Source organism: Pseudomonas sp. R4-34-07 (assembly GCF_003852375.1).
Lineage (GTDB): Bacteria > Pseudomonadota > Gammaproteobacteria > Pseudomonadales > Pseudomonadaceae > Aquipseudomonas.
Genome location: NZ_CP027760.1, coordinates 4,745,789 through 4,803,459, shown reverse-complemented (window position 1 = coordinate 4,803,459; position 57,671 = coordinate 4,745,789). Strand labels below are relative to the sequence as shown.

At 60.8% G+C, this 57,671-nt stretch carries 41 protein-coding genes and 1 pseudogene (2 of these 42 running past the window's edge); 25 read left to right on the top strand and 17 right to left on the bottom strand.

Features of this window, described 5'->3' with window-relative positions; all coding sequences use genetic code 11:
- The 14 genes from hscA to C4J85_RS22020 all read left to right on the top strand — a co-directional run.
- Positions 1-1,427, top strand: the 3' portion of a protein-coding gene (gene hscA, locus C4J85_RS22085; RefSeq protein ID WP_124368260.1) for a Fe-S protein assembly chaperone HscA. Its footprint begins 436 nt before the window's first position; 1,427 of the gene's 1,863 nt are visible here — the last part of the coding sequence; the start codon falls outside the window, past its left edge; it ends in the stop codon at positions 1,425-1,427.
- A gap of 3 nt (positions 1,428-1,430) precedes the next feature.
- Positions 1,431-1,772, top strand: a complete 342-nt coding sequence (gene fdx, locus C4J85_RS22080; RefSeq protein WP_057723961.1) for an ISC system 2Fe-2S type ferredoxin — start codon at positions 1,431-1,433, stop codon at positions 1,770-1,772.
- Positions 1,773-1,786: 14 nt separating this feature from the next.
- Positions 1,787-1,987, top strand: a complete 201-nt coding sequence (iscX, locus tag C4J85_RS22075; protein WP_017846180.1) for a Fe-S cluster assembly protein IscX — start codon at positions 1,787-1,789, stop codon at positions 1,985-1,987.
- A gap of 91 nt (positions 1,988-2,078) precedes the next feature.
- A complete protein-coding gene (ndk, locus tag C4J85_RS22070; RefSeq protein ID WP_003175956.1) occupies positions 2,079-2,504 on the top strand; it encodes a nucleoside-diphosphate kinase in 426 nt (141 codons plus the stop codon).
- A gap of 29 nt (positions 2,505-2,533) precedes the next feature.
- A complete protein-coding gene (gene rlmN / locus C4J85_RS22065) occupies positions 2,534-3,682 on the top strand; it encodes a 23S rRNA (adenine(2503)-C(2))-methyltransferase RlmN (RefSeq protein WP_124410706.1) in 1,149 nt (382 codons plus the stop codon).
- Positions 3,683-3,694: 12 nt separating this feature from the next.
- Positions 3,695-4,453 (top strand): type IV pilus biogenesis/stability protein PilW, encoded by a 759-nt coding sequence (gene pilW / locus C4J85_RS22060; RefSeq protein WP_124368258.1) that lies wholly within the window; start codon positions 3,695-3,697, stop codon positions 4,451-4,453.
- A complete protein-coding gene (locus tag C4J85_RS22055; protein ID WP_124410705.1) occupies positions 4,453-5,424 on the top strand; it encodes a RodZ family helix-turn-helix domain-containing protein in 972 nt (323 codons plus the stop codon). Before pilW ends, C4J85_RS22055 begins: the two co-directional genes overlap by 1 nt.
- A gap of 2 nt (positions 5,425-5,426) precedes the next feature.
- Positions 5,427-6,536 carry a flavodoxin-dependent (E)-4-hydroxy-3-methylbut-2-enyl-diphosphate synthase gene (gene ispG / locus C4J85_RS22050; RefSeq protein ID WP_124410704.1) on the top strand — a complete coding sequence of 370 codons (1,110 nt, stop codon included), beginning with the start codon at positions 5,427-5,429 and terminating at the stop codon, positions 6,534-6,536.
- A gap of 23 nt (positions 6,537-6,559) precedes the next feature.
- Positions 6,560-7,849 (top strand): histidine--tRNA ligase, encoded by a 1,290-nt coding sequence (gene hisS / locus C4J85_RS22045; protein ID WP_124368255.1) that lies wholly within the window; start codon positions 6,560-6,562, stop codon positions 7,847-7,849.
- A gap of 41 nt (positions 7,850-7,890) precedes the next feature.
- Positions 7,891-8,532 carry a YfgM family protein gene (locus C4J85_RS22040; RefSeq protein ID WP_124364292.1) on the top strand — a complete coding sequence of 214 codons (642 nt, stop codon included), beginning with the start codon at positions 7,891-7,893 and terminating at the stop codon, positions 8,530-8,532.
- Positions 8,525-9,676, top strand: coding sequence for an outer membrane protein assembly factor BamB (bamB, locus tag C4J85_RS22035; protein ID WP_124368254.1), 1,152 nt, complete (start codon positions 8,525-8,527; stop codon positions 9,674-9,676). The genes C4J85_RS22040 and bamB overlap by 8 nt, the downstream gene beginning before the upstream one ends.
- Positions 9,677-9,948: 272 nt before the next feature.
- Positions 9,949-11,418 carry a ribosome biogenesis GTPase Der gene (der, locus tag C4J85_RS22030; protein ID WP_076949869.1) on the top strand — a complete coding sequence of 490 codons (1,470 nt, stop codon included), beginning with the start codon at positions 9,949-9,951 and terminating at the stop codon, positions 11,416-11,418.
- A gap of 115 nt (positions 11,419-11,533) precedes the next feature.
- On the top strand, positions 11,534-12,682 hold the full coding sequence (locus C4J85_RS22025) for a pyridoxal phosphate-dependent aminotransferase (protein WP_124410703.1): 1,149 nt from the start codon (positions 11,534-11,536) through the stop codon (positions 12,680-12,682).
- Positions 12,670-13,461, top strand: coding sequence for an amidohydrolase (locus C4J85_RS22020; protein ID WP_124410702.1), 792 nt, complete (start codon positions 12,670-12,672; stop codon positions 13,459-13,461). Before C4J85_RS22025 ends, C4J85_RS22020 begins: the two co-directional genes overlap by 13 nt.
- Before the next feature lie 144 nt (positions 13,462-13,605).
- Here C4J85_RS22020 and leuA read toward each other — a convergent pair whose 3' ends face one another.
- The 3 genes from leuA to xseA form a co-directional block, all read right to left on the bottom strand.
- Entirely contained in the window at positions 13,606-15,285 is a 1,680-nt protein-coding gene (gene leuA, locus C4J85_RS22015; RefSeq protein WP_124368251.1) for a 2-isopropylmalate synthase, read from the bottom strand.
- A gap of 324 nt (positions 15,286-15,609) precedes the next feature.
- On the bottom strand, positions 15,610-16,431 hold the full coding sequence (locus C4J85_RS22005; protein ID WP_124410701.1) for a peptidoglycan DD-metalloendopeptidase family protein: 822 nt from the start codon (positions 16,429-16,431) through the stop codon (positions 15,610-15,612).
- A 3-nt stretch (positions 16,432-16,434) separates the two neighbouring features.
- A complete protein-coding gene (gene xseA, locus C4J85_RS22000) occupies positions 16,435-17,814 on the bottom strand; it encodes an exodeoxyribonuclease VII large subunit (protein WP_124410700.1) in 1,380 nt (459 codons plus the stop codon).
- Positions 17,815-17,937: 123 nt separating this feature from the next.
- Here xseA and C4J85_RS21995 point away from each other — a divergent pair, with 123 nt between their 5' ends.
- From C4J85_RS21995 to guaA, 4 genes are all read left to right on the top strand, one after another.
- Positions 17,938-18,705, top strand: a complete 768-nt coding sequence (locus C4J85_RS21995) for a sulfite exporter TauE/SafE family protein (RefSeq protein WP_124410699.1) — start codon at positions 17,938-17,940, stop codon at positions 18,703-18,705.
- Positions 18,706-18,843: 138 nt separating this feature from the next.
- On the top strand, positions 18,844-19,392 hold the full coding sequence (locus C4J85_RS21990; protein WP_124364282.1) for a sugar ABC transporter ATPase: 549 nt from the start codon (positions 18,844-18,846) through the stop codon (positions 19,390-19,392).
- 234 nt (positions 19,393-19,626) lie between these two features.
- Positions 19,627-21,096, top strand: a complete 1,470-nt coding sequence (gene guaB / locus C4J85_RS21985) for an IMP dehydrogenase (protein ID WP_015885726.1) — start codon at positions 19,627-19,629, stop codon at positions 21,094-21,096.
- A gap of 81 nt (positions 21,097-21,177) precedes the next feature.
- Positions 21,178-22,755, top strand: coding sequence for a glutamine-hydrolyzing GMP synthase (gene guaA, locus C4J85_RS21980; protein ID WP_124368247.1), 1,578 nt, complete (start codon positions 21,178-21,180; stop codon positions 22,753-22,755).
- 68 nt (positions 22,756-22,823) lie between these two features.
- Here the strand turns inward: guaA and C4J85_RS21975 are convergent, their stop codons facing one another.
- The 3 genes and pseudogenes from C4J85_RS21975 to mltF all read right to left on the bottom strand — a co-directional run bounded on the left by C4J85_RS21975 (position 22,824) and on the right by mltF (position 27,740).
- On the bottom strand, positions 22,824-25,871 hold the full coding sequence (locus tag C4J85_RS21975; RefSeq protein ID WP_124410698.1) for a membrane-targeted effector domain-containing toxin: 3,048 nt from the start codon (positions 25,869-25,871) through the stop codon (positions 22,824-22,826).
- A 65-nt stretch (positions 25,872-25,936) separates the two neighbouring features.
- Positions 25,937-26,110, bottom strand: a pseudogene (locus tag C4J85_RS21970) (UTRA domain-containing protein); the annotation flags it as partial.
- 169 nt (positions 26,111-26,279) lie between these two features.
- On the bottom strand, positions 26,280-27,740 hold the full coding sequence (gene mltF / locus C4J85_RS21965) for a membrane-bound lytic murein transglycosylase MltF (RefSeq protein WP_124364278.1): 1,461 nt from the start codon (positions 27,738-27,740) through the stop codon (positions 26,280-26,282).
- Between the two features lie 286 nt (positions 27,741-28,026).
- On the opposite strand from mltF, the gene purL reads away from it, so the two are divergent.
- On the top strand, positions 28,027-31,923 hold the full coding sequence (gene purL, locus C4J85_RS21960) for a phosphoribosylformylglycinamidine synthase (RefSeq protein ID WP_124410697.1): 3,897 nt from the start codon (positions 28,027-28,029) through the stop codon (positions 31,921-31,923).
- 4 nt (positions 31,924-31,927) lie between these two features.
- A complete protein-coding gene (locus tag C4J85_RS21955) occupies positions 31,928-32,239 on the top strand; it encodes a YqfO family protein (RefSeq protein WP_124410696.1) in 312 nt (103 codons plus the stop codon).
- A gap of 65 nt (positions 32,240-32,304) precedes the next feature.
- Here the strand turns inward: C4J85_RS21955 and C4J85_RS21950 are convergent, their stop codons facing one another.
- From C4J85_RS21950 to C4J85_RS21910, 9 genes are all read right to left on the bottom strand, one after another.
- Positions 32,305-36,978, bottom strand: a complete 4,674-nt coding sequence (locus C4J85_RS21950) for a dermonecrotic toxin domain-containing protein (protein WP_124410695.1) — start codon at positions 36,976-36,978, stop codon at positions 32,305-32,307.
- Between the two features lie 159 nt (positions 36,979-37,137).
- On the bottom strand, positions 37,138-43,137 hold the full coding sequence (locus C4J85_RS21945) for a membrane-targeted effector domain-containing toxin (RefSeq protein ID WP_177413574.1): 6,000 nt from the start codon (positions 43,135-43,137) through the stop codon (positions 37,138-37,140).
- 80 nt (positions 43,138-43,217) lie between these two features.
- A complete protein-coding gene (gene nagE, locus C4J85_RS21940; protein ID WP_124410694.1) occupies positions 43,218-44,924 on the bottom strand; it encodes an N-acetylglucosamine-specific PTS transporter subunit IIBC in 1,707 nt (568 codons plus the stop codon).
- A gap of 26 nt (positions 44,925-44,950) precedes the next feature.
- Positions 44,951-47,464 (bottom strand): phosphoenolpyruvate--protein phosphotransferase, encoded by a 2,514-nt coding sequence (ptsP, locus tag C4J85_RS21935; protein WP_124410693.1) that lies wholly within the window; start codon positions 47,462-47,464, stop codon positions 44,951-44,953.
- 36 nt (positions 47,465-47,500) lie between these two features.
- Complete coding sequence (locus C4J85_RS21930) at positions 47,501-48,511, bottom strand: SIS domain-containing protein (protein WP_124369019.1); 1,011 nt, start codon at positions 48,509-48,511, stop codon at positions 47,501-47,503.
- On the bottom strand, positions 48,504-49,610 hold the full coding sequence (gene nagA, locus C4J85_RS21925; protein ID WP_124410692.1) for an N-acetylglucosamine-6-phosphate deacetylase: 1,107 nt from the start codon (positions 49,608-49,610) through the stop codon (positions 48,504-48,506). Before nagA ends, C4J85_RS21930 begins: the two co-directional genes overlap by 8 nt.
- Positions 49,611-49,646: 36 nt before the next feature.
- A complete protein-coding gene (locus C4J85_RS21920) occupies positions 49,647-50,378 on the bottom strand; it encodes a GntR family transcriptional regulator (RefSeq protein WP_124364270.1) in 732 nt (243 codons plus the stop codon).
- Positions 50,379-50,639: 261 nt separating this feature from the next.
- On the bottom strand, positions 50,640-51,143 hold the full coding sequence (locus tag C4J85_RS21915; RefSeq protein ID WP_124371751.1) for a murein L,D-transpeptidase family protein: 504 nt from the start codon (positions 51,141-51,143) through the stop codon (positions 50,640-50,642).
- 37 nt (positions 51,144-51,180) lie between these two features.
- On the bottom strand, positions 51,181-51,729 hold the full coding sequence (locus tag C4J85_RS21910; protein ID WP_124368238.1) for an NUDIX hydrolase: 549 nt from the start codon (positions 51,727-51,729) through the stop codon (positions 51,181-51,183).
- A gap of 146 nt (positions 51,730-51,875) precedes the next feature.
- Here C4J85_RS21910 and C4J85_RS21905 point away from each other — a divergent pair, with 146 nt between their 5' ends.
- The 5 genes from C4J85_RS21905 to purT all read left to right on the top strand — a co-directional run bounded on the left by C4J85_RS21905 (position 51,876) and on the right by purT (position 55,067).
- Positions 51,876-52,478 carry a CoA pyrophosphatase gene (locus C4J85_RS21905; protein WP_016971944.1) on the top strand — a complete coding sequence of 201 codons (603 nt, stop codon included), beginning with the start codon at positions 51,876-51,878 and terminating at the stop codon, positions 52,476-52,478.
- Between the two features lie 36 nt (positions 52,479-52,514).
- The gene (locus C4J85_RS21900; RefSeq protein WP_124405187.1) at positions 52,515-53,039 is read left to right on the top strand and encodes a gamma carbonic anhydrase family protein; all 525 of its coding nucleotides are present in this window, start codon (positions 52,515-52,517) and stop codon (positions 53,037-53,039) included.
- A complete protein-coding gene (locus tag C4J85_RS21895) occupies positions 53,036-53,239 on the top strand; it encodes a DUF1289 domain-containing protein (protein ID WP_124410691.1) in 204 nt (67 codons plus the stop codon). The genes C4J85_RS21900 and C4J85_RS21895 overlap by 4 nt, the downstream gene beginning before the upstream one ends.
- A gap of 109 nt (positions 53,240-53,348) precedes the next feature.
- Positions 53,349-53,816, top strand: coding sequence for a VUT family protein (locus C4J85_RS21885; RefSeq protein ID WP_124371747.1), 468 nt, complete (start codon positions 53,349-53,351; stop codon positions 53,814-53,816).
- Positions 53,817-53,885: 69 nt separating this feature from the next.
- A complete protein-coding gene (purT, locus tag C4J85_RS21880; protein ID WP_017139720.1) occupies positions 53,886-55,067 on the top strand; it encodes a formate-dependent phosphoribosylglycinamide formyltransferase in 1,182 nt (393 codons plus the stop codon).
- A gap of 117 nt (positions 55,068-55,184) precedes the next feature.
- Here purT and C4J85_RS21870 read toward each other — a convergent pair whose 3' ends face one another.
- Both C4J85_RS21870 and C4J85_RS21865 read right to left on the bottom strand, forming a co-directional pair.
- Positions 55,185-56,495 (bottom strand): MFS transporter, encoded by a 1,311-nt coding sequence (locus tag C4J85_RS21870; protein ID WP_124364262.1) that lies wholly within the window; start codon positions 56,493-56,495, stop codon positions 55,185-55,187.
- Between the two features lie 356 nt (positions 56,496-56,851).
- Positions 56,852-57,671 carry the 3' portion of a transporter associated domain-containing protein gene (locus C4J85_RS21865; RefSeq protein ID WP_124410689.1) on the bottom strand. It continues 419 nt past the right edge of the window, so 820 of the gene's 1,239 nt are visible here — the last part of the coding sequence; the start codon falls outside the window, past its right edge — the gene reads right to left on this strand; its stop codon occupies positions 56,852-56,854.

Genomic DNA, 57,671 nt, shown 5'->3' with positions numbered 1-57,671 from the left:
GCGGCGAGCTGGTTGGTGCGGTGATCACCGTTCCGGCGTATTTCGATGACGCGCAGCGCCAAGCCACCAAGGACGCGGCGAAACTAGCCGGTCTGAACGTGCTGCGCCTGCTCAATGAGCCGACTGCGGCTGCTGTGGCTTACGGTCTGGATCAGCATGCTGAAGGCCTGGTCGCGATTTACGACCTGGGCGGCGGTACTTTTGATATTTCGATCCTGCGCCTGACCGGCGGCGTCTTCGAAGTGCTGGCCACCGGCGGCGACAGCGCCCTCGGCGGTGACGATTTTGATCACGCCATCGCGAGCTGGATTATCAGCAGTGCGGGCTTGTCTGCCGACCTGGACCCAGGTGCACAGCGCAGCCTGCTGCAAACCGCCTGCGCCGCCAAGGAAGCGCTGACGGATGCTGCAACTGTTGAAGTTTCCTATGGCTCCTGGTCGGCCCAACTGACGCGCGAAGCCTTCGATGCGTTGATCGAACCCATGGTCGCCCGCAGCCTGAAAGCCTGCCGCCGGGCGGTGCGAGATTCCGGTATCGAACTGGAAGACGTCGGTGCCGTGGTCATGGTGGGCGGTTCCACCCGTGTTCCGCGCGTGCGTGAAGCCGTCGCCGAAGCCTTTGGCCGCCAGCCGCTGACCGAAATCGATCCGGACCAAGTCGTCGCCATTGGCGCCGCGATCCAGGCCGATACCCTGGCCGGCAACAAGCGCGATGGTGGCGAATTGCTGTTGCTTGATGTGATTCCGTTGTCCCTGGGCCTGGAAACCATGGGCGGCCTGATGGAAAAGGTGATTCCACGCAACACCACCATTCCCGTCGCCCGCGCCCAGGACTTCACCACGTACAAAGATGGCCAGACGGCCATGATGATCCATGTGCTGCAAGGCGAGCGCGAGTTGATCAGCGACTGCCGCTCCCTGGCGCGCTTTGAATTGCGCGGTATCCCGGCCATGGTGGCGGGCGCGGCGAAGATTCGCGTGACCTTCCAGGTGGACGCCGACGGCCTGCTCAGCGTGGCTGCGCGCGAGTTGGCCTCAGGCGTTGAAGCCAGCATCCAGGTCAAGCCGTCCTACGGGCTGACTGACGGCGAAATCGCCAAGATGCTCAAGGACTCGTTCCAATATGCCAGCGACGACAAGGTCGCCCGTGTGTTGCGTGAGCAGCAAGTCGACGCCCAGCGCCTGCTCGAAGCGGTGCAGGGCGCCCTTGAGGCTGACGGCGAGCGCCTGTTGGATAGCGAGGAGCGCATGGTCATCGACCTGCAGATGCAGGAGCTGGCCGAACTCATGAAAGGCACCGATGGTTACGCCATCGAGCAGCAGACCAAGCGTCTGTCGCAAGTGACCGATGCCTTTGCCGCCCGTCGTATGGACCAGTCGGTAAAAGCCGCCCTGGCGGGCCGCAACCTGAATGAACTTGAGGATTAACTGATGCCGCAGATCATTTTTCTGCCACACGCCGAGCATTGCCCGGATGGTATGGTCGTGGAGGCTGAGACCGGCAAGTCCATCCTTGAAGTCGCCCACGACAATCATATCGAGATCGAAAGCGCCTGCGGCGGTGTGTGTGCCTGCACCACCTGCCACTGCATCATCCGCGAAGGCTTCAACAGCCTGGAAGAGGCCGATGAGTTGGAAGAGGACTTCCTTGACCGCGCCTGGGGCCTGGAAGCGACTTCTCGCCTGAGCTGTCAGGCCAAGGTCGGCACTGAAGACATCACTGTCGAAATTCCGAAGTATTCGCTCAACCATGCGGCCGAAGCGCCGCATTGATTCAAGGAAGTGTCATGAGTCTTAAATGGGTTGATGTGCAAGAGATCGCTATCCTGTTGGCCGACGGCAACCCGGATATGGATCCCTACTCCCTGAACTTTGTAGCTTTGCGTGACATGGTCATGGCCTTGCCAGGCTTTGATGATGAGCGCGATCGCGGTGGTGAAAAGGTTTTGGAAGCTATCCAGACTGCCTGGAAAGAAGAACAGGACTGAAGCCTCCCTTACGCAGTTAGGCAATACCCAATAACCCGCGTATAATTCGCGGGTTTAATTTTTCGTAAATTACCGTTTCTGGAGTTACACCATGGCTGTTCAACGTACTTTCTCCATCATCAAGCCTGACGCTGTTGCAAAAAACGTCATCGGCGAGATCACCACTCGTTTCGAAAAAGCCGGCCTGAAGGTTGTAGCTTCGAAACTCAAGCAACTGTCCAAGGCTGAAGCTGAAGGCTTCTACGCTGAGCACAGCGCTCGTGGCTTCTTCGGCGACCTGGTTGCCTTCATGATCTCCGGTCCTGTTGTTGTTCAGGTTCTGGAAGGCGAAAACGCTATCGCTCTGAACCGTGAGCTGATGGGCGCTACCAACCCTAAAGAAGCTGCTGCCGGCACCATCCGTGCTGACTTCGCTGAATCCATCGACGCCAACGCTGTACACGGTTCGGACTCCGAAGCCGCTGCTGCTCGCGAAATCTCGTACTTCTTCGCAGCTACCGAAGTAACCGCTCGCTAAGCATCGGCTTAAAGAGTGAGGGTGAATCCATGACAACATCGACTGTTAAAACCAACCTGCTGGGTCTGACTCAGCCGGAAATGGAGAAATTCTTCGACTCAATCGGGGAGAAGCGTTTCCGTGCCGGTCAGGTAATGAAGTGGATTCACCACTTTGGCGTCGACGATTTCGACGCCATGACGAACGTCAGCAAGGCCTTGCGCGACAAGCTCAAGGCAATTGCTGAGGTGCGTGGTCCTGAAGTAGTCAGCGAAGACATCTCCACCGATGGTACCCGTAAGTGGGTGGTGCGCGTGGCGTCCGGCAGCTGCGTCGAGACCGTGTACATTCCCCAGGGCAAGCGCGGCACCTTATGCGTTTCGTCCCAGGCTGGTTGTGCCCTGGACTGCAGTTTCTGCTCCACCGGCAAGCAAGGCTTCAATAGCAACCTCACCGCCGCCGAAGTCATCGGCCAGGTGTGGATTGCCAACAAATCCTTTGGCAGCGTCCCGGCGACCGTCGACCGTGCCATCACCAACGTGGTGATGATGGGCATGGGTGAGCCGCTGCTGAACTTCGACAACGTGATTGCGGCCATGCACCTGATGATGGACGACCTGGGCTACGGCATTTCCAAGCGCCGTGTGACCCTGTCGACCTCCGGCGTGGTACCGATGATCGATGAGCTGGCCAAGCACATCGACGTTTCCCTGGCGTTGTCGCTGCACGCACCGAATGACGCATTGCGTAACCAATTGGTGCCGATCAACAAGAAGTATCCGCTTAAGATGCTGCTCGAATCTTGCCAGCGCTACATGGCGACTTTGGGCGAGAAGCGTGTGCTGACCATTGAGTACACCATGCTCAAGGACATCAACGACAAGGTCGAGCACGCGGTCGAGATGATCGAGCTGCTCAAGAACACCCCGTGCAAGATCAACCTGATTCCGTTCAACCCGTTTCCCCATTCTGGCTACGAGCGGCCGAGCAACAACGCCATCCGCCGTTTCCAGGATCAACTGCACCAGGCCGGCTACAACGTCACCGTCCGCACGACCCGCGGTGAAGACATCGACGCCGCCTGTGGCCAATTGGTAGGGCAGGTGCTGGATCGCACCCGTCGCAGTGAGCGTTACATCGCCGTGCGTGACTTGAGCGCCGCCGACGATGCACCGCAAAGCGCTGCAAATCGAAACTGAGAGAGGACCTCTATGCCCTTGCGCCTTGCGCTGCTGTTGCTTGTTACCGGTCTCGCGACCGGTTGTGTTTCATCGGGCCATGACAGCCCTTTGCAAACCGGCAAGGGCCGTGACGCGGCGCGAGCGGCCTATGTGCAACTGGGCTTGGGCTATCTGCAACAAGGCATGAACGAGCAGGCCAAGGTGCCCTTGAAAAAGGCCCTCGAGCTGGATGCCGACGATGCTGATGCCAATGCCGCGCTGGCGCTGGTGTTCAAGGCGCAGGCCGAGCCCGAGTTGGCCGATCAGTATTTCACCAAGGCGCTGGCTTCCCGTCCTGGCGACGCCCGGTTGCTGAACAACTACGGCAGCTTCCTGTTCGAGCAGAAGCGTTATGAGCAGGCTGCCGTTTATTTCCGGCAGGCCAGTACCGATACCCTTTATCCTGAGCGTTCGCGCGTCTTCGAGAACCTTGGGGTGACGTCGGTACACCTCGGCCAGCGCGAGCTGGCGCGCCAGCAACTGGAAAAAGCCCTGCTCCTGAACGCTCGCCAGCCACGCGCTTTGCTTGAAATGGCTGAGTTGTCTTACGAAGACAGGCATTATGTGCCGGCACGCGACTATTACGAGCGTTTCAGCCGGCTCAGCGGGCACAATGCACGTAGTCTGTTGCTCGGTGTGCGCCTGGCGACGGTTCATGAAGAACGCGACACGGCCGCACGTTTTGGCCAGCAACTCGAACGACTCTATCCCGGTACGCCGGAATATCAGCAATACCTGTCGGAGCAATGATGAAAGCCGCGCACCCGGAAGTTGTAGCAGCTAATCGCGTCAACCCAGGCGAGACCTTGCGTCAGGCCCGCGAAAGCAATGGTTGGTCGCTGGCGGAAGTGGCCCTCAAGCTCAATTTGACCAGCACCTCCCTGGCCAACCTGGAGGCTGGCGCGTTCGACAAGCTGCCTGGGCACACATTTGCCCGCGGCTATATCCGCGCCTATGCCAAATTGCTGGGCATCGACCAGACCGCGTTGGTCCAGGCGTTCGACCAGTACACCGGCACCGACTCCCAGGGCAGTAACGTCCATGGCCTCGGGCGTATCGAAGAGCCCACTCGGGTTTCCCACACGATTTTGCGCATTGTCAGCCTGTTGCTGTTGATTGCGGTGATCGGCGGTGGCTTCGTCTGGTGGCAAGACCAGGCCTCCCAGCGCAATAAAGACCTGACCAGCAACGCGCTGGAACACGTCGAAGTCGAAAGCGCCGATGGCACCACCCAGATTCATCCGCTGGATGAGCCGGAAGACCAGGCGGTTGCCGAATCACAAGCCGCGCCAGAAGCGCCTGCCCCCGTCGAACAGCCGGCTCCAGACGTCGCCAGCGCACCTGCTGCGACTGCGACCGTACCCACTCCGGCTCCAGCAGCGCCTGTCGCCCAAGCCCCTGCACCAGCCGCTCCGGCACAGGCGCCTGCACCGGCTGCGCCCGCCATTTCGCCGCCCACCACGCCTGCGTTGATCGCCGGTGACGGGCGCGTACAGATCACCTTCGTTGCCGACTGCTGGACGCAAGTCACCGATGGCAACGGCAAAGTGCTGTTCAGCGGCCTCAAGCGTAAGGGAGATACGCTTGACCAGGGCGGCAAGCCTCCTCTGACGCTGCGTCTGGGCTTCGCCCGTGGCGCGCAAGTGGCCTACAACGGCCAGCCTGTGGACGTGGCGCCGTTCACCAGTGGCGAGACAGCTCGCCTCAAGTTGGGACAATAGTCATGCACGGCGAATCTCCAATCAAACGTCGCGTATCGCGCAAGATCTGGGTCGGCTCGGTGCCGGTGGGCGGCGATGCCCCCATCGCGGTGCAGAGCATGACCAACAGCGACACCAATGACGTGGCCGCCACCGTCGCCCAGATCAATCGTCTGGAAGCGGCCGGCGTGGACATCGTGCGGGTTTCCGTACCGGACATGGGCGCTGCTGAAGCGTTCGGCCGTATCAAGCAATTGGTCAAGGTGCCACTGGTTGCCGACATTCACTTCGACTACAGGATCGCATTGCGCGTAGCCGAATTGGGCGTGGACTGCCTGCGCATCAACCCGGGCAATATCGGTCGTGAAGATCGTGTGCGCGCCGTGGTCGATGCGGCCCGTGATCGCGGCATCCCCATCCGCATCGGCGTTAACGCCGGGTCGCTGGAAAAGGACCTGCAAAAGAAATACGGCGAGCCTACCCCGGCGGCGCTGGTCGAGTCGGCCCTGCGCCATGTTGAACACCTCGAACGCCTGAATTTCCAGGACTTCAAGGTCAGCGTAAAGGCTTCCGACGTGTTCATGGCCGTAGAAGCCTACCGCCTGCTGGCCAAGGAAATCGTGCAGCCATTGCACCTGGGCATCACTGAAGCGGGCGGTTTACGTTCAGGCACAGTGAAATCTGCGGTGGGTCTCGGTATGCTGCTTGCCGAAGGGATTGGCGATACTATCCGCATCTCCCTGGCGGCAGACCCCGTAGAGGAAGTGAAGGTCGGTTACGACATTCTCAAATCCCTGCGTTTGCGTTCCCGTGGCATCAACTTCATTGCCTGTCCGAGCTGCTCGCGACAGAACTTCGACGTGGTGAAAACCATGAACGACCTGGAGTTGCGTCTCGAAGACCTGCTGGTGCCGCTGGATGTGGCGGTGATCGGTTGCGTGGTCAACGGACCGGGCGAGGCCAAAGAGGCGCATGTGGGCTTGACCGGCGGTACACCGAACCTGATTTATATCGACGGCAAGCCGTCGCAGAAATTGACGAATGACAATCTGGTGGATGAGCTGGAAAAGCTGATCCGCCAGAAAGCGGCCGAAAAGGTCGCCGCTGATGCAGCGCTGATCGCTCGCGGCTGATTGAACGAATTTAAGGATTTGATGTGAGCAAGTCTCTGCAAGCCATTCGTGGCATGAACGACATCCTGCCGGAGCAGACGCCACTGTGGCGCTATTTCGAGAGCACGGTCGCACGCCTGCTGGATAACTACGGTTACAAGCAGATTCGTATGCCGATCGTTGAATTCACCGAGCTGTTCAAGCGCTCCATCGGTGAAGTGACCGACATCGTCGAAAAAGAGATGTACACCTTTGAAGACCGTAACGGCGACTCCCTGACCCTGCGTCCGGAAGGCACCGCCGCGTGCGTTCGCGCTGTGCTGGAGCATGGCATCACCGGTGGCGGCCAGACCCAGAAACTGTGGTACATCGGCCCGATGTTCCGCCACGAGCGCCCACAGAAAGGCCGTTATCGCCAATTCCACCAGATCGGTTGCGAAGTCTTCAACCTGGACGGCCCGGACATTGACGCCGAACTGATCGTTCTGACCTGGCGCCTGTGGGGCCAGTTGGGCATCCGCGACGCGGTCAAGCTCGAGCTCAACAGCCTGGGCACCAGTGAATCCCGGGGCCGCTACCGGGTCGCCCTGGTGGAGTACCTGTCTGCCCACCTGGATAAATTGGACGAAGACAGCCAGCGCCGCCTGAAGACCAACCCGTTGCGCGTGCTGGATACCAAGAACGCCGACACCCAGGCCGTGCTGCTCGATGCGCCGAAAATGGCCGATTACCTCGACGAAGAATCCCGCACGCACTTCGAGGGCCTCAAGGCTCGACTGGATGCGGCGGGTATTCCGTATGTGATCAACCCGAAGCTGGTGCGCGGCCTCGATTACTACAGCAAGACCGTGTTCGAATGGGTCACCGACAAACTCGGCGCCCAAGGCACCGTGTGTGCCGGTGGTCGTTACGACGGCCTGGTCGAGCAGATGGGCGGCAAGCCGACCGCGGGCGTGGGTTTCGCCATGGGCATCGAGCGGCTGATCCTGCTGCTGGAGACCCTGGAGCAAGTGCCCGAAGAGATTTCCCGTCAGGTGGACGTGTATCTTTGTGCTTTTGGCGAGGCCGCCGAACTGGCTGCGTTGGCCCTGAGCGAAAAAGTGCGTGACCAGCTGCCGAACCTGCGTCTGCAGATCAATGCCGGTGCGGGCAGCTTCAAGAGCCAGTTCAAGAAGGCCGACAAGAGCGGCGCGTTGTATGCGCTGATCCTCGGCGATGACGAATTGGCCCAGCAAGTGATAGGTTTCAAACCCCTGCGTGGTCAGGGCGAACAACAGAACATTGCCTTTGATGCGCTCGCTGCGCACCTGGCCACCTGCGTCGTGCAGGGTTGAAGCTGTCGAACAGCCGAATTTAGCGATTAAGGAGTATTGGGGTGTCGAGTACTGATGATGAGCAACTGGCCGAGTTCAAGGACTGGTGGCAGCGTAACGGCAAGCCCCTGGTTACTGGCGGTCTGCTGGCTTTAGTGGTGGTGTTTGGCTGGCAGGCCTGGACCAAGTATCAGGCCAACCAGTCCCAGGGCGCCTCGATCGTTTATCAGCAGTTGCTGGAAACTACCCTGACGCCGGACGGCAAGCCCGACCCTGCCCAAGTGGCAGACCTGGCCGGCAAGCTGAAGAACGAATTTGGCGGTACTGCCTACGCGCAGTACGGCAGCCTGTTCGTCGCGAAAGTCGCGGTCGACACCGGCAAGCTGGATGATGCAGCCACTGAGCTCAAGGCCATCGCCGACAAACCGACCAACCCGACCCTGGGTGAAATCGCACGTCAGCGCCTGGCACAGGTGTTGGCGGCACAGAACAAGGCTGACGAAGCACTCAAACTGCTCGACGGCGATGCTGACAAGGCATTTGTAGCCACTCGCGAAGAGCTCAAGGGTGACCTGTTGGTCCAATTGGGTCGTACCGACGAAGCCAATGCTGCGTACCAAAAAGCCAAGGCGGCGCTGTCTGATGAAGCGGCGGTCGGTGGCTTACAAATCAAGCTGGACGACTTGGCCAAAGGGGATGCGTGACGTGATCCGTTGGAAACATGCAGCATTGCTGGCTCTGGCCGTTCTGGCCGCGGGTTGCAGCAGCAACAGTAAAAAAGAACTGCCGCCTGCGGAGCTGACCAGCTTCAAGGAAGAAGTGGTCCTGCAAAAGCAGTGGAGCCGCTCTATCGGTGACGGTCAGGGTGAAACCTACAATATGCTGGTACCGGCAATCGACGGTGACAACATTGTGGCCGCTGACGTCACTGGCATCGTGACCTCCATGGACCGCATGACCGGTGACGTGAAGTGGAAGAAAGACCTTGAGTTGCCCGTTTCCGGCGCCGTAGGCGTGGGTTACGGCATGGTCATGCTCGGCACGCTCAAGGGTGAGGTCGTAGCCCTGGATTCCAGCACCGGTGAAGAGAAATGGCGCGCTCGCGTGACCAGTGAAGTCCTCGCACCGCCTGCCACCAACGGCGATGTCGTCGTGGTGCAAACCCAGGATGACCGCGTGATCGGTCTGGACGCGGCCACCGGCAACCAGCGCTGGTTGTACGACAGCACCCCGGCGGTGTTGACCTTGCGCGGTACCAGCGGTCCGATTGTGACCAACAATCTGGCCGTTGCGGGCCTGTCGACCGGTAAAGTGGTCGCCCTGAATACCCAGAACGGCGTGCCGGCCTGGGAAACCCGCGTAGCTATCCCGCAAGGTCGTTCCGAGCTGGATCGCGTGGTGGACATCGACGGCGGCTTGTTGCTGTCCGGCGAGACCCTCTACGTCGCCACGTATCAGGGCCGTGTCGCGGCACTGGACCTGCAGAGCGGCCGTGTCAACTGGCAGCGTGATGCTTCCAGCTACGCCGGTGTCGCCCAAGGGTTTGGCAGCGTCTATGTGAGCCTGGCGTCCGGCACCGTTGAAAGTGTCGACGAGCGTTCCACCACGGCACTGTGGAGCAACGACTCCCTGGCTCGCCGTCAACTGTCGGCCCCGGAAGTCTTTTCCAGCTACGTAGCGGTCGGTGACTTCGAAGGCTACCTGCACCTGCTGAGCCAGGTGGACGGTCGCTTCGTAGGTCGCGAGCGTATCGACAGCGACGGCTTGCGTGCGCGTCCGCTGGTGGTGGGTAACATGCTTTATGTGTATGGCAACAGCGGCAAGCTGGAAGCCCTGACCATCAAGTAAGAACTATGCTTGGGGGCTTAGCCCTCTGGCAGCTTCACCTGTAGGAGCGAGCGTCATGTGGCAAGGGAGCTTGCTCCCGCTGGAGTGCGAAGCGCTCCCAAACTGGTCAAACAGGTGCATCTGATGCATCTCGGTCGAATGGTTTTGGGGCTGCTACGCAGCCCAGCGGGAGCAAGCTCCCTCGCCACGACAAGCTCGCTCCTACAGTCGAGCACCAGCCGCTGCCCTGCAGCGGCTTTTGTATTTTCTGAAATAACGAAGTGGAGAGCCGCATGGTTCCCGTAATTGCCCTGGTGGGCCGACCTAACGTCGGCAAGTCCACCTTGTTCAACCGCCTGACCAGGACTCGCGACGCCATCGTCGGCGACTTGTCCGGTCTTACCCGTGATCGCCAATACGGTGAGGCAAAGTGGCAAGGGCGCTCCTACATTATTGTCGACACCGGTGGTATCTCCGGTGACGAACATGGCATGGACGAAAAAATGGCCGAGCAGTCGCTGCTGGCCATTGAAGAAGCCGATGTCGTGTTGTTCCTGGTGGACGCCCGTGCGGGCTACACCGCTGCCGACCAGATGATTGGCGAGCACCTGCGCAAGCGCAACAAGCGTTCCTACCTGGTCGCGAACAAGATCGATAACATCGATCCTGAGGCGGCCCGTGCCGAATTCAGCCCGATGGGCCTGGGCGATGCGATCCCCGTTGCCGGTGCCCACGGTCGCGGCATCACGCAGATGCTGGAAATTGCCCTCAGCACCTTTCCCAAGGATGACGATGAGGAAGAAGAGGGTGAGGAGGAGATCGTCGCCGAAGGCGAGGAAGCCAAGCGCATTCCTGGCCCGAGCGAAAAAGACGGTATCAAGATCGCCATCATCGGCCGCCCTAACGTCGGCAAGTCGACCCTGGTCAACCGTATGCTCGGTGAAGACCGGGTCATCGTCTATGACGAACCCGGCACCACCCGCGACAGCATCTACATCCCGTTCGAGCGTAACGACGAGAAGTACACGCTGATCGACACCGCCGGTGTGCGCAAACGCGGCAAGATCCACGAGGAAGTTGAAAAATTCTCCGTGGTCAAAACCCTGCAAGCGATCAAAGACGCCAACGTGGTGATCTTCGTGATGGACGCCCGCGAAGGCGTGGTGGACCACGACCTGAACCTGCTGGGCTTCGCCCTGGAAGCCGGTCGTGCCCTGGTGATCGCGATCAACAAGTGGGACGGCATGACGCCGAGCGAGCGCGATTTCGTCAAGATCGAGCTGCAGCGTCGCCTGTTCTTCGTTGAGTTCGCCGATATCCACTTCATCTCGGCACTGCACGGCACTGGCGTGGGCAACCTCTACGCCTCCGTACAGAACTCGTTCAAGTCAGCGGTCACCCGCTGGCCGACCAACCGCCTCACCCAGATCCTGGAAGACGCGGTGGGCGAGCACGCGCCGCCGATGGTCAACAACCGCCGCATCAAACTGCGTTACGCCCACTTGGGTGGTGCCAACCCGCCGATTATCGTGATCCACGGTAACCAGATCGAGAAGGTGCCCAAGTCCTATGTGCGTTACCTGGAAAACACCTACCGCCGTGTCTTGAAACTGGTTGGTACGCCGATCCGTATCGAGTTCAAGGGCGGCGAGAACCCATACGAAGGCAACAAGAACAGCCTTACCGACCGCCAGGTCAACAAGAAGCGTCGGATGATGACGCATCACAAGAAAGCCGATAAAAAGCGCCGCGACAAGCGCTGATATCGACGTGTCAAAAAAGGGCTCATTGCGAGCCCTTTTTTGTGCGCGACGGTTTGCGCCTTGACCCGATGCGGCAGGCAGCTTAAAACTTGGGGCTCACCTGCAGGGGCCTTTCATGATCACCAGCAAGCTGCCGAATGTCGGCACGACCATTTTCACTAGCATGTCGCAGTTGGCGGCCGAAACCGGCGCAATCAACCTGTCCCAGGGTTTTCCCGACTTCAATGGCCCTCAAGACTTGCTCGACGCTGTGGGGCGGCACGTCGCCAACGGGCATAACCAATACGCACCGATGAGCGGTTTGCCCGCGCTGCGCCAGCAGGTGGTGGCGAAGATTGCCCGCAGCTACGGTGTCAGCGTCGATGCCGACCGTGAAGTAACCATTACGCCGGGCGCGACCCAGGGCATTTTCTGCGCTATTCAGGCGGTTATTCGCAACGGTGACGAAGTGATCATCTTCGACCCTTGCTACGACAGCTACGCGCCCTCGGTAGAGCTGGCCGGCGGGCGCTGCGTGCATGTGCAGCTGGGCCTGCAGGATTTCAGCCTGGACTTCGAGCGCATCAAGGCCGCGCTGTCGCCGCGTACGCGCATGATTGTGCTCAATACCCCGCACAATCCCAGCGGCGCCCTGGTCAGCCGTGAGGAACTGGACCAACTGGCCGAGCTGATTCGCGGCCGTGATATCTATCTGCTCAGCGATGAAGTGTATGAACACCTGGTGTTCGACGACGTGCCCCACGTCAGCGTGCTCGCCCACGAGGAGCTGTACCCGCGTGCATTCGTGGTCAGCTCGTTCGGCAAGACCTATCACGTCACGGGCTGGAAAACCGGCTATGTGGTTGCGCCGCCGGCCCTGACTGCCGAGCTGCGCAAGGTGCATCAATACGTCAGTTTCTGTGGCGTGACGCCGTTGCAGTACGCCCTGGCCGATTTTATGGCCGAGCACCCGGAGCACGTGGCTGCGCTGCCGGCGTTCTACCAAGCCAAGCGCGACCTGTTTTGCCGGTTGCTGGCGCCGTCGCGGTTCAGTTTCAGCCCATCGGCGGGGACTTACTTTCAACTGGTGGATTATTCCCGGATTCGCCCGGACCTGGATGATGTCGCCATGTCCGAATGGATGACGCGCGAACACGGCGTGGCGTCGATTCCTATCTCTGTGTTCTACCGTAACCCACCCCAAGGCCAGCGCCTGGTGCGCCTGTGCTTTGCCAAACGCGAGGAGACGCTGCAACACGCGGCGGAAAAACTATGCGTGATTTGAGCGCCTTGCCAGACCTGAACATTGCCCTGATCCAGACCATCCTGGCGTGGCACGACCGCCAGGCCAATCTTGAGCATTTCGAGCTGTTGCTGGAGCAGGCCAGCGGCGTCGACCTGATTGTATTGCCGGAAATGTTCACCACCGGTTTCTCCATGGAATCGGCTTCCCTGGCCGAACCGGAAAACGGCCCGACGCACCGTTGGCTCCAGGCCCAGGCCGCGAAATACAGCGCCGTGATCACGGGCAGTGTGATCATTCAGGCGGCGGACGGCAGCCACCGTAACCGTCTGCTCTGGGCGCGGCCTGACGGTGAGGTGCTGCATTACGACAAGCGCCACCTGTTCCGCATGGCCGGCGAGCACAATCACTACACCCCCGGCGAACGTCAGGTGCAGTTCGAGTTGAAGGGCTGGCGTATTCGGCCGTTGATTTGCTACGACCTGCGCTTCCCGGTGTGGAGTCGCGATGCCCAGGACACCGACTTGTTGCTTTACACCGCCAATTGGCCGGGGGCGCGGCGTCAGCATTGGAACCGACTGTTGCCGGCGCGGGCTATTGAAAACCTGTGCTATGTGGCTGCTGTAAATCGGGTGGGTACCGACGGCAAGGGTTTTGCCTACACCGGCGATAGCCAGGTGCTGGATTTCCAGGGTGAGACATTGCTGAGCGCGGGGGAAGCGGATGGGGTGTTTCAGGTGAAGCTGGATGCGGCTGAGTTGGCGGCGTATCGCACGCGATTTCCGGCGAACCTGGATGCCGATAGCTTTCAGTTTGTCTGACGGACCGCCATCGGGGGCTAGATCGTCCCTACGCTCTGCGTGGGAACGCCTCCTGTGACGCTCCGCGTCACGACTTTAAGGGCAGACGCAGAGCGTCCAGGGCTGCATTCCCACGCGGAGCGTGGGAATGATCAGGGCTGGTGCTTACGCCGCTTTCGCTTCCTGCTGGCTCAACGAGCGGTTCAGCGCGCTGAACAGCGCCTTGAAGCTCGCGGTGGTGATGTTTTCATCAATCCCCACGCCATGCACCGGCCGCTCGCCATTTACGCGCAGTTCGATGTACGCCGCCGCTTTGGCGTTGGTACCCGCACCAATCGCGTGCTCGTTGTAGTCCATGATCTCCACACCAATCGGCAAGCCCGCCACCAGCGCTTCCAGCGCCCCGTTGCCTTTGCCTTTCCAGTGCAGGTTGGTTTCGCCTTGGCCCTTGCCGGAGACTTCCACTTCGACGTAGCTGTTGCCGTTTTCTTCCTGCAGACGATGGCTGACCAGCGCGTACGGGGTGTTGGCCTGCAAGTATTCGCGTTGCAGCAAGGCGTAGATCTGCGGTGCGGTCATTTCAAGGCCGACGCGGTCGGTTTCAGCCTGTACCACCTGGCTGAATTCAATCTGCATGCGGCGTGGCAGGCTGATGTCGTATTCCTGCTCCAGCAGGTAGGCGATACCGCCCTTGCCCGACTGGCTGTTCACACGGATCACCGCCTCGTAGCTGCGGCCGATGTCTGCCGGGTCGATCGGCAAGTACGGCACCTCCCACAACGCGTCGTCTTTCTGCTGAGCGAAGCCCTTGCGGATTGCATCCTGGTGGGAGCCGGAGAACGCGGTGTGCACCAGGTCGCCAACGTACGGGTGACGTGGGTGCACCTGGATCTGGTTGCACTCCTCGACGACTTTGCGCACGCCGTCGATATCGGAGAAATCCAGCTGCGGGTCGAGGCCCTGGGTGTACATGTTCAGCGCCACGGTGACCAGGTCGACGTTACCGGTACGCTCGCCGTTGCCGAACAGGCAGCCTTCGACACGATCGGCCCCGGCCATCAGGCCCAGCTCGGTGGCGGCGACGCCGGTGCCACGGTCGTTGTGGGTGTGCAGGCTGATGATCACGCTGTCACGGCGGTTGATATGGCGACCGAACCACTCGATCTGGTCGGCATAGATGTTCGGCGTAGCGCACTCAACAGTGGCCGGCAGGTTGAGGATCATCTTGTGCTCGGGCGTCGGGTTCCACACCTCGATCACCGCGTCACAGACTTCCTTGGCGAACTCCAGCTCAGTGGCGCTGAAGGTCTCCGGCGAGTACTCGAAGGTCCACTGGGTTTGCGGCTGTTGCGCGGCGTATTTGACGAACAGCTTGGCGGCGTTGACTGCAATGGCCTTGACGCCGTCCTTGTCCTGGTTGAACACGATGCGGCGGAACGACGGCGAAGTGGCGTTGTACAAGTGCACGATGGCTTTCTTGGCCCCGCGCAGGGATTCGAAGGTCCGTGCGATCAAGTCTTCACGGCCCTGGGTCAGCACCTGGATGGTGGTGTCCTCGGGGATGTGGTTGTCTTCGATCAGGGTGCGTACGAAATCGAAATCGGTTTGCGACGCGGCCGGGAAGGACGCTTCGATTTCCTTCACGCCGACGGCGACCAGGGTCTTCCAGAAGCGCAGCTTTTTCGCGGCATCCATCGGTTCGATCAGCGACTGGTTGCCATCACGCAAGTCCGAGCTGCACCAGATCGGCGCAGTGGTGATGGTTTTGGACGGCCAGGTGCGGTCCGGGATATCGATGATCGGAAACGCACGGTATTTCGAAGACGGGTCTTTGAGCATGCTCATCGGGAAATCCTTTGTTGTAGGGGCCGAGAAAAGGCGGCCTGCCGTAGAACTGTTATTGGGGATAAAGCTTAAAGACGAGGCAGATCGATTCAGCCTGGCAGTCGTGCGCTGACCAGGCACAGGCTGCGGTGCTGACGAAGCTGAATGAGGGTGTGAGAGGTTTTCATAAGCCCAACCCTAACCGTCGGGGTGAAAGATGGCAAGCAGTCGCGAAAAATTGAGATAAGTTCTCCTATTCGCGTAGGAATAGAGATTTTATGGCTAAAAATCAGGCGGCGGCTGACTTTAATTGCGCAGCCTTTATTGGGCGCGCAATTGGCCCATTCAGGGCTGGAAAGCGCCGATGAAGATCGCCGGGTCGACTCGTGCGTCGTTAAGGCTGACGTTCCAATGCATATGCGGCCCGGTTGCTCGACCGGTCGAGCCGACCTTGCCCACCACCGCGCCGCGCGTCAGTTGGTCGCCGACCTTCACATCGATCTTCGACATGTGGCAGAACATGCTGATAAAGCCCTGCCCATGGTCGACGAACACGGTGTTGCCGTTGAAGAAGTAGTTGCCGGTCAGGATCACCTTGCCAGCCGCCGGGGTCTTGATCGGCGTACCTGCGCCAACGGCAAAATCCAGACCCGAATGCGGATTGCGCTCCTCGCCATTAAAGAAACGTCTTACCCCGAACTTACTCGACAGCGGCCCGTTGACCGGCTTGTCCAGCAGCAGGTTGCTCGGCGTAGTCGGGCTGAAGCTGCGGTAGGCCTTGAGCTGCACGGCCAGCTCGGCCTCGATGCGTTTGAGTTGCGCCGGTTCCGGATTGACCTGGCTTTTGTTCTTCAAGGTGATGCGTTGCTCGGGGTATTTCTTGAATCCCACCACGAACGGCAGTTGCTGCCCGCCGTGGACGATGCGTTCGGTGCCGGGCTTGACCGTCAGTGGGATCCCTACAATCGCGAGCCAGTTGTTTTGCTCCTTTACCACCAGCACCGGTCTGTTCAGGTAGGTGGCCTTGGGCGCCGCTGCCGAAGGCCCCAGGTCCACCACCGCTACGCCACCGGGCACCGGCTTGTTCAGCAGGCGCGTGATGTAGCTGTCGGCGTGGGCATTGAAGGTCAGGCAAACAAGCATCAACAAGCTGAGGAAACGTGGCATCGGTCAATCCAGTAACGAAAGGGTGACGGGTGTCAGGTGGTTGTCTTCCACCCGCACTTGCAGTTGGCCCTCACCGAGACGCGCGGTCAGGCGCTGGCCGGTGTGGGTTTGCGCGGCATTGCGGATCGCCTGGCCGCGCTCGTCGAGCAGGATGCTGTAGCCACGGCCGAGGGTCGCCAGCGGGCTGACCACCTGCAGTGTCTGCACCTGGCTCTGCAGCTGCAGGCGTCGCGCCTTGAGGCCCTCGCGCATGGCCCGGGGCAGGCGTTCGGCGAGGCTGTTCAGGCGCTGGCGCAGCAGGGCCAACTGGCGGCCAGGGTGCTGGCCGGCGAGGCGGGTTTCCAGGCGGATCAAGCGTTCGCGACGGGTATTGAGGCTGCGCTCGAAGGCGCGGCGCAGGCGCATGTCCAGGTCGTCCAGGCGCTGGGCCTGCTGGCGTAGACGTTCGCCTGGGTGACGCAAGCGGCGGGCCATGCCTTCCAGGCGCAGGCGGCTGTGGCTCAGGCGGTTGCGCATCAACATCACCAGGCGGCGATGCAGGTTCTCCACCTGGCGCACCAGATGGCTGGCATCCGGGGCCAGCAATTCAGCGGCGGCGGACGGCGTAGGCGCGCGCACGTCTGCCACGAAATCGCTGATCGACACATCGGTTTCATGCCCGACAGCACTCACGATGGGCGTGACACAGGCGTCTATCGCACGGGCCACGGCTTCTTCGTTGAAGCACCAGAGGTCTTCCAGCGAGCCGCCGCCACGGGCCAGGATCAGCGCGTCGAAGCCGCGGGCGTCGGCGAGTTTCAGCGCACGCACAATCTGCGCGATCGCCTCGCGGCCCTGTACGGCGGTCGGAATCAACGTCAGTTCAATGTTCGGCGCGCGTCGGCGGAATACGCTGATGATGTCGCGAATCACCGCGCCGGTCGGCGAACTGATAATGCCGATGCGCCGAGGGTGCGCCGGCAATGGCACCTTGCGCTCGGCACTGAACAGGCCTTCTGCGCTGAGCTTTTCCTTCAGGGCATCGAAGGCCAGGCGCAGCGCGCCATCGCCCGCCGGCTCCACGGTGTCGAGGATCAACTGGTAGTCGCCACGGCCCTCGAACAACGAGACCTTGCCACGCACCTTCACCGCCAGGCCATCCTTCAGCGCCTGGCGCACCCGCGCCGCGTTGTTTCGAAACAGCGCGCAACGTACCTGTGCGCCGCTGTCCTTGAGGGTGAAATACACATGGCCGGAGGCCGGGCGGGCGAGGTTGGAGATCTCGCCTTCAACCCAGATATTGGTGAACACGTCTTCCAGCAACACCCGCGCGCGGCCGTTGAGCTGGCTGACAGTCAGGACTTCGCGGTCCAGGCCCAGTCGGGCAAAAGGATCTTTAATCATGGGCCGCAGTTTATAGGCATTCGCGCAAGGTTTGGCAGAATTGCTCCACCAGCGCGCCCCTTCGTGCTGGCGCAATGCTCACGGATGACTAAAGTGTCGGCATTCTCTTTCAAGGAATTGCCCATGAATGTGGTTGAGCTGATGAGCCAGTGGTCGTTCGGCGCGGTTGAGTGGCTGGTGATCGGCCTCGGTATCGTCGTGGCCTATATCGTTTTCGGTATCGCCGGATTTGGTACGGCGCTGGTGGCAGGGCCTGTGCTGATTCTGTTCATGCCGTTGTCGAAGATCATCCCACTGTTGGTCTTGTTGGATTTTGTCGCAGCCTTTGGTGGCCTGCTGCAAACACGTCGGGACGTGAGCAAACCGGAATTGCTGCGACTGCTGCCGTGCATGGCGATTGGTTGCACACTGGGCGTGGTGTTTCTGCTCAACCTGCATTCGGACTTGCTGCTGTTGTTGATGGGCCTGTTTATCAGCGCATACGCGATCTACAGCCTGGCGGTGAAGGCGCGGCCCACGCAGTTGGCGGCGGGCTGGTCGATTCCCATGGGGACGGTCGGCGGCTTGTTTGGGGCGTTGTTCGGCAGCGGCGGCTTTTTATATGCGATCTACCTGAACAGCCGTTTGCCCAAGGACGCGGCGCGGGCCACGCAAAGCGCGTTGATCAGTTGCAGCGCGGTGGTGCGCCTGAGCCTGTTCCTGATCGCCGGCGTGTATGCCGATTTGCCGCTACTGATGTTGGCGGTGTGCCTGTTGCCGGCGATGGCCCTGGGGCTGTGGTGCGGGCGCCGGTTGACGATGCGCATGTCCCGTGAGGCGTTTGTGCGGTTGGTGACGTGGTTGGTGCTGGCCAGCGGGATTGCGTTGATTGGGCGGTATTTGAGTACTTGACCTGGGTGGAGCAGGGATTAAGCTGCCAGCCTTCAGGGCGCCATCGGGGGCCCCCTCCCACAGTTAGCTGTGTTCACAATTCAAATGTGGGAGGGGGCTTGCCCCCGATAGCGTCAGCAGCCACACCGCAGGACTCCCATGAACTCCCAAAGCATCCTTGTCCCGAAAATCTCCACCTTGCCCGTCCACGAGCCCCGCGCGCGGGCAATCGTGCGCTGGCTGGTGCGCAAGAACATCATCAAGGAAGAACTGACCACCTGCGGCCGTACCGGCAATCGCATGGCCTACGCCTTGGCCGATGGCGCCCGCGCAGTGGTGCTGCACCCGCAGGCGCTGCCGTTCAACGAACCGGTCAATGGCCTGGAAATCATCTACAAACGCTGCATCTATACGCCAGCCAAGGGTTTTCTTGAAGAAGCCGGTTGCCCGGAGTGCCGCAAGGAAGTCGGTGAAGCCCTGTTCGACAGCCTGGAAGACTGGATGCCCGGCCACACCGACAACTTCACCTGCCCGCTGTGTGGGCACGAAGACGACATCAACGGCTTTCTGTTCCTGCAGGAATGCGGGTTTTCCAACCTGGGATTCATCTTCAACAATTGGGCAGAGGCGGGGTTCAAGCAAAGCTTTATCGACGAATTTGCCGATTGGCTGGACCAGAAGATCGCTTGGGTCAAGGTCGAGCTGTAGGTGATCGTTCCCACGCTCCGCGTGGAAATGCATCCTGTGACGCTCCGCGTCACCTCAACGGCCGGACGCAGAGCGTCCAAGGCGGCATTCCCACGCAGAGCGCGGGAACGATCAGGCGAAGCCAGATTTCTCCATCTATCACTATTCCCAAATATGTCAGAGTTTTACGTTGAGACCTGAGGGGTGTCTGAGTATAATGGCGCGCTTCCATTTTCCCGCTCGGGAGCCCCCGCGATGCTGCGTATCAGCCAAGAAGCTCTGACATTCGACGACATTCTCCTAGTGCCCGGTTATTCCGAGGTGCTTCCTAACGAAGTCAGTCTCAAGACCCGCCTAACCCGTGGCATCGAGCTGAATATTCCCCTGGTTTCCGCTGCCATGGACACCGTCACCGAAGCCCGTCTGGCCATCGCCATGGCTCAGGAAGGCGGCATCGGCATCATCCACAAGAACATGACCATCGAGCAGCAAGCTGCCGAAGTGCGCAAGGTCAAGCGTTACGAAGCCGGTGTGGTGAAAGATCCCATCACCATCGAAGCCGACGCCACCGTACGCGATCTGTTCGAACTGACCCGCCTGCACAACATCTCCGGCGTTCCGGTACTGCACGATGGCGACCTGGTCGGCATCGTTACGTCCCGTGACGTGCGTTTCGAGAACCGTCTTGAAGTCACCGTCCGTGAAGTGATGACGCCTAAAGAGCGTCTGGTCACGGTCAAGGAAGGCGCCGACAAGAACGACGTGCGTGAACTGCTGCACAAGCACCGCATCGAGCGCGTGCTGATCGTCGACGACAAATTCGCCCTCAAGGGCATGATGACCGTCAACGACATCGAAAAAGCCAAGGCTTACCCGCTGGCCAGCAAGGATGACCAAGGTCGTCTGCGCGTTGGCGCCGCCGTTGGTACCGGTAAAGACACCGGCGACCGCGTGTCGGCCCTGGTCGCCGCCGGCGTTGATGTGGTGGTGGTCGACACGGCTCACGGTCACTCCAAAGGCGTGATCGACCGCGTGCGCTGGGTCAAGCAGAACTTCCCTGACGTGCAGGTGATCGGCGGCAACATCGCCACCGGCGCTGCCGCCAAGGCGCTGGCCGAAGCGGGTGCTGACGCGGTCAAGGTCGGTATCGGCCCTGGCTCGATCTGCACCACGCGTATCGTCGCTGGTGTCGGCGTGCCGCAAATCAGCGCCATCGCCAACGTCGCTGCAGCCCTTGAAGGCACCGGCGTGCCGTTGATCGCCGACGGCGGCATCCGATTCTCCGGTGACCTGTCCAAGGCCATCGTTGCCGGTGCTTCCTGCGTGATGATGGGCTCGATGTTCGCCGGTACCGAAGAAGCGCCGGGCGAAATCGAACTGTTCCAGGGTCGTTCGTACAAGGCTTACCGTGGCATGGGTTCGCTGGGCGCCATGTCCCAGGCGCAAGGTTCGTCCGATCGCTACTTCCAGGATTCCTCGGCAGGCGCCGAGAAGCTCGTCCCGGAAGGTATCGAAGGCCGTGTGCCGTACAAAGGCACCCTGAGCGCGATCATCCATCAACTGATGGGCGGCCTGCGTTCCTCGATGGGCTACACCGGCAGCGCCGACATCGAAGAAATGCGCACCAAGCCAGAGTTCGTGCGGATCACCGGCGCCGGCATGGCTGAATCCCATGTCCACGACGTGCAGATCACCAAGGAAGCGCCAAACTACCGCGTAGGTTGAGGCTTCCAGCAAAACGTTAAGTAACCGGGGCTGTTCTTTCAGCCCCGAGTTGTTTCTGATTCATTAGACGAGACTGACTTCATGGCCCTCGACATTCACGCCCACCGCATCCTGATCCTCGACTTCGGTTCCCAGTACACCCAACTGATCGCCCGCCGCGTGCGTGAAATCGGCGTGTACTGCGAACTGCACCCGTTCGACATGGATGACGCCGCGATCCGCGAATTCGCACCCAAAGGCGTCATCCTCGCCGGTGGCCCCGAGTCCGTGCACGAAGCCAACAGCCCGCGCTGCCCGCAGGCGGTATTCGACCTGGGCGTGCCGGTCTTCGGCATTTGCTACGGCATGCAGACCATGGCCGAACAACTGGGCGGCAAGGTTGAAGGCTCCGAGCTGCGTGAATTCGGTTATGCGCGGGTCGACGTGGTCGGCAAGAGCCGCCTGTTGGACGGTATCGAAGACCACATCGACGCCGACGGCCTGTTCGGCCTCGACGTGTGGATGAGCCACGGTGACAAGGTCACCAAGATGCCGGAAGACTTCCACATCCTGGCCAGCACCCCGAGCTGCCCGATCGCCGGCATGTTCAGCGATGAGCGTCGCTACTACGGCGTGCAGTTCCACCCTGAAGTGACCCACACCAAGCAAGGCGGGCGCATCCTGTCGCGCTTCATCCTCGATATCTGTGAGTGTGAAGCCCTGTGGACGCCGTCGAAAATCGCTGAAGACGCCATCGCCCAGGTGCGCGCCCAGGTCGGTACCGACAACGTGCTGCTCGGCCTGTCCGGCGGTGTTGACTCCTCCGTGGTTGCTGCGCTGCTGCACAAAGCCATCGGCGACCAACTGACCTGCGTGTTCGTCGACAACGGCCTGCTGCGCTTGCACGAAGGCGAGCAAGTGATGGCCATGTTCGCCGAGAACATGGGCGTCAAGGTGATCCGTGCCAACGCCGAGGAGCAGTTCCTCAACAACCTGGCCGGCGAGTCCGACCCGGAGAAGAAGCGCAAGATCATCGGTCGCACCTTCATCGACGTCTTCGATGCCCAGGCCAAGCACCTGGACAACATCAAGTACCTCGCCCAAGGCACCATCTACCCCGACGTCATCGAGTCGGCCGGCGCCAAGAGCGGCAAGGCCCACGTGATCAAGTCCCACCACAACGTCGGTGGCCTGCCTGAGGAAATGAACCTCAAGCTGGTAGAACCGCTGCGCGAACTGTTCAAGGACGAAGTCCGCCGTCTGGGCCTGGAACTCGGCCTGCCGTACGACATGGTCTATCGCCACCCATTCCCAGGTCCGGGCCTGGGCGTGCGCATCCTCGGTGAAGTGAAGAAGGAATACGCCGACCTGCTGCGTCGCGCCGACCACATCTTCATCGAAGAACTGCGCAAGGCCGACTGGTACCACAAGGTCAGCCAGGCCTTCGTGGTGTTCCAGCCGGTCAAATCCGTAGGCGTTGTAGGCGATGGCCGTCGTTACGCATGGGTCGTGGCCCTGCGTGCGGTGGAAACCATCGACTTCATGACCGCCCGTTGGGCACACCTGCCGTACGAACTGCTGGAAACCGTCAGCGGCCGTATCATCAATGAAATCGAAGGCATTTCACGCGTGACGTACGACGTGTCGAGCAAGCCGCCGGCGACGATTGAGTGGGAATAAACATTGGCCGACATGGCCAGCGTTGAGTGACTGAAAAACCTGGCCGAGGCCAGGTTTTTTATTGTCTGTCAGATGGGCAGCCGGCTTTGCAGGCTCATGCCCATGTTAGTGAGCGCACTGGACAGCTTTTCCAGCGTTGGGAAGTGCACGTTATGGACGGCAGCCCAGGCCGGCCGGTCGATGTAGACGCTGCCATCGGCCAGCCGATTGATGGGCGTGCTGACGATGCCCCTGTCTCTGCTGTGGTGTAGCAGGGTGTAGTTGCCCTGGCTTTCATCTATCAGGTACATGCCCTTGCGAAACAACAGCCGATGGTTTTGCTGCACGGTGCGCCGCACCAGAGGCGCCTCTACTTGTACTCGCAGGTCGGCATGGAAAGTGTCGAAGCTATCGCCGGTGCTTTCAAGCTGGGGCGCATTGTCGCGATCCATGGCGACACCGGGGTCCAGGCGTACATCGTGACCTTGCCCAGGCAGCACCTCTTCGACACGCAGCCCGATGCCGCCTTCCAGCTCACTGAGGCCGGCGAATCCATTGAAGGTGTTGATGTTTCTCGCACCCGTCAGTACCAGCCACTTACCGCCACCGTTAAGGGCCCTATCGGTTTGGATAAGGGTGTGGGCAAGGTAGTTGCTCGTTACTTGTTCTGACAGGTCCGCGACAGGGTCGGGGTATTTGTAATGGGCGGCGCAGTCGATTGCCTGAACACGTATGCCGTTGTCCCTGGCGACCTTGACCAGTTCCAGTTCGTTGAATTGCCCGGATGGGTCAGTGCCCAGTTGGCTCAGGTGGTTTTCCAGGTCCTCGGACATAACCCCGGTGCGGAAGTAAAGGTTCAAATCATCCTGGGCGAAGTCATTGAGCAGGCGGCGCATGTACAGGGTTTTGACGCCCTTGCGTGCAAAGAGTGGCATTTTTTCGATGACCAGGCGGGTGCTGGCGACACGATCGAGGGTTTCGCCGATGAGGTATCCGGGTATCTCGTCGGGCAGGCGCTCGAGGGCTTCATCAAGGGTGGCGGTGGGTTCAAAGGCAGGAATATTCGGGCGAGCCGGCAAGCGGGTCCAGGGCAGTTCGTTGTAGAAGTCTTGCGCCAATTGCAGCAGTTTGCGGTGGGTTGCGCCGTAATAGTGAGTGAAACGGTCGATGCGGCCGAAACGGCTTTGAACGTGAGTTTCATTGAGCCCCATTGCCCAGCGTTTTACTTCCGGGCGCGTCGATGGCGGGGTATCGAATTGGGTGGTGACCCTGCGCACGTCGTCAGGCGGCTGAGCCACAGGTTGCGGCGGTGTGTGGCGCGAGGGCGCCGCTTCCTTTGCCGCTTTACTGGAGTTGCCGCCACCGCCTTTGAGGCCCGTGCCGCCGGACACTCGCTCCCATTCATTGAACTCATTCAGGCGCACCGGCAGTGATCCGGAAAAACCATGAGGGTTGTTCGGGTCGACGATGGCCCAATAACCACGGCCATTGGGATCGCCTTCATAACGTACGTAATAGGCCTGATCGTCCAGCAGGATGGCGTGCTGGGGCATGCCGCCTGTGGACCTGAGGGAATAAATCTGCTGAAACTTTCCGGGGGCGGTATCCAGGGTTTCGCCTTCCAGTATCAGGTTGGTCTGGTAGGCGGCGGGTACCGTAGGTTCGGGTATCGGCGGTGGCGCAGGGCGTTCTGTGGGAAGCGTGGTTTCGGCCGCCAGGGTTTCGGTCGCTTCGGCGATATCCGGCATGACCCCGTCGGCTTTCAGCAGCGCCAGGTTGAATAGGGTGTCGATGGCGCTGAGTATCGCGCCCAGCGCTCCGGCGCGGCGTTCGGCGAGGGTTTTACCGTTGATGGCCTGGTCGATATTCAGGCCGAGATTCGCCACGCTGGCCCCCACGACCACCAAGGCCACCGGCCAGCCCGCCACCGCCATCGGGCCGAAGGTTTTGCCAAAGGCATTCAGATAACCGATCCACAGTTTCTTGCGCAGGTCGCCGTTGCTGCGCAGCGAGAAGTCCGCATCGTTGTGCATGCGTGCCTGGCTCGATTGTGCCAGCCAGGTAAACGCATCGCCTTCAATCGTCTGGTCGGTCTGGTTGATCAGATGGTGATTCCAGGTGCCCCAGTCGATAAACAGCTGGTCGAGTTGGTGGTACAGGCCCTTGTCCACCCAGTCCGGCGGCAGGGTACCCGTCAGAGCCTGGGCGGTGCGATAGATCAATACGGGGGTGAGCAGCATCTGCTTCCACGTCACGGCGTCGGTGTCGTCCTGCTGGACTTGGGCTGACAGCGGGAAGTGGGCCATGAACCGGGCGCGGTTGTCCGGATGATTGGTCTGGTTCAGCAGCCAGAAATGCAGGTCGGCGGGTGTCTCGCAACAATGGAAAGCCTGGGCGTCGCCGGGGACGTAGAGGATTTGCCGGCCAGCGTGGTCGACGATACGCAGGATGTCCGTGGCGATATGCCCACCGATATCCAGCGCCGCCACACGCAGCCCATCCACCGTAGGTGACTCGGCGTGCAGATTGGACAGGGTCGGGGGCCAGGGCAAGTTGCGGGCCAAGGCCTGGAGGACCGTTTGCAGCTGGGGCTCGGTGAGGTGCCCGGCCTGGCGGGCTTGCAGCGCCTGGGCCAGGCAGTTGACCTTGGCCAGGGTACGGAAGTCGTCGAAGTGGGCGCTCCAGAAGTCCTCCATGCGGGTGGTGTAGCGATCACAGAAGTTGATCGCCCAGAAATCGTCGAGCACTGTTCGGGCCGATAGCCGCACTTCGTTGTGGTGATCGAACAGCCGCGCCTCGGGCCCGTCGAGATAGAAGCCACCGTCGCCGTCGAGCAGGTCGGCATTGTCCTGATCATGCACATTGAAGCGGTGAATGACCAACTGCGTCAGCGTCATCGACTCCTGCGGTTTTTCGTTATGGCTCCAACCGGTATAAGTCGCCGGGTCACTGTAGCCGCCGTTGAAACGGTGCCAGTACACATGATCGGGGTCCAGATCCGCCAGGCCATGTTTGGCGAGAATCTCACGGGCGGTTTCGATGGCCATCGTCTGCATATTCGGGTAGGCATCCAGCACCACGGGAGCCAGGGCCTTGAGTTGTTGCTGGGCGGCGGGGGACGTGTCGGTAAGCGGCATGCTGCTCTCCTTGAGGGGGGAGAGCCGAGCATGCCAAGCGCTTCAGAAGGGCGGCGGGTAGATAATTATCGCCTGGCGATATCGCAGAAGTAGAACTTATCCAGGGTGTGTCGTGATTCGGTGTACTCGAACTGCCGGCCATCCTGCAAAAACGTCTGGTTACTCACCACGATCACATGGCTTTGGCCATCGAGGTCTAAATGTGCCTGGTCGTCCTTGCTGCGAGGCACGGCTTCGATGGCCGTTGGCGTCGTGGCTCTTTAGGAGCGAGCTTGCTCGCGAAAAAACTGAGAGCGCCGCGTTAAACCAGTATTGCTGCGTAATCGTTAACGCGAGCAAGCTCGCTTCTACAGAAAGCCAAACCAATATTTTTATTGATCATTCTCACACGCTGCCTGGGAACGATCATCAGAGCTGCGGGTTATCTTCCGGCGGCTTGGTCTTATCCACACCCGGCACATGCAAATTGCCTTCGACCACCTGGTTACCTTCCAGCTGCGGCTGGGTCACCCAGGTCAGGATGTCGTAGTAGCGCCGGATGTTCGCCACAAAATGCACCGGTTCGCCGCCCCTGGCATAACCGTAGCGCGTCTTGCTGTACCACTGCTTCTGCGACAGGCGCGGTAGCATTTTCTTCACGTCCAGCCACTTGTTCGGGTTCAGGCCTTCCTTCTTCGCCAGCAGCCGCGCGTCGTCCAGGTGGCCGGTGCCGACGTTGTAGGCGGCGAGGGCAAACCAGGTGCGGTCGGGCTCGGCGATCTTGTCGTCCAGTTCGTCCTTGATCTTGGCCAGGTACTTGGCGCCGCCCATGATGCTTTGCCTGGCATCCAGGCGGTTGGACACGCCCATCGCCTGGGCGGTGTTCTGGGTCAGCATCATCAAGCCGCGCACGCCGGTCTTGGAGGTGACTGCCGGTTGCCACAGCGATTCCTGATAGCCGATGGCCGCCAATAGTCGCCAATCGACCTTTTCTTCCTTGGCGTAGGCGCGAAAGTGCTTCTCGTACTTGGGCAGGCGCTGCTGCAGATGCTGGGCGAAGGTATAGGCGCCGACGTAGCCGAGTACATCGACGTGCCCGTAATAGCGATCTTTCAGACGCTGGAGGGTGCCGTTCTTCTCGACCTTGTCCAGGTAACTATTGATTTCGTTGAGCAGGCTGTTGTCTTCACCGGCGGCCACGGCCCAGCTCTGGTTGCTGGCGTTGCCCAGGTCGAACGCCACCCGCACGTTGGGGAAGTACACCTGGTTCATGGCGACTTCGTTGGAGTCCACCAGGGTCAGGTCGATTTGCCCTTCGTCGACCATGCGCAGCAGATCGACCACCTCGACGGCGTCGGACTCTTCGTATTCGATGGCAGGATTCTGCTTTTTCAGCGCCGCCAACTGCTCGGCGTGGGTGCTGCCCTTGAGCACCATGATCTTCTTGCCGACCAGGTCCGCCGCGTTGGTGGGCCGCGACTGGCCGTTGCGGTAGATGATCTGCGGTGTGACTTCGAGGTACGGGTGAGAGAAGCGCACCTGTTGCTGGCGCTGTTCGCTGCTGACCAGGCCGGCGGCGGCCAGCACCGGGCCGTTGGGCTTGCCCAGCTGGCCGAACAGGTCATCCAGATTGTCGGCGGTTTCGATTTTAAGCGTAACGCCCAGGTCATCGGCAAAGCGCTTGACCAGCTCGTATTCGAAACCGGTTTCACCGTTGCGGTCCTGGAAATACGTCGCCGGGCTGTTCCGGGTAACCACCCGCAATACGCCATCCTCCTTGATTCGCTCGAGCGTGCTGGGTTTATCAACACAGGCGCTGAGCATCAGGAAGAGTCCGGTGGCGATGAGCCATTTGGCGCATCGCGGGCGCAAAACAGTTGGGGAGAACATCTGCGCAGTATACGCAAACGGCCCACGGCGCCATATCTCGACAGCGGTGGACTTGTCTGCTAGCGCCGCCAAAACTGTGCTGCAGCCCGCAGAAACGTGGCTTAGCGCCCGATTGTGACGGTTAAAATATCTGCGCCCGGTGCCGTGGATCACCCCAGGGCCCCGTGCAAACCGTGCCAACTGACGTTCGGCAGCGGCCACCGGTAGCGTTTCGGGTGCCGTTGGCGAAGGTTTACGCTAGAATGCACGGCCTCAAAGCACACCCCTTCCCGAGGCTGTCCCGAAGATGTTGATCCTGCGCGGCGCTCCTGCCCTTTCTGCCTTTCGCCACAGCAAACTCCTCAAGCAACTGAGCCAGAAGGTTCCAGCTGTTACAGGCTTGTATGCTGAATTTGCTCACTTCGCCGACGTAGCCGGCGTCTTGACCGCCGACGAACAGCAAGTGCTCGCACGCCTTCTGAAGTACGGCCCCAGCGTTCCCGTTCAAGAGCCGACCGGCCGCTTGTTCCTGGTTCTGCCACGGTTCGGCACCATCTCGCCCTGGTCGAGCAAGGCCAGCGACATCGCCCGTAACTGCGGCCTTTCGAGCATCCAGCGCCTGGAGCGTGGTATCGCGTTCTACGTTGCCGGCCAGTTCAGCGACGCCGAGGCCGAGCTGATCGCCGGCAGCCTGCACGACCGCATGACCCAGATCATCGTCAGCCAGCTGGAACAGGCTGCCGGCCTGTTCAGCCACGCCGAACCCAAGCCACTGACCGCGATTGACGTGCTGGGCGGTGGCCGCGCCGCCCTCGAGAAGGCCAACACCGAATTGGGCCTGGCCCTGGCCGAAGACGAGATCGACTACCTGGTCAACGCGTTCATCGGCTTGAAGCGCAACCCGCACGACATCGAGCTGATGATGTTTGCGCAGGCCAACTCCGAGCATTGCCGTCACAAGATCTTCAACGCCAGTTGGGACATCGACGGCGAAAGCCAGGAAAAAAGCCTGTTCGGCATGATCAAGAACACCTACGTGATGCACAGCGAAGGGGTTCTGTCGGCTTATAAGGACAACGCCTCGGTGATCGTCGGCTCCGTCGCCGGCCGCTTTTTCCCGGACCCTGAAACCCGCCAGTACGGCGCGGTGCAGGAACCGGTGCATATCCTGATGAAGGTCGAGACCCACAACCACCCGACCGCGATTGCCCCGTTCCCCGGCGCAGCTACCGGTTCCGGCGGCGAGATCCGCGACGAAGGCGCTACCGGCCGTGGCGCCAAGCCCAAGGCGGGCCTCACTGGTTTCACCGTGTCCAACCTGCAGATCCCGGGCTTCGAACAGCCGTGGGAAGTGCCGTACGGCAAGCCCGAGCGCATCGTCACCGCGCTGGACATCATGATCGAAGGCCCGCTCGGCGGCGCCGCGTTCAACAACGAATTCGGGCGCCCGGCACTGACCGGCTACTTCCGTACCTTCGAACAATCCATCACTACCCCGCGTGGCGACGAAGTGCGCGGCTACCACAAGCCGATCATGTTGGCCGGCGGTATGGGCAACATCCGTGAAGAACACGTTCAGAAAGGCGAGATTCTGGTCGGCTCCAAGCTGATCGTGCTCGGCGGCCCGGCGATGCTGATCGGCCTGGGCGGCGGCGCGGCTTCCTCCATGGCCACCGGCACCAGCTCGGCCGACCTCGACTTCGCCTCGGTACAGCGCGAAAACCCGGAGATGGAGCGTCGCTGCCAGGAAGTCATCGACCGTTGCTGGCAGTTGGGTGACAAGAACCCGATCAGCTTCATCCACGACGTCGGTGCCGGTGGCTTGTCCAACGCGTTCCCGGAACTGGTCAACGATGGCGAGCGCGGTGGCCGTTTCGAACTGCGCAACATTCCAAACGACGAACCGGGCATGGCCCCGCACGAAATCTGGAGCAACGAATCCCAGGAACGTTACGTGCTGGCGGTCGGCCCTGAAGACTTTGCGCGCTTCCAGGCCATCTGCGAGCGCGAGCGCTGCCCGTTTGCCGTGGTCGGCGAAGCCACTGCCGAGCCGCAGCTGACGGTGACCGACAGCCACTTCGGCAACAGCCCGGTGGACATGCCGCTGGAAGTGCTGCTGGGCAAAGCCCCGCGCATGCACCGTTCGGCGGTACGTGAAGCCGAGCTGGGCGATGATTTCGACCCAAGCGCCCTGGAACTGGCCGACAGCATCGAACGCGTGCTGCACCACCCGGCCGTGGCGAGCAAAAGCTTCCTGATCACCATCGGCGACCGCACCATCACCGGCCTGGTGGCCCGTGACCAAATGGTCGGCCCGTGGCAGGTACCGGTGGCCGACGTTGCCGTCACCGCCACCAGCTTCGACGTCTACACCGGTGAAGCCATGGCCATGGGCGAACGCACACCGCTGGCCCTGCTGGACGCGCCGGCGTCGGGCCGCATGGCCATCGGCGAAACCCTCACCAACATCGCGGCCTCGCGCATCGGCAAGCTGTCCGACATCAAGCTGTCGGCCAACTGGATGTCCGCTGCCGGCCACCCCGGTGAAGACGCGCGCCTGTACGACACCGTCAAGGCTGTCGGCATGGAGCTGTGCCCTGAGCTGGGGATCACCATTCCGGTGGGCAAGGACTCCATGTCCATGGCTACTCGCTGGAATGAAGACGGCACCGACAAGAGCGTCACCTCGCCGCTGTCGTTGATCGTTACCGGGTTCGCACCGGTCACCGATATTCGCCAGACCCTGACCCCGCAACTGCGCATGGACAAGGGCACCACCGACCTGATCCTGATCGACCTGGGCCGTGGCCAGAACCGCATGGGCGCCTCGATCCTGGCGCAGACCCACGGCAAGCTCGGCAAGCACGCGCCGGATGTCGACGACGCTGAAGACCTGAAAGCCTTCTTCGCCGTGATCCAGGGCCTCAATGCCGACGGCCACCTGCTGGCTTACCACGACCGTTCCGACGGCGGCTTGCTGACCAGCGTGGTCGAGATGGCGTTTGCCGGTCACTGCGGCCTGAACATCGTGCTCGACAGCGTTGCCGAGGATGCTGCCGAAATCAACGGCATCCTGTTCAACGAAGAGTTGGGTGCGGTGATCCAGGTGCGTCAGGACGCGACTCCAGACGTTCTTGCACAGTTCAGCGCCGCTGGCCTGGCAGAGTGCGTGGCGGTGATCGGTCAGCCGATCAACAACGGCGAAGTGAATATCTCGTTCAACGGTGACACGGTCTTTACCGGCCAGCGCCGCCTGCTGCAACGCCAGTGGGCCGAGACCAGCTACCAGATCCAGCGCCTGCGCGACAACGCCGACTGCGCCGAGCAGGAATTCGACGTGATCCTGGAAGAAGACAACCCGGGCCTGAGCACCATGCTCAGCTTCGACGTCAACCAGGACATCGCCGCGCCCTACATCAAGAAAGGCATTCGCCCACAGGTTGCCGTACTGCGCGAGCAGGGCGTCAACGGCCAGGTGGAAATGGCGGCGGCGTTCGACCGTGCCGGCTTCAATGCGATCGACGTGCACATGAGCGACATCCTCGCCGGCCGCGTTGACCTCAATGAGTTCAAAGGTCTGGTGGCCTGCGGTGGTTTCTCCTACGGCGACGTGTTGGGTGCCGGTGAGGGCTGGGCCAAGTCTGCCCTGTTCAACAGCCGTGCCCGCGATGCGTTCCAAGGTTTCTTCGAGCGCAACGACAGCTTCACCCTGGGTGTGTGCAACGGTTGCCAGATGATGTCCAACCTCAGCGAACTGATCCCGGGCAGCGAGTTCTGGCCGCACTTTGTGCGTAACCGTTCCGAGCAGTTCGAAGCCCGTGTCGCCATGGTGCAGGTGCAGGAGTCCAACTCGATCTTCCTGCAAGGCATGGCCGGTTCGCGCATGCCGATCGCCATCGCCCACGGTGAAGGCCATGCCGAGTTCGCCAGCGAAGAAGCCCTGCTCGAAGCCGACCTGTCCGGCACCGTGGCCCTGCGTTTCGTCGACAACCACGGCAAGGTCACCGAGAACTACCCGGCCAACCCGAACGGCTCGCCGCGCGGGATCACCGGCCTGACCAGCCGCGACGGCCGCGTGACCATCATGATGCCGCACCCGGAGCGCGTGTTCCGCGCCGTGCAGAACTCGTGGCGCCCGGAAGAGTGGAACGAAGACGGCGCGTGGATGCGCATGTTCCGCAACGCCCGCGTTTGGGTGAACTAAGGCGGTGTACAAGCTCAGCTTCTTTGTTCCCGACAGCCATGTGGAGACGGTGAAAACCGCCGTCTTCGCCGCCGGCGGCGGGCGCATCGGCACCTACGACAGCTGCGCCTGGCAGGTGCTGGGCCGCGGCCAGTTCCGGCCAATGGACGGCAGCCAGCCGTTTATCGGTCAGGTCGGGCAGGTTGAAGTGGTCCAGGAATGGAAAGTTGAATTGGTAGTGGCGGATGAGTTGATCGTGGCGGTAGTGGCCGCGTTGAAGCTCAACCATCCCTATGAAACACCCGCGTATGAGGTGTGGCAGTTGGCGGATTTTTGATCCGGTAGCTGTAAAAACAAAAAACCACTGGCCTGATTGGCCAGTGGTTTTTTATTAGGCGTCATTTACCAATAGTCCTTCCTCCCGTGGCGCTTGATTGAACGAGTGACGCTCAGAAACAGCGGTTCGGCCAGCCTGGGGCTGATACGGCTGTAGTAGATTGGGAGTATGTTCTCCTTCGGTTGCACGGCCAGGCTAGCAAAGCTCAGGTAGCGCTGTTCCGGCAATTTCAGATGGGCGGCGTTGAACTGAGGGTTGGCGGTATCAGCCGCTGAATAGTGGAAGTGAGCATAGGCCAGCACCTGCCGGTTTTTTTTATGAATCACATACTCTTGCAGGTAGTCGTTTTCTGACTTGAGTTTGACCCGTCCTTCTATAAGGGAAATGTCGATTTCCCCTTGAGCCTTCAAGTATTCAATCCCCGCTTCGTTAGGTAGATTGCGCTCGATGATGGCAACTCGAAGCAATCGACCTTGCTCCCGCAGGCCGGTGGCATCCTGGGTCAGCTTATCGACCAGCTGTTCGTCGGCCGCTTTTTTTCTTGCAGGATCTTGCGCCCAGATGTCACGAATTTTCCCTGCCACCTCATCCATTGCGTCGGCCAGGCGAGCCAGGTGTGCCTCGGTACTGTTCGGTGTTTTGGATTTCAGTGATTCTTTTTGCTCTCGACTTATCGTGGAGGGGCCCTTGGACAGCAAATCTCTTGCGTCAGCCAGCAGTTTTTTCAGCGACCGAGCGGGTCTGAAGGACGGTTTTTTGGGCTCGATATTCTCCTCCCACTCCTCCGTCGTAGCGTTCTTGCGAAAACTGATCACCGGCTGGTTATCGACAGGTCCGATAACATCCATGATTTCTACGTCCAACTCCGGGGTGCGCTCGCGCTCCTGGCCGACCCAGACCCGCTGTTTACGGTCACGTATCACTCGCTTGCCTGGGCTCAGGCTCGGAGTTGGTGTCGGTTGCCGTTCAGGGATGTGCGATTGCTCACTGATGGCTAAGGCCAGATCCTGTTCCGCCATCTGCCTTACTTTGTCGATCTGGCGCCAGAGCCCCATTAAATGCTCAGGGTCTATCAGTCCCGATTGGGCCTGCTTATAGTAAATCAGCCAGGACTGGGTATCCGTGTACTCATGAATGAGTTTTTCAAGCCCGCTAATCCGTAGCTCAGGCGAGACGAGACCAGGGGCTTGCACGTACTTTTGCGACGCGGTGGCCAGCATCACGCTGTCGCATAACTGCTTGAGGTGCACAAAATCATCAAACTCTTCGGGCAGCGGCGGCCGCCTCAAAATCAGGCTCTTGTACACGTCCAATTGTGCGAACATCCAGTCAAGCGGTGCTGCCTGTACTGGATCCTGTGCCAACGTGCTGCGTGACAGATCAAACCCGGGGACGGACATCAGCTGCTGCAGGTTGTTTTTTTCCAGCGTGCTCAACTCAATCAGTCGGTCGTTAAAACCCGCAACCTTGCCCAGGTAGTCCTGTATGTTTTTATGAGCCGCCTGGGCGGTGCCCTCGTCGGTCTCATCGAGTTGTGCCAGCCACTGATTCTGAACGGCTTTCGACGGAGCAGCGTCGTGGCGCTCCTGAATGACTACAGCCATTTGATGCCGGAGGTTGTCTACCAGGGCTTCCTGTTGCTGTATCAGTTCCTGCTCGAACCCGGGGAGGGGCTGGTTGTGGTTTTTTGCGTACAGCAGATCCAACTTCTCGAATTGAAAACGCATCTGTTCCTCGAGCTTGCTGACGAGGCTTGCCCTGATTGCCGGCCGTTGCTGTATGGAAAGCGCGGGGTTTTCATCGAGTGTGGAGGCTATCTGCACGGCCCGTTCAGCCGTCATCAACCGGGCTGTCACATCGTGGTATTTGTTTTGCAGCTCTTGATTGTAGTGCTGGATTTGCGCTCGCCGGGCCGCCACTGTTTTTTTCGGCCCAGCGCCGCGCAAGCGCATTTGCAAATCAATGGTCCACACCCCCCTGTTATTGCGCCTGATCCAAGGGCCCCAGCGTCCCGGTTGTTTGAGGTCGACCACTCGTAAACACCCCTCGAACGTCTTGACGGCGTACAGTGCCCCTTGAAGGACTGCGAGATGATGCGGCTCAGCTCCGGTAACGGGTCTGCTGACCAGACCTCTCAGTGGCCCGGTTCTTTCAACGTTTTTGAGAATGTCCGGCGACTGTTCACCCGCAGCCGGTCGCCACTTGAAGGTTTCCAATGCTGTTTTCAGCCTCCCCGTCGGTTGACCGGATGGATCGGACCAGGACAAATTCATTTCTGTTATGTCTGCATGCAGAGGCTGCCACGCAATTGTCGATGGAGTTTTTTTATGAAGCACGGGCGGACTGAAGTCGCTTTCTATAAGTCTGGGCCTGATGGGCATTTTTGCGGGATTCACCGCCAGGCGCTCGTCCAGCGTCAGTGCATGATTGAGCAGCAACGCCGATACACTGGAGAGCAGCTCTGCCAGTGCATCGGCCCGGGCTGTTGGATCAGCCTCTTGCGGTAATCTCACGTACGTGTGCAGGCTGCTCAGCAATGTGTACAGCCATCCAGCCGTCGCCACCAGGCCCCTTATCAGCGGTAAAAAGGCGCCGAACACCTGCCATAGATCATTCGTGAAGAGTGTCCAGCGCAACGCTTCATTGGAGGTCGACTGTTTTTCCGCGCGCTGCCACAGGCTCCTGGCGTTTTCATCAAATACGCTGGCCAGGAAATCCCCCGACACGGGTGTATCACTGAGCAATACCGGGCTGGGGGTATATAGCGGCTCATGTTCATCGCCTTGCAGAAAGCGCTGGGTGTGGGGCTGCATAAACCCGCCGTTACGGAACAACGCTCGATCTTGCTCGGAGAAGCTCTCCAATACCGCCCCTTGTAATGTGCTATCGCCTTGAGCAATTGCCTGGAGCAGTGCTTCCCGGCTGGGAAATTGGCGCAGGGCTTCAGTGTGGCCAGGGCGATAGAGAATATGCGGCAGCGTGCTGTTGTCACGGGGGCCAATCACAAACATATTGCCGGCCCTGTGTGCAGCACTTCCCTCGTAGGTCAGGAATGCCAGGGGGCGCGCGACGATGGCTTCTCCGTCGATCTGACGCTGTGCCGGTTCATCCGCCAGCAGCGCCCGGACTACCTGAAAGCCGGAAAACGTGACGCCTTGCCGCTTGCTGAGGCAATACTCCAGCGCCTGCAAGGGCAACTGGACGGTCATCTGGTCGATAAACAACCGCCGGCGCCGACCGGACTCGACAGCGTTCAGAATCAAGCGGTCCTTGAGGAGCGCCGGATAGTGCCGGCCTACATTGACGGTTTCGATCAGTTTCTTGAGGTAGGTCGGCTTGATCCACCAATCGGGTACGTAACCGGGTTCTGCCTGATTGCTGATCTCTACACGGGCATAGGGGGTGGCGAAAGGGTTTTCCAGCGCAGATTGCGTCAGGGTCAGAACAGTTTGCTGCGTCCAGCCCACCGTCCCACCCTGGGTTCGGGTAAAGGTCAGCCGGTAGTCGTCCGGGTTAATGAGTACTTCCTGTGGATAATCCAGCGCCATCTGGCGTTGCAGGGCCTTGCGGGCATACACATCAATCGGGTCAAGCCCATCCATGAATCCGGCCCCGGCTGTGCGTTGTTGCACCTGAGTCAGTCGGGAAAGCAACTGACCATAGGTGAGGCGATCAGCGGTCGAGGCGGTCTGCAACCAGAGAGGTAGTTGCTCCTCATTGATCAACCGGGTGTTGCGGTCGGGATCGAACCAGGCCAGTGGGTCGGTGAGGTCCTTGAACAGTTGCTCATAGTCGGCGATTTCGGCGTATTGCGACCAGTCAATGCGGGCCAAGTCCCTGAGTTGCTTTTCCAACAGGCTTTGCGCGAGGTAATCGAAGGGGTTGCTATCAATCTCCTTGAGGACCCACTGGATCGACAGCCCCGGGGTGTACTCACTCATATAGCGGGGTAACAAGGCGCCCACATCCGCCAACTGATCGAGTTTCAACAGCTGAATGGGCGGGATGTAGACGAGGACAACCTCCTGCTGGTTTACCTGTCGGCGCAGTACCAGCAGGGGAGGCCACTGGCCGGGTTGCCCTTCACTGGCGGCATACACCTGATAGAACCGCAGCCCGTTACTGTCCCACGTCGTTCCTGTGCGGTTTGCCTGACGTGTGACGTACGCCTCGTCCCCCAACAGCATCTCCCGCTCCAACGCGTTTAACGGCGGATTCTGCCGTGCCCGCTGTAAACCCAAGTGCAGATGATTGCTTACGGCCCGCCAGCGTGTCAGTGAGGCATTCGCGGGCACTGCACTGTTCCAATACGCTACCAAATGGGAAGTAAACGCCTTTCCCAACTCGGGTGCCAAGGTGTTGAGCATGAGTTCGATGTCGTCAATCGACACGGCTTCGGTCCCCGTCGTTGACACCGGTCCCGAGGTTGTCGAACTGGCTAGCAAACGATGGTGCCCAGGCGTGTAATTCAACGGCTCTCGACTCATGCAGCGCCGAATCAGGGCATCACTCAAGGTTTGAAGCTGACTGAAGCCTGGTCCCGCGCCCTCCCGTTGCACCCCCACCCACAGGTCGCTGGCTTGTAACGAGTTGCCCATGGCCCAGTCGTTGATCCACTCCTGGAGCAATGACTGAGCCACCGCCGTCAGCCGCGGTCGGGCGGCAAATAATGGTGATAGATAGTCGCGTGATGCGCTGGCCTGTTGAATCGCTGGAGAGAGTTCTAACGTAGTGCGCATGCCAATCTTCCCTGTTGGTTGATGCGTCTAACGTAGACGGGCGGATAGCGCATCGAGCGGTAGATAGATACTCGGCAAAGGCGCAGATGGCCGATATTTGTAGGGTCGATGTTGCCGACGATTGCTCTCCAGACAGCGGAGAGCAATCGAAAAAGCAGGTTACGGTGCTGGTGCGGGTCTTAGACCTGGATATATTTGGAGTGACTTGATCAGGGCGTCCTCGGAGTCGAAGCGTCGCTGCTCCATATTCCATCGAGTAATAAAATACTTCCCTGCATCGTCTTTCTGAATGGCTGTGACCATAACGCCATCGTTACGGGAGAGGTGTATCAAATTAGCCTCGGTTTCCGATGGCCGTTCGATCACGTAGTGCCCGGTTTTTTTCAACCATGTCCTTTTTGCAGGTACAACAGGCGCCGGCGTCAGTTGCAGGTCCATTGTCACTTTGTAGATCAGGTCTTTCTGGTATTTGAAGCGCTCATGGGCCATACCCTCCAGATCAATAAAGAACAGACCGGTATCGTCTATCTGAATAGGCGTAGAGATGATGCCCTGCGCGTCGGAGTAGCGCAGCAGATTGGTCTCAGGGTCCGATAGGCGTTCGATCAGGTAGTGGCGCGGGTCATTCAACGTTGACCTGTCGACAGGAACATCGGGGATACGTGCTGGCTGTCCGACAATGACCTCCTCCAGTTTGAAGTCGTTACGCAATGCGCTCCGGCCCTTTATGCTATCCAGTGTTTCCCAGCGACCGAGGTGAATTTTTTTGCCCAGGCCAGGCGCGACATCACGGACGTTCAGGCTGACCGCCTCCAGTAACTCTGCCAGCCCAGGTACCCCTGCGTAGTAATTGGCATGTGAGTTGCCGACGAAAGCGATCCATTTATGCGGCCCATGCGCCGCCTGGTCAGCGTGTATGACCCGTGAGGCAAAATAATTGAACATCTTGGTCCGGGCGTCGTCGGGCATTCCCTTGAGGTTATAGCTGGCGACGCAGTCCAGGGCTCTGATACGGATGCCGTATTTGCTGGCGGCTTGGTAGACCTCTGTGTAGGTGTGAGGGCCGGCATGACGGAAGTGCATGTGGCCTATGTCCTGTTGTTTCAGGTATCTCTTGAGGTTGTCAGGAAGCTGTTGGGTTTTGAGAAACACCTCCAGTTCGGCCTGATGAAGGTCGGTATACAGATGTTCGACATAGAGTGTCTTGAAACCCAACTTCTTGATGGTTTCCATCTGTGTTATCAGCAGTTTTTTGCTCGACTCCATGCCGTGGGGTTCACCCAGCACAAGCCCCGGCAAGGAACCGTCGCTGATCTGTTTCAGGAAGGATTCAGGTGTGGTGTTGTCCGTTAGGGTGGGCAACGTCGGTCGAGAGGGGGGAGTGTAGTCGGTAAAGAACTCTTCAGCCTTGACGTGCAGCCGGGTTCGCGCCTCGATAAAAGTATCGAAAGCAGCCCCCTTTACCCCGCCACGAGGACGGTAAACGGGATCCAGGCCACGGCGGCTGCTGTAGTCCAGGCGAATAATTTCATCTCTCATGGAGACAGGGATGTCAAACTCGTTGGCATTGAGCACCGAGGATGATGTGCCGGCCACCGGGTCGACTTGTCCTGCGCTGACGCCGCCAGCCTTCGGCTCGATAGGGGCGGGCGCTTTGTAGGGTGTTTGCAGTGTCACTCGATAGTCTCCCTTGGCTGACGGGTCACCCGGTATCGATCCGGGGGTGTCTGTCCAGATACCCACGGGCTGGTTCGGGCCGACGTCCTCAACCCGCAGGGCGACGGCATTTTGCAGGTCCGCCAGGCCAGGTGTCTTATTGAACGTACGCAGGCGGGATGAATCCACGAGTGCAACCCAGCGCTCGTCGGGCTCGGTGAGGGCATCCGCTTCGATGGCGCGATGGGAGTAGAAGTTTCTGATGGCGTTGTCCCGCGGCGTGGTCGGGGAGGTATCGCCCATTTGCAGGGCATCCTCCAGCTGGTAGGAGGTCGAGGCGTCCAGCGCCTTGATCCTGATGCCCTTCTCGCGCGCCTTGCGTACCAGGGCCAGGTAGGAGTATTCGGCGTTCTCGGCGAAGCCCATGGTTTTGTCGAGGTTCTTCAAGTGCCGCTCAATATGCCTCCATGATTTGCCGCGATTAAGCTTCTCCAGCTTGGGTCGAAACACATCGCCGGGCAGGTATTCCACATAGAGACGCTTGAAACCTTTTTCGATCAACGCATCCATCTGCTCAATCAGCAATTGCTTGCTGGCGATAGAGCCGGGGACCGCGCCGATGACCAGGTTCTGGTTTGCGGCAAAGGCATCGCTGGCAATCAATTGTGGGAACTGAGTGTTGGCCTCGACAGCAAGGGCGTCGGCTCGTGGCGCAAGAGGGTCGAGGTATTTGAAGAAATTCTGGGCGTCCTTCGTCAAACGTTCGACTTGTTGTTTATAAATGTTGAGTGCAGGTGCCAGCTGTGCTGCGGCGACACTGGGGAGCAGGCCAGGATCGCTGAACCACTCATCTGCGCGTTGCTGCATGGCGGCACCGATGTCCGGGTCCAGTACGCGTTCAACATCGCGCCAGTGTTTGGCTGGCATCTCATAGTTTTTCAGCGTGTCAGGTGCTTCAGGCAGTTTTTCATACTTGGGTGCTCCGCCAGTGACGCCGGTACGTGTCCAGACCCCTTGTGCGTTTGGCGCTGCCACACGGGTGGTAGAGACCAGTTGCCCGCTGATCGGGTCGAGGCGATACAACAAGTAGCGACCGATCTCATCCGGCGTCTTTTTGGCCCAAAGGAATTCGCTGTCAAACAGCACTCTTTGCATGTCAGCGGTTGGGAGTGGCGCAGGTTCCAATTGCTGGATCAGCTTCATGACCGGGTTCTGTGGGGCTCTTTTCGCGACCTGGCGCAAGGCCGGTTTGCTTAGCTGCTTGAGTGATGCGAGGGCCGGGCGCAGATCGGTGAAGGCTGCGCCGGCACTGTTGAGCAGATAGCCTATCAAGTGTTCCAGGGCCCCTGCGTCATCGCCCTGATGGTAAGCGTGCAAGGCCAGCATGCCGTCCTTGAAAGCCAGCAGCATCCCCAAACTCAGGCTCAGCACCGGAAACGGGGCCGTGGCAACGGCGCTCACCCACTCCACGCAGGTCCACAGGATGCCGGCGATCATTTGGGTACGATTGACGGTGGTTGCTTGCACGTCATCGATTTTGCGCTGCAGCTTCATGTCATACAGCAGCCGGCGCAGGTCAAGTACTGGAGGTATGGCGCGGGTCGAGTCGTAACGCGCTGGGCCGGCGGTGGTTTTATCCAGGGTTTCAGGCAGCTGTTTTTGCGCTTCCTCCAGGAATGTGCGCACGCGTGTCCGGGACGGCACACCGACGCGGCTGGTGAGGTAGGTGATCATGCCGGGTAGCTCTTTCAGCAGGTAGTTGAATTGCCGGGCCTCGCGAAAGCTGATGCCATCTGGCGCTTGCGGTGTGTAGAGCAGCACGGGGTTATCGCCGTGGCTGAACAGGTAGGTATCGATGATCCATTCGCCGTCGATCAGAAGTCGGTGGATCGCATAATTGCCGCGTGTTTGTGTCGAAGTCTCGCCCATGCTGGCGATACTTTGGTTCAGCCATATCAGGTCAACGTCGGCAATATCTCCTTGCAGGCGGCTTTCAAGGGCGGCGGTTTGCAACTGCAATTGGGTGATGGCCAGTGTCGCGTTACGCCGAAAGCTGTAGCCCGCACTGGCCCTGTCGAGCAATTTCGCTTTGAGTTCGTTGATGTAGCGCGCGCCGATCCACACGCCAGTGACCGAGCGTGTGACCTTTTCGGCGGTCAGTGGGCTGATATCAATGCCTTGCGGGCCTTTGAAACGGGCTGATCGAGAGAATTTCTCGTCGAGAAAACCCACGCCGTGGCTGTAGCCGTCGCGATAAAGTTCAGTGTAAGTCAGGGGGGGTGGGGTCAACTTGGCCAGCACTGCTACAGGTGAGTAGGCCCACACCGTATCGGGATCAACATCGTTTTGCCTGCGCCCCAGTAGCTCGTTCAGCTTCTTTTTCGCCTGTTCATGCAGGTAGTCGGAAAAGCTTGGGTAGCGGGCTTCGGACAACGGCAAATCGTTGTAGATGCGCAAGGCGTGTCGGGAATCTTCGGCCAGTTGCAACAGTTTCCGGCGGTTGTCGGTGCTGGTGGAGCGAAACCAGTTCGGTGTGCCGAGTGCGTAGTCGTCGATACGGGTTGCCAAGACGTGGGCTGACATTGCCTTGAGGCAATCGGCATGACTGCCGATATTGTTGAAAGCCACCTCGTTGTATTCCTGGGCGTGGGGCTTGAAGCTCAGGCCGTTCAAGACACGTTTCATGGCCGGGCGAAAACGCAGGGGGACCCTTTTGATCAGATAGTCGGTCAGCGTGCCTGGCGGTTCTCTGTGGCCGTTGTCCAGGCTCCAGCCGAGGATATGGTTCTGGCAGGCGATTTCGCTGTCAAATGCTTGGAATTGCTGCTCTTGAGGCGCCTCGGGAGTACACAGCAACAGGCGCTTGACCACGCCGCTGGCATCGCTCTGACGCAATACCCACAAGTCTTGAAGTTGTGCCTCATGAAGTGAAAGTGTCGCGGCGCTCAGTTGGCTATCGCTGCCCTGGCGCAGGCTTTGAACCAGTTGGAAGTCGTCCTCGCGCAGGTGGCCCTGGAGCACTGCGGTATAGGCCAGTGCGTTGATCCGCTGATCGAGCATCTGTTCGATGGCGTGTCTGAGTTCGGGCTTCTTGTGCAGTTGTATTTGTATATCGCCAAACGCGATGCGCGGTTGCAGTGTGCTCAGCTGCTGCGCCAGCCAGGCCGGTGTCAGGTCGTCGTAGTCTTCGGGCAGGGGCGCGCCATTATAGAGGAGAGTGGTTTTTTCCAGGAAGTTGGAACCGGGCAACTCATCACCGGTGTGCAGGCCGCGCAGGGCCAGGTCGATCAGATTGCGGTCGTGTTCATACTCGCCGATAGGGGCGACATGGCGACGGGTGATGACCTGCAGGTGTTCCGGGTTCAGGTGGTGAATATCCAGGTCATCGCTCAGGCGTTCGAGCAGTTGATAACGGGCCAGGGTTTCAGGCGTGGCGACAGGGTTGAGCAGGTCGAGCATGTCCTGACGCGCTTCGTTATAGCGGGCCAGATGCTCGGCCAGGGTGGCTCGCCGGGTTTCGCTGGCGCTGCGATACCAGTCCGGGGCGCTGTTGCGCAGGTGGCGCTCCAGCAAACGCTGAGCGCGCCACTCCAGACGGGCGTTGAGGTCGGGTAGGGCGCAGGTGATGGCGAGATCAAGGGCATCGATCAACTGCACCGCGTCTTGTGTCGGGTTATCGACCAGGCTCAAGGCTCGGTCGATGTCCTGGGTGCGTTTGTCGATCAGGGCGTTATACGTGTGTTCGAACAGCGGTTCATCGGTTATGGGCGACAGTTTCAGCGGCCAGATCCCAGCGGGTGTCAGGGCGTGATAGCGCATAGGCAGCAGACTCATGAAGTCGCGATGCTGAGCCGTGTCATCCATGCCTTGCAGCAAATGGTTGTTGAGTTTATCCAGCGAGTCGAATGATTCGATTCCATGCGCAGGGGTGAACAGCATTACTGCGCCGACTGCCTGGCCTGGCGACAGGTCGGTCGCCAGCGGGTTGGATTTTTCGGTGAGTACAAAGGCACCGGCCAGTTCGACGACCTGTTCCTGGTAGCGCAAAGTCAGTGCGTAGACGCCGGGACGTAGCGCTGATCCCAGCGACACCTTTTCGAGAATTTTCTGTTCCAGCGGGTGTAACAGGCGATCCTGGACACCGAGGGCGGCTTCATGCTCAAGCGCGGTGAAGCCTGCGTTATAGGTCATGAAGGATTTGCGTGACTTACCGCCGATCTGCTCGGAGAGATCGAGGTCTTGTAGATGAGCGTTCAGCGTCGTCTTGAGCAGCGCAAGTTTTTGCGGTAAATCATGCGGCTCCAGTGCTTGATAAAACGCTCGGCTCTTGGTCAGAAACTGCTGCCGATAGTTTTTCAGGACGCCGTTCAGTGTTTCCAGATAGGCCAGTTCGGTTGAAGCTTTTTGCTCTGGCAGAAGCGGTCTTTCGATCTTGAGCAGGTGATTGCCAATCTGGTTGAGATTGCCTTTGATGCCTTCAACGGCCTGGGTGGTGGTGCTCACAGGAACGCTCTCCATGTTGGGACAAGAGTCCTCAGCATGGAGAGTCGTGCCCGTGGTCGGGCGGTAGATAGGTAGCGGTGTCAGACGCTGGAGCTTACCGAGCTGCGGCTGGAAAGCGCTTTGAGAGCGGCGCTTAAACCCTGGGCCGAATCACCCACCAACAGGTGCCAGATACCACCGTCGAGCTGACTCACACCCTGGCAACCCAGAGCCTTGAGCTGCTGCTCCGACAGCGCCTGGTCATCGGCCAGTTGCAAGCGAATACGGGTCATGGCCACGCAGTCCAGTTGCAGCACATTGTCGCTGCCACCCAAGGCGTTCAGCCATTGCTCGGCCTGAGCTGTTGCGACGGTCGAGGTTGGAGGTTGCGTAGCCACGACCGGGGCCGGCGTATTGCCGGAGGTCGGCATCGCCAGGCGGATCTCGTCGGCAATGCTGTCAGCCATCGGCCCCACTACCACCTGCAAGCTGCCGCCGTTACCGGGGCGAACCACCGCCATCGCACCCAGGGCCTTGAGCTCGGCGTCCACGGCCTTGTTACGGTCCACCATGTCCAGGCGCAGGCGCGTGGTGCAAGCACCGACACTGAGCAGGTTGGCGGCACCGCCCAGGGCGCGAATGTAGGCACCGGCGCGCTGGTTGTCGGTCATGGCTTCAGTCTGCACCACCTGAATGTCTTCACGGCCAGGCGTTTTCAGGTTGAAGCGGCGGATACAGAAATCAAACACGGTGTAGTAGACCACCGCATAGGCCAGGCCCACCGGTATCACCAGCCAGCCATTGGTGGACTTGCCCCAGCCGAGGACCATGTCGATGAAGCCACCGGAGAAGGTAAAGCCCAGGTGAATGTTCAGCAGGTTGGTAATGGCCATCGACAGACCGGTCAGCAGCGCATGCAGCAGATACAGGAACGGTGCGAGGAACATGAAGGCGAATTCGATCGGCTCGGTCACCCCCGTAAGGAACGAGGTCAGGGCCATCGACAGGAAGATCCCGCCCATCACCTTGCGGCGCTCCGGCAGGGCGTTGCGGTACATCGCCAGGCACGCGGCGGGCAAGCCGAACAGCATCACCGGGAACATGCCCGTCATGAACTGGCCGCCCTTCGGATCGCCGGCAAAATATCGAGTCAGATCGCCCGTCACCACCGCGCCCGTCACCGGGTCGGTAAAGCTGCCGAACACAAACCACGCCATGTTGTTGAGGATGTGGTGCAGGCCGGTGACGATCAGCAGGCGGTTGAACACGCCAAACACGAACGCGCCGAGGCTGCCGCTTTCCATCAGCAACACGCCGAAGCTGTTGATGCCGTGTTGGATCGGCGGCCATATCAGCCCGAAGATCACCCCCAATCCCACTGCCGAAAACCCGGTGACAATCGGTACAAACCGTCGCCCGCCGAAGAACGCCAGGTACTCCGGCAGCTTGATGTCCTTGAAGCGGTTATACAGCCCACCGGCCATCAGGCCACTGGCGATACCGGCGAGCATGCCCATGTTGATGCTGGCATCCATCACCTTGAGGGTGGAGATCATCACCAGGTAGCCGATGGCACCGGCCAGCCCTGCCGTACCGTTATTGTCACGGGCAAATCCCACGGCGATGCCGATGGCGAAGATCAATGCCAGGTTGGCGAAGATCGCTTGCCCGGCGTCGTGCATCACCGCGATGTTGAGCAAGTCGGTGTCGCCCAGTCGCAGCAAGAGACCGGCGATCGGCAGGATCGCAATCGGCAGCATCAGTGCACGGCCCAGGCGTTGCAGGCCTTCGATGAAATGTTGATACATGGCGTGTCTCCCTATTCTTGTTGTTTTCAGCTCAGCGGCCAGTGGTGTTGACAGGCATGGCGAACGGCCTTGGCGCTGCTCAGGTCGAGCAACCCTTGGCTCAATTGCCGGCATTGCGCCGCGTCCAGGTGGCGGACGCGGTCCTTGATTTCGCCGATCTGCGGTGGGCTCACCGACAGCTCGCTGACCCCCAGGCCGATCAGCACCGGCGTGGCCAATGGGTCGGAGGCGAGGGCGCCACATACGCCGACCCAGCGCCCATGTTTCGCCGCACCGGCGCAGGTCTGGGCGATCAGCCGCAGCAAGGCCGGGTGCAGCGCATCGACGCGGGCGGCGAGGCCCGCGTGGTCGCGGTCCATGGCCAGGGTGTACTGGGACAGGTCATTGGTGCCGATGGACAAGAAGTCCGCATGCTCGGCCAGTTGCTCAGCCATGAGCGCAGCGGCGGGTACTTCGATCATCACCCCCAGTTCGGGGCGCTGAGTCAGTGCCAGCTCTTCGCACAGTTGATCCAGGCGCTGGCGGATCTGCAGCAGCTCATCCACTTCGCTGACCATCGGCAGCAGGATGCGGCAACGCTGCAGCGGGCTGACTTGCAGCAGCGCGCGCAGTTGCTGGTCGAGCAGTTCCGGGCGCACCTGGGCCAGCCGAATACCGCGCAGGCCCAGCACCGGGTTGGCTTCGACAGGCAGCGGCAGGTAATCGAGTTGCTTGTCGCCGCCCACGTCGATGGTGCGGATGATCACCGACTTGTCGCCCATGGCATCCAGCACGGCTTGATAGGCCTGGCGCTGCTCCTGTTCATCCGGCGCGGTGCGGCGATCGACGAAGAGGAATTCGGTGCGCAGCAGGCCGACGCCATCGGCGCCGTTTGCAAACGCCAGTTGGGCTTCGGCGCTGGAGGCGACGTTGGCGGCGATTTCAATGCTCACGCCATCGAGGGTGCGCGCCGGCAATCGGGCCTGGGCCTGTTGCTGCTGGCGGCGGACTTTCTGCGCGTCACGAATCTGGTGGACTTCAGCATGGCGAGCATCGCTGGGCGCCAGTTCCAGGCGGCCATTGGCGGCGTCCAGCACCACGCGCTGGCCCTGGGGCACCTTGAGCAGCTCGGCACCCAACGCCACCACACAAGGCAAACCTTTGCCGCGCGCCAGAATTGCGACGTGGGACGTGGCGCCGCCCTCGGCCATGCAGATTCCCACGGCGTGCTGTTCGCTCAGTTGCAGCAGGTCCGAGGGGGTGAGTTCATGGGCGCTGACAATCGCTCCGGCGGGCAATTCGAAATGCCAGGCTTCACCCAGCAGCGCACGCAATACGCGTTGTTGCAGGTCGCGCAGGTCGTTGGCGCGTTCGGCAAACAAGGGCTTGCCCAGCGCCAGCAATACCGCGCACTGGGCCTGGATCGCATCGCGCCAGGCATGGGTGGCGGCGCTGCCCTGGGCAATGGCGTCGGCAGCGGCTTGCAGCAATGCCGGGTCTTCCAGCAGCGCGAGGTGGGCGGCGAAGATCTCTTCTTCGTCGACGTTCTTGCGTTGGCGGGCGTGGTCCAGGGTGCTGCGGATTTCGCCGCGCACCTGCTCCAGTGCCGTGTCGAGACGCTGCTTTTGTTCGTCGGCCGAATGGTTACCGGTGTCTTCCGGCAGCTCGATGCCGGTCAGGCGAAACAGCGGGCCGCACACCAGGCCGGGGGCTGCGCACACGCCTTGCAACACATCGGTTTCCACACTGACACGACGTGGTACGGCCGCCACTGCAGGAGCGTGGTGATCTTCGCGGATCGCCACGGACAACGCCGCGATCAACCCTTGCAGCGCCGCATCGGCATCGTTGCCACGGCAACTTACGCGTACTTCGTCACCTTCGCCAATGCCCAATCCCATCAAGCCAATCAGGCTGTCACACGATGCCGACTTGTCAGCGAAGTGCAGGTGCGCCTGGCTGCTGAAACCCTGGGCGGTCTTGCGGATCAGCGCAGCAGGGCGCGCATGCAAACCGCCGCGATGGGTGACGCGAACGCTGGCGCTGGCTTCAGCGCTGGAGTTATCCACAGCCGCTTGAGCGGGGGCGCTCGAGCGCAGCGTCACCTGCATCAATGGCTCCCCGACCTTGACCGTGCTGAGCGGGCAGGGCGTCAGTTCGAAGCGGTCGCTGTTGGTCAGGATGATCAAGCTCACCAGGCTCTTGCACTGGCGCGCAATGCGGTCCAGGTCAAATTGCACCAGCGCCTGGCCCTGGCTCACCCGCGCGCCTTCCTTCACCAGCAAGGCAAAACCTTCGCCATTGAGTTCCACAGTGTCGATGCCGACATGCATCAGCACTTCGGCACCGTTGTCGGCGCGCAGGGTCAGCGCATGTCCGGTGCGGGCGACGTGGATGACCATCCCGTCACACGGCGCGTGCAGGCAGTCATTCAACGGATCGATGGCAATACCGTCGCCCATGGCGCCGCTGGCGAACACTTCGTCGGGGACGCTGCCCAGGGCCAGCACCGGCCCACTCAAGGGGGCGCTAAGGGTCAGTCGGTTATTGTTGTTGGACATGGGCACGGTACTCATCAGGAAAACACGGCAATCGACTCAGTGAGTGCGAGTGACTTTGCTCAGGTGACGGGGCTGGTCGGGGTTCATGCCCCGGGCCTGCGCCAGGCCTGCCGCCATCACGTAGAAACTCTGGATGGCCAGGATCGGGTCCAGGCTCGGGTGTTCGGCGCGGCTCAGGGTCAGGTCGCGTTCGGCGACATCGTCCGGCGCCGCCAGCAACACACGGGCGCCGCGCTGGCGCATATCGGCGGCCAGGGTCAGCAGGCCGGCCTGCTCGGCGCCGCGTGGGGCGAACACCAGCAACGGGTAATCTGCGTCGATCAAGGCCATCGGCCCGTGGCGCACTTCGGCGCTGCTGAAGGCTTCGGCCTGGATCGCCGAGGTTTCCTTGAGCTTGAGCGCGGCTTCCTGGGCGACGGCAAAACCGGCGCCACGGCCGATCACCATCAAGCGCTGGCTGTCTTTGAGCGCCTCGATGGCCGCGCGCCAATCCTGTTTGGCCGCGTCACGCAGGCCGTCGGGCAGCGCCTTGCAGGCTTGCAGCAGGTCGGCTTCCTGGTTCCAGTGGCCAACCAGCATCGCGCTGGCGCTGAGCGTGGCGATAAAGCTCTTGGTGGCGGCCACACTGAGTTCCGGCCCGGCACACAGCGGCACATGGAACTCACAGGCGGCTTGCAGCGGCGAGTCTTCGGCGTTGACCATCGAGATGCTCAAGGCCCCGCGTTTGCGCAGCAGGCGCAGGCTGTTGACCAGGTCCGGGCTTTGCCCCGATTGCGAGAAACCAAATGCCACCTGGCCGCTGACTTTCATCGGCGCTTGCAACAAGGTCACCACCGACATCGGCAGCGACGCCACCGGAATGCCCACGTGCTGCATGGCCAGGTAGGCGAAGTAGCTGGCGGCATGGTCCGAACTGCCACGCGCAACGGTCATCGCCACTTGCGGCGGCTGGCGGCGCAGGCGACCGGCGACGTCTTCGAGTATCGGCTCCAGGCGTTGCAGTTGCGCCGCGACGGCGTCACAGGAGGCCAGCGCCTCTTCAAGCATTTTTGAAGTCAATGGTTTCTCCTTCGACCATTACGTCGGTGAGTCTCAGGGAGCGGTCCAGGCGCACGCAGTCGGCAAAGCTGCCGGGTTGCAGGCGACCGCGTTCTTCCAGGCCCAAGTAGTCCGCAGGAAATTGCGACAGGCGTTGTGAGGCTTCGCTGATTGGCAGGCCGATCTTCACCAGGTTGCGCAGCGCCTGGTCCATGGTCAGGGTGGAGCCGGCCAGGGTGCCGTCCGCCAGGCGCACGCCGCCCAGGCATTTGGTCACGGTGTGGCTGCCCAGTTTGTATTCGCCATCGGGCATGCCGGCGGCGGCGGTGGAGTCGGTGACGCAATACAGGCAAGGGATCGAGCGCAGCGCCACGCGCATGGCGCCGGGGTGTACGTGCAGCAGGTCGGGAATCAACTCGGCGTAGGTGGCGTGGGCCAGCGCGGCGCCGACGATGCCCGGCTCGCGGTGATGCAGCGGGCTCATGGCGTTGTACAAATGGGTAAAGCTGGTGGCGCCGGCGGCGAGGGCGGCCACGCCTTCTTCATAACTGCCCAGGGTGTGGCCGATCTGCATGCGCACGCCGCGTTGGCTGAGGGCGCGGATCAGGCTGTCGTGGCCGGCGATCTCCGGCGCAATGGTGATCACGCGGATCGGCGCCAGGCGCAGGTAGGCTTCGACTTCGGCCATCAAGGCGGTGTGGGCGAAGTTGGGTTGGGCGCCGAGTTTTCCCGGATTGATGTAGGGGCCTTCCAGGTGCACCCCGAGCACGCGAGCGCTGCCGGTAGGACGCTGCTCGCAGAAGGTGCCGAGCTGGCCGAGCACGCGGGAGATTTCGTCGACCGGCGCGGTCATGGTAGTGGCCAGCAGCGAGGTGGTACCAAATCGCACATGGGTGCGGGTGATGGTCTCGAAGGCCTCGACGCCTTCCATGATGTCTTTGCCGCCGCCGCCGTGCACATGCAGGTCGATAAAGCCGGGCAGCAGGTAGGGCAGGTCGTTGTCGGCCGGATTGCAAGGCGTGCCTTCGATGGCGACGACCTTGCCGTGCTCGTGCACCAGGCGGCCGCGGATCCAGCCGCTGGACGTAAGGATGTTGTCTTCGGACATGGGCAGTTCTCTAAAGCCGCGATGCGGCGGCAAGTCTTACCTACGCAGCTCTGCGACAAAGTCGTAGTAGTCGTTGCGGCAATAGGTGTCGGTGATTTCTATGGGGGTGTTATCCAGCGTGTAGCCGACCCGGGTCATCAGCAGCATGGCGGTGCCGGGGGCGATGCCCACCAACTTGGCGAATTCATCCGATGCGTTGATCGCCTGTACGTGCTGCAGGGCACGGACGATGGGCTTGCCGATACTGTCGAAGTATTCGTACAGCGAGCTGCCCAAGGCCTGCGGCTGTGGCAGCACCGAAGCGGGGACAGCGGTCATTTCAATGGCCATGACCGTGTCGTCGGCTTTGCGCAGGCGCTTGAGGCGCGCCACTTTGTCATTGGTCGACAGGCACAGGCGGATCAGTTCTTCATGGGTCGGCGGGGTGATGTCGCGTTCAAGCCATTGGGAGCCGGGCACAAAGCCCTTGAGGCGCAGCATCTCGCTGAACCCCGACAGACGCGACAGCGGCTGTTCCAGGCGTGGCGTGATAAAGGTGCCGGAGCCCTGGCTGCGGCGGATCAGGCCCTGCTCAAACAGCACTTCCAACGCTTTGCGGGCGGTGACCCGAGAAATGCTCAACTGCTCGCTGAGCGCACGCTCCGACGGCAGGGCTTGCTCGGAGGTCCACTGGCCGGCATGGATCGCCGCTTCGAGCTTGCGCGCCAATTGCAGGTACAGCGGCGTGGATTGTTTGTCGTCGGGGCGCAAGGCCAGAATGGGATTCATCTGTCAGGTTTCCGATGCGGTTATTGGAGTGTTGTCGCCCGGTATGGGTCGGAAATTAATACCACTTAAATACCATGTCAATGCAGCCACAACGGTGCATTCAATGGATTAAGGCACCGCAACGGTGCCTGGCACAAAGTGGTATTAGAAAGGTCTTCATGGCGCGCACGACGGCGTAGCCCGCACGGTGAACTGGTATTCACCGGCGGGTGCTGCTCGGGGCAGGAAATATTTTCGAATTATTTTACGAGTGGTCGCAGATCAGGGCCGAATCTCGATCAGGGTGCCGTCCTTGACCAGGCTCCAGACCTCACGCATATCCACATTGCGCATGCCGATGCAGCCGTCGGTCCAGTCCAGGGTGTGGAACCACTGTTCCGGGTAATCCTCGGTGTCCGGGGTGCCGTGGATCATGATCATGCTGCCCGGCTTCACCCCTTCGCGGCGGGCGCGGGCGGCGTCGCTGATGTTGGGGTAGGAGATGTGCATGGCCAGGTTGAAGCGCTCGCTGGTCTTGCGCCAATCGATCCAGTAGAGGCCTTCGGGCGTGCGGCGGTCGCCCTCGAACAGCTTGTGGCCCTTGGGGTTTTTACCCAGGGAAATGCGATAGGTCTTGAGGGGCTTGCCGTCGTTGATCAGCTGCAACTGGTGGGCGGATTTAAGCACCAGGACTTTTTCGACGGTTTTGCCGCCGAGCGTTTCCACCGTGGAGGCCGAGGACAGGGTAGCGAACGACAGGCAGAGAAGAGCAAGCAACCAACGCATTGAAACGGTTTCCCTTTGGCGATGAGTGGCCGGCTTGTTATTGGGCGGGCTTGGACAGGGGTGGCACCGACTCGCTGCGCACCGGGAACAGCTGTTGCCGACGGTCAGCGAAGAAGCATTCTAAGGTACGCCCGACCGTGCGGAAAGCCAGCTCGGACCAAGGGATATCGGCTTCAGCGAACAGCTTCACTTCCAGGCTTTCCTGGCCTGCGGCGAAGTCCATGTCGACCAGCTCTGCGCGATAGAAAATATGCACCTGGCTGATGTGCGGCACGTCGATCAGCGTATAGAGGCTCAGGTTGCGCACGCGGGCGCAGGCTTCTTCCAGCGTCTCGCGCATGGCCGCCTGGGCCACGGTTTCACCGTTTTCCATAAAGCCTGCGGGCAGGGTCCAGTAACCCAGGCGCGGCTCGATGGCGCGGCGGCACAGCAGCACTTTGTCGCCCCATACCGGCAGGGTACCGGCGACGATATTGGGGTTCTGGTAGTGAATGGTCGCGCAGTGATCGCAGACATAGCGCAGGCGTGCGTCGCCTTCGGGGATGCGTTGGATAACCGGTTTACCGCACTGGCTGCAGAAGTTCATGCTGGGGTTCCTGGAGAGTGGGCCTATCTTGGCTTGGCAGGCAGGACGCTGCAAGTTGTCGTTTAGCGACATGCCGCTGGTTTTGGGGTTGGGCGCCCGCCCGCTTTGGTGCATGATGCAAGGTAGCCAACAGACCGAGATGACTCATGCTGGACGAGCTACTTCGCCGGGTAAGCAATCACACTCCCCACACCCTGGAGACTGACGGGCGTTTCCCCGAGGCCGCGGTGCTGGTACCGATTACTCGCAGTGACGAACCCGAGCTGATCCTGACCCTGCGCGCCAGCGGCCTGTCGACCCACGGTGGCGAAGTGGCCTTTCCCGGCGGGCGCCGCGACCCCGAAGACCCGGACCTGATTTTTACCGCCCTGCGCGAAGCCGAAGAAGAAATCGGCCTGCCGCCGGGGCTGGTCGAAGTCATCGGGCCGTTGAGCCCGTTGATCTCCCTGCACGGCATCCGCGTGACGCCGTACGTGGGCGTCATCCCCGACTACGTCGAATACCTGGCCAACGACGCCGAGATCGCAGCGGTCTTCAGCGTGCCCCTGGATTTTTTCCGCCAGGACCCGCGCGAGCACACCCACCGCATCGATTACCAGGGCCGCAGCTGGTATGTGCCCAGCTACAGGTTCGGCGAATACAAGATCTGGGGCCTGACGGCAATCATGATCGTCGAGCTGATCAACCTGCTCTATGACGATGCCAAGATCAGCCTGCACCAGCCACCCAAGAGCTTCATCAATATCTAAGCCGTCGTTTGAATGGCAAAGCCGTGAGGGAAAACCATGAAATACCGCCTGGGCGATGCCTGTGTCGAGACCCATCCACAGAGCTGGGTGGCGCCCAATGCCACGCTGGTGGGCAAGGTCAGGCTGGAGGAGGGCGCCAACGTGTGGTTCAACGCGGTATTGCGCGGCGACAACGAACTGATCCTGATCGGCAAGAACAGCAACGTGCAGGACGGCAGCGTGATGCATACCGACATGGGCTACCCACTGACCCTCGGCACCGGCGTGACCATCGGCCATAACGCCATGCTGCACGGCTGCACGGTGGGCGACTACAGCCTGATCGGTATTAACGCGGTAATCCTCAACGGCGCAAAGATCGGCAAACACTGCATCATCGGCGCCAATTCATTGATCGGCGAAGGCAAGGAAATTCCCGATGGCTCGCTGGTGATGGGCTCGCCGGGCAAGGTGGTGCGTGAGCTGACCGAGGCGCAGAAACGCATGCTTGAAGCCAGTGCCGCGCACTATGTGCATAACGCGCAGCGGTATGCGCGTGACCTGGTCGAGCAGGCAGAATGAGTGCGGTCGAACGCCCGGTCGCCTCGCCGTGCGTGAGCATTTGCGCGCTGGATGATGACGATATTTGCATCGGCTGCCAGCGCAACGTGGATGAGATTACGCGGTGGAGCCGCATGGACAATGCCGAGCGCCGGGTGGTGCTGGGGTTGTGCCATGAGCGGGCGGTGGCGAGTGGGGTGGTGTGGATGATGCCTCTGTAGGAGCGAGCTTGCTCGCGAAAAACGCAAGAACACCGCGTATAGTCAGGCTTCCCGCGTATTCGTTGACGTTTTTCGCGAGCAAGCTCGCTCCTACAGGTTCTATCGCCCCATGCTCTTCTTGGTCGCCTACATCAGCAGCGTCGTGCTGATCAACTTCGCCTTTTCCACCGCGCCGCACCTGGACGTCATCTGGTCCGCCTGGGGCGGCCTGGTGTTTATCCTGCGCGACATGGTGCAAACCCGCTTCGGTCACGGCGCGATCATCGCCATGCTGGCGGCGCTGGTGCTGTCGTATATCACCTCCGACCCTTCCATCGCCCTGGCCAGCGCCACGGCCTTTGCGGTGTCCGAGTGCATCGACTGGCTGGTGTTCAGCATCACCCGGCGCCCGCTGCACGACCGCCTGTGGATAAGTTCGGCGCTGAGCATTCCCCTCGATACGTTTATCTTCTTCGGCTTGATCGGTGCGCTGACGCCGGCCGTGGCGGGCACGGCGCTGGTGTCGAAATTCGCCGGTGTCACCGTGGTGTGGCTGATCATGGCCTGGCGCATCCGCCGGCGCGCCGTCGCCAATTGAGGCCAACGTGTGCAGTTCATGTAAAATGCCGGCCTTTCTCCCCCTGATCCGCTCCCCTGAGGACCTGAGATGACCCGAATCGGAACTCCATTGTCGCCAACCGCGACCCGCGTTTTGCTGTGTGGCTGCGGTGAGCTGGGCAAGGAAGTGGTAATCGAACTGCAACGCCTGGGCGTTGAAGTGATTGCCGTGGATCGCTACGCCAATGCGCCGGCCATGCAGGTTGCGCACCGTAGCCATGTGATCAACATGCTCGATGGCGCCGCATTGCGCGCCGTGATCGAGGCGGAGAAGCCGCACTTCATCGTGCCGGAAATCGAAGCCATCGCCACCGCTACCCTGGTCGAGCTGGAAGCCGAAGGCTTCACCGTGATCCCGACCGCGCGTGCCACATCGCTGACCATGAACCGCGAAGGCATCCGTCGCCTGGCCGCCGAAGAGCTGGACCTGCCGACCTCGCCGTACCACTTCGCCGACACCTTCGAGGACTACAGCAAGGCCGTGCAAGACCTGGGCTTTCCCTGCGTGGTCAAGCCGGTGATGAGTTCCTCGGGCAAGGGCCAGAGCCTGCTGCGCAGCGCGGACGATGTACAGAAAGCCTGGGATTACGCCCAGGAAGGCGGGCGGGCCGGCAAGGGCCGGGTGATCATCGAAGGCTTTATCGACTTCGACTACGAAATCACCCTGCTGACCGTGCGCCACATCGGGGGCACCACTTTCTGTGCGCCCGTGGGCCACCGGCAGGAGAAGGGCGACTACCAGGAATCCTGGCAGCCCCAAGCCATGAGCCCGATTGCCCTGGCCGAATCCGAGCGGGTTGCCAAAGCGGTGACCGAAGCCCTGGGTGGCCGTGGTCTGTTTGGCGTTGAGCTGTTCATCAAGGGTGACCAGGTGTGGTTCAGCGAAGTGTCGCCGCGCCCGCATGACACCGGCCTTGTGACCCTGATTTCTCAGGACCTGTCGCAATTTGCGCTGCACGCTCGCGCCATCCTGGGCCTGCCGATCCCATTGATCCGTCAGTTCGGGCCTTCGGCATCGGCGGTGATCCTGGTGGAAGGGCAGTCGACGCAGACGGCATTCGCCAATCTGGGCGCGGCCTTGAGCGAGCCGGATACGGCGTTGCGTCTGTTTGGCAAGCCTGAGGTCAATGGTCAGCGCCGCATGGGCGTGGCGTTGGCGCGGGATGAGTCGATTGAAGCGGCTCGAGCCAAGGCGACCCGGGCTTCCAAGGCGGTTGTGGTAGAGCTGTAACCTCAGCTTGATCGTTCCCACGCTCCGCGTGGGAATGCCTCTTGTGACGCTCTACATCATGCTTTGGGACGCAGAGCGTCCTGGGCTGCATTCCCACGCAGAGCGTGAGAACGATCATCAGGCGACGCGATTCAAATCATTATCCCGCGTCTCTTTCAGGCACAGCACCGCAATCAGACTGAGCAACGCTGCCGCCGACACATACCCACCGACATAACTCAGCCCGCCCATCGCCACCAGCTTGGTCGCGAAGAACGGCGCGGCCGACGCCCCCACGATCCCACCCAGGTTATACGCCGCCGACGCGCCGGTATAACGCACGCGGGTCGGGAACAGTTCCGGCAGCAGCGCGCCCATCGGCGCGAAAGTCACGCCCATCAGGAACAGCTCCAGCGCCAGGAACAGCGCCACGGCCCAGGTTGAACCGTGGGTCAGCAGCGGCTCCATGGTAAAGCCCGACAGGATTGCCAGGACCGCGCCGACAATCAGCACCGGCTTGCGCCCGTAGCGGTCGCTGGCCAGCGCTGCCAGCGGCGTCGCCAGGCCCATGAACAGCACTGCGAAGCACAACAGGCCGAGGAAGGTTTCACGGCTGTAGCCGAGGGTCGACACCCCGTAGCTCAGGGAAAACGCCGTGGTGATATAGAACAGCGCATAGCACACCACCATCGACGCAGCGCCCAGCAGCACCGGCAGCCAATGCTGGCTGAACAGTTCCACCAGCGGCACTTTCACCGGTTTTTCCTTGGCCACGGCATTGGCGAACACCGGCGTCTCGTGCAGCTTGAGCCGTGCGTACAGGCCCACCATCACCAACGCCGCGCTGAGGATGAACGGAATGCGCCAGCCCCAGCTGCGGAACTGCTCGTCGTTCAGGCTCATGGCCAGGATCAGGAACAAGCCGTTGGCCGCCAGGAACCCGATCGACGGGCCCAGTTGCGGGAACATGCCGAACCAGGCGCGCTTGCCCTTGGGGGCATTCTCGGTGGCCAGCAATGCCGCGCCGCCCCATTCCCCGCCCAAGCCCAGGCCTTGGCCGAAGCGCAATACACACAACAGAATCGGTGCCCAGGCGCCAATGCTGTCGTAGCCCGGCAGCAAGCCGATCAGGGTGGTGCACACGCCCATCAGCAGCAGGGAGGCCACCAACGTCGACTTGCGGCCGATACGGTCGCCAAAGTGGCCGAACAGCGCCGAACCCAGTGGGCGCGCTATGAATGCGATACCGAATGTGAGGAACGACGCCAGCATCTGCGCGGTGCCGGACGTTTGCGGGAAGAACACCGGGCCGATGACTAGCGCCGCAGCCGTGGCGTAGATATAGAAGTCGTAGAACTCAATGGCGGTGCCGACGATGCTCGCGGTGGCCACACGGGCCGTCGAGTTGGTCGGGGCGGCGGTTGCGGCCTCGTTATACGTGGTGCTCATGGCAGTATCCCGGATTGGTCATTGCGCGTTTGGACGCGGATTATTATTGGTCGAACACCCATGGATCAGGGTTGTGCGCGGGGTGGCTCGGGATGGGAGCAAACACCGCTCGGACAGGGTGAAGCGCTGCCTGGACGCGCTGAGTGCGGGTAGCACGCGGTCGGGCGGGGGCTTGGGTAAGCCGCAGGGATTATAGGAAGGGGTTTGGAATTACAACAAGTAGCTGGAGCGCTGCAATTCAAAATGTGGGAGGGGGCTTGCCCCCGATTGCGGTAGATCAGTTATAGATGAGCAGACTGATACACCGCCATCGGGGGCAAGCCCCCTCCCACATTGAGTTCTTGTGTGTCAGGAGGTTATGCGGCGACGGGCACGTGGCTGGTATGCCAGATCAGCACCTTGCTCACCCGGTTGTCCTCTGTCTCGAGGATTTCCAGGCGATAACGGCCAATCTTCAGGCATACCGCGCAGTCCGGAATGGTCTCCAGCGCTTCGGTCACCAAACCGTTGAGGGTCTTGGGGCCGTCGCTGGGCAGGTGCCAGCCCAGGCTTTTGTTCAGTTCGCGGATCGAGGCAGCGCCGTCGATGATGTAGCGGCCATCGGGTTGGGCTTCGACATGGGGGTTATCCACCGCCTGGTCGCTTTCGAATTCGCCGACGATTTCTTCCAGGATATCTTCCAGGGTCACGATGCCCAGCACTTCGCCGTACTCGTCCACCACCATGCCCAGGCGCCGCTGCTGCTTATGGAAATTCAGCAGTTGCAGCTGCAGAGGCGTGCTCTCCGGCACGAAGTAGGGTTCGTGACAGGCGGCGAGCAGCGCTGCCTTGGTTAGGCTGGCATCGGGCAGTAGATGCTGGACCTGACGGGTGTTGAGCACCGCTTCGACCTGGTTGATATCGCTGTGGAACACCGGCAGCCGCGTGCGCTGGGAGGTGCGCAGTTGCTCGATGATGTCTTCGATCGGGTCATCCAGGTTGATGCCGTCCACTTCGCTGCGTGGCACCAGGATGTCGTTGACGGTGATGTTGTCCAGGGCATGGATGCCCGGCATGCTGGGCATGCGCTCTTGGTCGGCGTCGTGCTGCGGCTCGTCGTCGTGGTCGGACGAAGGTTCGTCGCTCTTTTTCACTATGCCCGGCTTGCGCGCGAACGGGCGCAGCAACAGCAGGCTG

Excerpts from the sequence above, each read along its gene's own strand:
- guaA (WP_124368247.1), top strand. The coding sequence starts at position 21,178 with ATGGCCCTCGACATTCACGCCCACCGCATCCTGATCCTCGACTTCGGT.
- ptsP (WP_124410693.1), bottom strand. The coding sequence starts at position 47,464 with ATGTCCAACAACAATAACCGACTGACCCTTAGCGCCCCCTTGAGTGGG.
- C4J85_RS21905 (WP_016971944.1), top strand. The coding sequence starts at position 51,876 with ATGCTGGACGAGCTACTTCGCCGGGTAAGCAATCACACTCCCCACACC.
- nagA (WP_124410692.1), bottom strand. The coding sequence starts at position 49,610 with ATGTCCGAAGACAACATCCTTACGTCCAGCGGCTGGATCCGCGGCCGC.
- C4J85_RS21870 (WP_124364262.1), bottom strand. The coding sequence starts at position 56,495 with ATGAGCACCACGTATAACGAGGCCGCAACCGCCGCCCCGACCAACTCG.
- C4J85_RS22025 (WP_124410703.1), top strand. The coding sequence starts at position 11,534 with ATGATCACCAGCAAGCTGCCGAATGTCGGCACGACCATTTTCACTAGC.
- C4J85_RS21995 (WP_124410699.1), top strand. The coding sequence starts at position 17,938 with ATGAATGTGGTTGAGCTGATGAGCCAGTGGTCGTTCGGCGCGGTTGAG.
- fdx (WP_057723961.1), top strand. The coding sequence starts at position 1,431 with ATGCCGCAGATCATTTTTCTGCCACACGCCGAGCATTGCCCGGATGGT.
- C4J85_RS21910 (WP_124368238.1), bottom strand. The coding sequence starts at position 51,729 with ATGAACTTCTGCAGCCAGTGCGGTAAACCGGTTATCCAACGCATCCCC.
- purT (WP_017139720.1), top strand. The coding sequence starts at position 53,886 with ATGACCCGAATCGGAACTCCATTGTCGCCAACCGCGACCCGCGTTTTG.
- nagE (WP_124410694.1), bottom strand. The coding sequence starts at position 44,924 with ATGTATCAACATTTCATCGAAGGCCTGCAACGCCTGGGCCGTGCACTG.
- rlmN (WP_124410706.1), top strand. The coding sequence starts at position 2,534 with ATGACAACATCGACTGTTAAAACCAACCTGCTGGGTCTGACTCAGCCG.
- xseA (WP_124410700.1), bottom strand. The coding sequence starts at position 17,814 with ATGATTAAAGATCCTTTTGCCCGACTGGGCCTGGACCGCGAAGTCCTG.
- ndk (WP_003175956.1), top strand. The coding sequence starts at position 2,079 with ATGGCTGTTCAACGTACTTTCTCCATCATCAAGCCTGACGCTGTTGCA.
- C4J85_RS22005 (WP_124410701.1), bottom strand. The coding sequence starts at position 16,431 with ATGCCACGTTTCCTCAGCTTGTTGATGCTTGTTTGCCTGACCTTCAAT.
- C4J85_RS21990 (WP_124364282.1), top strand. The coding sequence starts at position 18,844 with ATGAACTCCCAAAGCATCCTTGTCCCGAAAATCTCCACCTTGCCCGTC.
- C4J85_RS21895 (WP_124410691.1), top strand. The coding sequence starts at position 53,036 with ATGAGTGCGGTCGAACGCCCGGTCGCCTCGCCGTGCGTGAGCATTTGC.
- C4J85_RS21915 (WP_124371751.1), bottom strand. The coding sequence starts at position 51,143 with ATGCGTTGGTTGCTTGCTCTTCTCTGCCTGTCGTTCGCTACCCTGTCC.
- C4J85_RS22020 (WP_124410702.1), top strand. The coding sequence starts at position 12,670 with ATGCGTGATTTGAGCGCCTTGCCAGACCTGAACATTGCCCTGATCCAG.
- leuA (WP_124368251.1), bottom strand. The coding sequence starts at position 15,285 with ATGAGCATGCTCAAAGACCCGTCTTCGAAATACCGTGCGTTTCCGATC.
- C4J85_RS21900 (WP_124405187.1), top strand. The coding sequence starts at position 52,515 with ATGAAATACCGCCTGGGCGATGCCTGTGTCGAGACCCATCCACAGAGC.
- iscX (WP_017846180.1), top strand. The coding sequence starts at position 1,787 with ATGAGTCTTAAATGGGTTGATGTGCAAGAGATCGCTATCCTGTTGGCC.
- der (WP_076949869.1), top strand. The coding sequence starts at position 9,949 with ATGGTTCCCGTAATTGCCCTGGTGGGCCGACCTAACGTCGGCAAGTCC.
- ispG (WP_124410704.1), top strand. The coding sequence starts at position 5,427 with ATGCACGGCGAATCTCCAATCAAACGTCGCGTATCGCGCAAGATCTGG.
- C4J85_RS21885 (WP_124371747.1), top strand. The coding sequence starts at position 53,349 with ATGCTCTTCTTGGTCGCCTACATCAGCAGCGTCGTGCTGATCAACTTC.
- purL (WP_124410697.1), top strand. The coding sequence starts at position 28,027 with ATGTTGATCCTGCGCGGCGCTCCTGCCCTTTCTGCCTTTCGCCACAGC.
- bamB (WP_124368254.1), top strand. The coding sequence starts at position 8,525 with ATGCGTGACGTGATCCGTTGGAAACATGCAGCATTGCTGGCTCTGGCC.
- guaB (WP_015885726.1), top strand. The coding sequence starts at position 19,627 with ATGCTGCGTATCAGCCAAGAAGCTCTGACATTCGACGACATTCTCCTA.
- C4J85_RS21975 (WP_124410698.1), bottom strand. The coding sequence starts at position 25,871 with ATGCCGCTTACCGACACGTCCCCCGCCGCCCAGCAACAACTCAAGGCC.
- C4J85_RS21920 (WP_124364270.1), bottom strand. The coding sequence starts at position 50,378 with ATGAATCCCATTCTGGCCTTGCGCCCCGACGACAAACAATCCACGCCG.
- mltF (WP_124364278.1), bottom strand. The coding sequence starts at position 27,740 with ATGTTCTCCCCAACTGTTTTGCGCCCGCGATGCGCCAAATGGCTCATC.
- pilW (WP_124368258.1), top strand. The coding sequence starts at position 3,695 with ATGCCCTTGCGCCTTGCGCTGCTGTTGCTTGTTACCGGTCTCGCGACC.
- C4J85_RS21950 (WP_124410695.1), bottom strand. The coding sequence starts at position 36,978 with ATGCGCACTACGTTAGAACTCTCTCCAGCGATTCAACAGGCCAGCGCA.
- C4J85_RS22055 (WP_124410705.1), top strand. The coding sequence starts at position 4,453 with ATGAAAGCCGCGCACCCGGAAGTTGTAGCAGCTAATCGCGTCAACCCA.
- C4J85_RS21930 (WP_124369019.1), bottom strand. The coding sequence starts at position 48,511 with ATGCTTGAAGAGGCGCTGGCCTCCTGTGACGCCGTCGCGGCGCAACTG.